We start from the raw sequence: 48,184 nt of genomic DNA, 5'->3' as shown, positions 1-48,184 counted from the left end.
TCGACCTGGCCTCGCTACGCGACAAGCGCTGCCTCATCGTCGGAGGCCGGCAGAGCGCGTTCGAGTGGGCTGCGCTGCTCAACGAGGAGGGGGCCGCATCGGTCGACGTCTGCTACCGCCACGACACGCCCGCGTTCACCCACTCGGACTGGTCCTGTTCAACCAGCAGGTCGACCAGATGGTCGACAGCCCCGGCTGGTTCCGAAACCTCAGCGACGACGACAAGGCGGCCGTCAACGCGCGGTTCTGGACCGAAGGACGGCTCAAGCTCGAACCGTGGCTGACCGACCGGATCAGCCACGACACGGTCCACCTGTGGCCCCACAGCCAGATCACCGCGTGCGACCAGGACCCCGACGGCGCACTGCAGATCACCCTCAACAACGACGAGACGATCACCGTCGACCATGTCATCTTCGCCACCGGCTACAAGGTCGACATGACCCGCATCCCCCTACTGGCCGCCGGGAACCTGCTGCCCCGCCTGGCGCTGGAAAGGGGGTACCCACGCCTCGACGATCACTTCCAGACCAACATCCCCGGCCTGTTCGTCACCAGCATGCCGGCTGTGCAGGACTTCGGTCTGTTCTTCGCGTTCACCATCTCGGTGCGCACGTCCGCCCGGCTCATCGGACCGACCGTGCAACAGCGGATTGCCGCCAAGGCCTCGGTCGACGATCGGCTCGCCGACGTCGACCACGCGCCCTCGACGGCGTACCACACCCACCCGTAGTCAGGGGATCTCGAATCGCATCGACCGGGGCCGCGGCGCGGTGTCGAGGCTGCGATGCTTAGGACATGCAGCAGCAGCGCGAACACAAAGCAACCGTCGAGCGGGCGGCTGCCGGGGTGGGATCTTGCTGGAGCGTGCGGTGACGGCGGCGCTGGTCGCCGGCAGGACGCCGCGCGCAGTCGTCCTCGTGGAGGGCATCAGCGACCAGCACGCGCTGGAAGCGCTGGCGGAGCGGCGCGGACGGGACCTTGGTGCCGAGGGGGTTTCCATCGTGCCGATGGGAGGTGCGTCCAACATTGCGCGCTTCCTGGACCGGTTTGGCCCGAATGGACTTGACGTCACAGTGGCGGGCCTGTGCGACGCCGCAGAGACGAGCGACTTCCAGCGCGGTCTCGGCCGGGCCGGCCTCGGCTCCAACCTCACCCACGCCGAGATGGAGGCACTGGGTTTCTATATTTGTGTTGAGGACTTGGAGGACGAGCTGATCCGCTCCCTTGGCGTCGTTTCCGTGGAACGCGTCATCGACGCTCAGCGCGAGCTTGGTTCGTTCCGCACGTTCCAGAGGCAACCTGCGCAACGGGGACGAAGCAGCGAACGGCAGCTTCGGCGCTTCATGGGCACCCGCTCCGGTCGGCCGGTCGGAAGATCCAGTACGCGCGTCTGCTCGTCGACGCACTGGATCTCACCAGCGTGCCTCGGCCGCTCGAGGGCGTCCTTGCGCACGTATGACATCCAAGCGCGCCCCCAGGCTGAGAGTGCGCGTGACTACCGCTGCGAACGCATGTGCCGACCTGGTTCCCAGGCCAGGCCTTGGAGGGTCTGTTGCGCCAGTGCCAGCGGCTCCGGTTCCAGGTCGGTCGCCATTGTCTCGTTCCAGCGGTTGAGGAATCCAAACGCTGCGATCACCGCGACGATCTCCACGATCTGCCCTTCGTCGAAGTGGCGTCGCAGGTCCTCGAAGTGCTCTGGGGTCGCGGCGTTGGGGCTCTGTCCCGCGGCCAGGGCGAGCCGCAGCGCGAGGCGCTCCGCGTCGCTGTACAGGTCGCTGCGTTCGAAGTCATGGATCGCGGCGGTCTTATTCAGCGACACACCTGCCTGATGAGAACGCGCAACCTCGTGTGCCTGGCAGTACCGGCAACCGGCGCCATGGCTGGTCATCAGAGCGATCAGCGGCTTGAGCTGAGGATCGACAGCGCCGGTGGTCCACACCGTCAGGATCAGCTGTCGGAAGGCGTCGAGGATCTCGGGCTGCCGGGCCATGGTGAAGAAGCTGTTGGGCACGAAACCCATCTGCTGCTCGTAGATCTTGAACAGATCCTCGTACTGGGGCAGGTCCTCCCTGCGGAGCGGCTGGACATTGGCCATCTGCGCCTCCTCGCGCCTCCACTGCCCGTTGGGCAATCCGTGTCTGTGTACGACAGCATCACCGAGGCGGATGGCGGAGGCTAGGGACAGACAGTAGGAGCCGGGCTGCATCTCCTAGGACCCATGGCGGAGACGAACCTACGTGTGGTGATCGAAGGTCCGGGTCGATGGGTCAGCGAGCGGACCCTCCGCTCGGGGCTTGGGTCGTGCCCGCCAGGCAGGCCTCCTGCTCGAGCCGGGACTGGTCGATCTGCTGGTCCGAGAGGTCGAACGCGAGCCGGGCGCTGCCACTGCTATCACACGCGCTGCGCCAGACCCGGCAGCGGAGGGAGGGCCGGACGCTCACCGTCGACGCGTATCGCGCCAGCGGTGGCATCCGCGGTGCGGTCGCGCAGACCGCCGAGCACGTCTATGAACAGGTACCGGACGCGCAACGGGTGGTGCTGCGCACCTGTTGCTGCGCCTGGTGTCGCCTACCGTCGACGGCGAGCCGGTGCGTGCCCGGGTGCCGCGGGCGGCTGCTGACCGCCGACGCCAGGCAGAGGAGCTGATCGAAGAACTCGTCGCATAGCGGCTGCTGACCAGCGACGACGGCACCGTCGAGCTGGCGCACGCGCCGCTTGTGCGCGCGTGCCGCGGCTGCGTGCCTGGCTGGACGACGACGTCGACGGCCAGCGGATCCTGCGCCACCTGACTATCGCCGCCGATGCGTGGCACGCGCTGGGCCGCCCCGACAGCGAGCGGTACCGGGGGCGTGCGGCTGACGCGCGCGATCGAGTGGCGGGACCGCGCGGAGCCCGACCTCAACCCGACGGAGTGGCGTTCTTCCACGCCAGTCAGGCGCTGGCAGACGCCGAGCGCCGCGCCGCCGAGGAGCGCGCTCGCCATCAGGTACGGGTCAACCGGCGGCTACGTCAGCTGCTGACCGGAGCCACCATCATGCTCGCAGCAGCTGTCGTTCGCTGGACTGGAGGCGTGGCAGCAGGCCGACCACGCGGCCACCGCTGCCCGCGCTGCCGATGCCCGCCGCGTTGGCTCGCAGGCGCTGGTCACCCACGACCGCTCGCAGCTGCTTGCCGTCGAGGGCGTCCGCCTCGACGACTCGCCCGACACACGTGCCACCTGCTCGGCGCGCTGTCACGCGACCCGCAACTCATCGGTGCCACACGCCACCGCAGACCGCCGCTGACGGCCGCCGCGAGTCCCGACGGCGACGTGATCGCCGTCGCCGATCCCTTCGACGGCGTGACGTTCCTCAACCGTGTCACGCTCGACGAGGTCGGGACGGTGCGCGACCCGGCGTGGACATTGGAATTCAGTCCCGACGGCGAGCAGCTGGCGGTGGTCGCCAACGACTGGACGCCACTTCCGATCTCCATCAAGATCGACCCGCTCCCCGTCCTCCTCGATCCGCGCACCAGCCGCAGCGAAGGCAGCTCGGCGGTCAGCCGAACGGTCCAGCGCGCTCGACGTCGCATACAAGGGGGGATGGGCGCTTCCTGGCCGCGTGTGCGACGTCGCCAGCGGACGGCGACGCCGCACGACGGAGACAACGTCACCGCGATGGTGCTCAGCCCGGACGGCACGCAGGTGGCGGTGCGGACGGGGACGAGATCGTCATCCTCGATGCGGCGACGCTGCAGCAGCGCCGCCTGCAAGGCCATACCGAGGACATCAACGAACTCCGGTTCTCCCACGACAGCACGCTGCTTGCATCGGCGTCGACCGATCAGACCGCGATCGTCTGGGATTATTGCCACCGGCGAGCCCGTGGATCAGCTTCGTGGGCACGCAGAGGGAGTGGGAAGCCTCGCATTCAGCGCAGACGACGCGACGCTGTACCGCGTCGACCGATCGCGCGGTGCTGGCCTGGGACCTCACAGGTACCCGGCGCTTCATCCCACGCCGCGCCGAGGTGCAACTCGACTACGAGGCCCTGGGTGAAGTGATGGCCCGACCGCCCCGGATGGCCAGACCACGGCATTCGGCGGGTATGGCGCGACGCTGCAGCTCGTAGATGTGGACCGCGGCCGGGCTGGGCAGGTGATCGACACCGGACACGGCGAGTTCGGCGCGGTGGCGTGGCGACCGACCGACTCCAGGCGCCTGGCCACCGCCGGTCGCGACGGCCATGTCGGCTGTGGGACACACGCACGAGCGAGCCGACGCTCATCGCGGACCGCGCGCTGGGCGACGGTCACATCGGCGCGCTCGACTACACCACCGACGGCACGCGGCTGCTGGTCGGGGAGCGAGCCGGCGCGCTGTACCTGATCGACGCCGAGCGTTTGGAACCGGTCACCGACCCCGTGCGGCTCGCCGAACGGATGCGCTGGGCGTTCGTCGCCTCCGATCAGCGCACGGCGTTCGCCCTGACCTGGGACGAGCGGTTCCACGTGGTCAACCTGGAGGACGCCAGGGTCCTCCGTTCGGGGGAGGTAGGCTTCCATCCCACCTTCGCCGCTTTCTCACCGGACGGCACGCGCGCCGCGGTCGCCGGCCTGACCGGTCAGGTCGGCGTGCTCGACGCAGCGACGGACGAGTGGGTCAGGCCGCCGGTGATCGGCCACAAGAACACGGTGTGGATGATCAACTAGGCTCCGAACGGCTCCATGTTCGCAAGCGCCGGCGGGGATGGCCGCGTCGGCCTGTGTGACGCCCGGACAGGCGAGCACATCGGCACCGTGGCGCCCGGCCGACCCGGCGTCACTGCGTTCCCGAGCTACCTCCCCGACGGCAACACGGTGCTGATCGCCGCCGCCGACGGCGCGTTCTACGCCTGGGACATCAGGCCGGAGCAGTGGGTCGACTTCGCGTGTTCCGTTGCGCGGCGCAACCTGACCCCGGTCGAGTCCGACGACGCCTTCCCCGTCGGCCCTACAACCGAACCTGCCGACAGCCGTCCGTGAGTGGGACGAGCGCACTTTGAGAGGGACGACCAACTTCATGGGTAGCCCCGAGGTGGGCATCGCGCAACCTCGGTGACGCGGACGTGCGACGACCATCGCACACCGGTCAGCTGACTCGCCTCTCAAGTGACGCCGGGCGAAAGCAGACGTACTGCTGGACCGTCATCGTCCCCCAAGGCGCGATCGTGACATCCCTCATCGACATAGGACAGCCGGGGATACGGCGCGGCTGGCATCATGCTCGTGGTGACGGGGCGAGGCGTTGGATCTTCACGACCGCGTCGGTCTGGGTGTGCGGGTTGTCGTTATCACCCGGGGTGTCGCGCGGGATGTCGGCGGCGCGTTCGACCTGCCATCGTGTGGGCTCGAGGTCGAGGTCGGCGAGCACCTCGTCGGGTGTCGGGAAGTCCGTGCCCGGTTCGGCGTCGACATGTGCGGGTTGCGGGCCGGCATGTCCGACGATGAGCAGGACACCGCCTGGCGCGACGACGGATGCGGCGGCGCGCAGGATGCGTTCACGTGGCAGATCGCTCGGCGAGTGCAGATAGTGGACCGACACCAGATCGAAGGCGCCGGTCGGTTGCCAGTGCGCGAGGTCGTGGCGTAGCCAAGAGATCCGGTCTCCGACGCCGGCGGCGGCCGCCCGCTCGCGGGCGCGCTGCAGGGCCGGCCGGGCGATGTCGACGGCGGTGACGATCCAGCCGTGCTGCGCGAGCCAGATCGCGTCGCCACCTTCGCCGCAACCGAGGTCGAGAGCGGTTCCCGGGGTCATGTCCGTTGTCTCGCGGACCAAGACCGCGTTCGCTTCGCCTGACCAGTGCTGGTGCGGCTCGGTGTAGAACCTGTCCCAGTAGCTGTCGGCTGTGTCACCAGCGCGCACGGTGGTCTGCAGCGCCCGCTCGGCGCGGTGCCGCTCGACCGCCCGGTCGGCGTCCTCGGCCACGAGATCGTGGTTGATCGCCGCGGCGGCGTGCACGCCGGTGGCCGCCGAACTGATCAGCATGGCGCGCAGGTCCGCGACGTTGCCCGCTACCCACACGCCGGCGACGTCGGTCGCGCCGCTGTCATCGGCTGCGATCAACGTGCCGACAACGTGATCACCGATGAGCTGCTCGGTGGCCGATAGACCCAGCCCAGCGAGCACGTCTATGCGCGCGGCGAACGTCGGCTGGACGGCGAGCGCGTCACGTTCGATGATGTGTCCATCGTCGAGCCGCACGCCTGTCAGGCGGTCGTCGTGCACGTCGAGGTCGGCGACGCGCCCGTCGACGACACGCACGCCGCGTGCTGTGAGCCGTTCCCGCTGGGCGTCGTCGGGGGGCGGTGCGGTGTGCGTGAACAGGGTCACATCCGCGCTCTGCTGCCGCCACAGCAACGCCCACTCGGCGGTCAGCGGCGTGGTGGCCAGCACGCCGATCGCGCGGTCGCGGACCTCCCAGCCGTGGCAGTAGGGGCAGTGCAGCACGTCGCGACCCCACCGCTGTGCCACGCCGTTGACAGCGGGCAGCTCGTCGACGAGTCCCGTGGCCACAAGCAGCCGACGTGCCAACACCGGTGATCCATCGCCGAGCTCGAGACGGAACGCTCCGTCCGTCCGCGCGGCCGACGTGACGGTGCCGGTCACGATCCGTCCGCCGTAGCCGGTGAGCTCGTCGCGGCCGGCCGACAGCAGCTGCGATGGCGCGGCGCCATCCCGCGACAGGTAGTTGTGCAGATGCGCGGCGGGTGCGTTGCGGGGCTGTCCCGCGTCGATCACGAGCACGCTGCGACGGGATCGTGCCAGGGCCACAGCGCCGCTCAGCCCGGCTGCGCCGCCTCCGATCACCGCCACGTCCCAGGTGCCCGTGTGTCCGCCGATCGGTTGCGCATCAGACGCATCGGTCATGTCCATCACCTCCAGCGGCAACTCTGCGCGGCTCGGGCGACAGCTGCAACGTTCTCTGCCGGTACGGCAAAGTGGAGGCATGGACGAGGACCTCGCCGCCGCGCTGCACGCCATCGGCCCCCGCCTGCGATCACTGCGTCAACGCCAGGTCCGCACACTCGAACAGGTCGCCGAGGCGACCGGCATCTCGATCAGCACACTGTCGCGCCTCGAGTCAGGTCAACGCCGACCAGCGCTGGAGCACCTGCTGCCGTTGGCGCGCACGTACCGGGCGCCGCTCGACGAGCTCGTCGACACACCCACCGCGCCCGACCCGCGCGTCCGCACGCGGCCGCTGACCCGCAACGGCACGACGTTCCACCCGCTGACGCGCCACCAGGGGACGCTGCAGGCCTACAAGGTGATCATCCCCCCACCACCGCCCGCGCGGCGCCGCCGAGCCCCAGCTGCAGGTCCACACCGGACACGAATGGCTGTACGTGCTATCGGGCCGGCTGCGGCTCCAGCCGGCGAGCACGACCTGCAGCTCGACGCCGGCGAGGTCGCCGAGTTCGACACCCGGGTCCCCCACGCCCTGAGCAACCCTGGACCCGGGCCGGTCGAGCTCCTCACCCTGTTCGGTCCCGACGGCGAACGCATGCACGTCCGCGCCCGCCCATCAGGCAGATGACCGACAAGCCGCACCGGCGGCGTCCCGAACACCCCCCGAGGCTGACGTATGTCGCGGCGTCCACGGCTATCGAGCGGTCTGCGGATGCGGGACCGGCCACGATTATCGGGCGGTCTGCGGATGCGGGACGGCCACGACGTCGAGGTCGTCTATGCCTGAGAAGTCGTTCGGGTTGACGGTGTAGATCGGCAGACCGTTGGCGATGGCCACCGCTGCGATCATCGCGTCATACGCCCGTGCGCTGGACTTGCGACCTGCGCGCCGCAGCGACGCCGTCACGCGTCCGAATGCTCGGGCCGCCGCCGTGTCGAACGGCAGCGCGTCGAAGTCGGCTTCGGCCTGCTGTACGTGCGCCTGTCTGGCGGCGCGCTGTTCCTCGCTGGTCGCGACCAACGGGCCAACGGAGAGCTCTGCGAGCGTGATGGTGCTGATGAGCGGCTCGGCGGGCAGCATCGATGGGTCGTCGAGCTGCGGCAGGAGAATCACCGTGTTGGTGTCCAACAGCCCATGGACGGCCGGTTCGCTCACAGGCCGGCGTCGATGACGCCGTCGAGGTCGCTGCGCAGTTGATCGGGGTCGACGTATGGCAGTCGGCGCCATCTCGCGAGCAACGCGGAGGCGGCCGTCGCCTTGCGCGGCAGCGGCCGGAGCTCTGCCACTGGGACCCCGGCGCGGGTAACGGTCAGTGTCTCTCCGCGGGTGACGCGGTCGAGCACCTCGCTGCCATGGTTGCGGAGTTCGCGCACATTGACTTCACTCATGACCAGTAGCGTATCACGCGTGATACATGATCACCCGCACGTGTTCGATGATCATCATGCTGTGCATCGTGCGTCGCAAGCCCGAAACCCTGCTGCGGCTCGAGGTCGAGATCCTCGCGACCGTAATCGCAGCGCAGCGGTTCGGGCAGCCGCGGTTCCACGGGTTCGAGCTCGCCAAGGCGCTCGCCGAGGGTGCAGGGGCGCGGTCGTTGACGTAGCACGACACGCTGTACAAGGCACTGGGCCGCCTGGAAGATCGCGGGCTGCTGGCCTCCCAGTGGGAGGATCCCACGATCGCCGCGGAGGAGGACCGGCCGCGGCATTGGCTGTACGAGGTGACCGGCGCCGGCGAGCGGGCGCTGGCCGGATGGCGCGCGCAGCAAGCCGCCGCGACGCCCGGCCGCCGGCCGGGGCGTGCGGGCACATGAGCGGGATCGACCGTGCCGACGCGTTCGCCCGCTGGCGGGTCGACCGTTACACCGCGGCGCTGCCGGCCCTGGTCGCCGGCCGGTGGAGAGCCGAGATCCGTTCGGATGTGTGGGAGCAGCGGGCGTGGGCGGCGACGATCGAGACCACCTCAGCTCTGGTCGCGGCGTCGATCGTCCGCCGGGTCGTGGTGGGCATGGTCAGCGACCTGTGGTGGCGACGCGCCCAGCTGGCGGCCACGCGCGGCCGGCCAGCGACGTCAGGGGCGCACACATGTGGTCATGGCTGCGGCGGACGTGGTGGCAGGCCCTGGCCTGTGTGATTGGCGGGATCGAAGGCGGCACCGGCGTGTCGACGCCACTCGAGGACCCCACCGTCGGAGGCCTGATCGCGCGCATCATCGCCGCCGCCGGGGCCTGGTGGTCATCGCCGGCCTGGCGGTCCGCCGGCATCAGGGGATGCGCGGCGACCTGATGATCACCGCGGGGGTGCTGCCGGCCGTGCCGTGGTAGTGGACGTACGTCTTCCCGCTCGCCGGGTCATCGTGTTCGCCACCGCGCTGCGCGGCCGACACGCTGCCATCGGCCAGAGGCTTGACGCCACGGGCCAATGACCGCATCCGTGTGGGGCTCGTGGTCCCGTTGACCGCAGCAACCGTGGCGTGGCGTCTTCATCGGCAGCCCCGGCGCAGCGGCCGTGCTCGTCAACCCGCTGCTCGCCGCACTGGTCGCCCACGCCGTCGTCCACAGACGAACCGACCCTGGTGCCCACCGTCGTGCAGGTCGCGGTGTGCTGCCAGGGCCTCCTGCTCGCCCACCGCAGGCATCGCGGGGTCTGCGGGCAGCCGTCTGGTGGTCGTCGGTCGCGCTCGCGGGCCCCGCCGGTCTTCCTCCCGGTCGCGTCGGGACGCTGCTCGGAATCGACGAGAACGGTGTGTCGGGTTGGGTCGCTCGGCCCAATGGCAGCGATGGCCTTTGGCGTGCTGACGATGCCGATCGCGCTGACACTGCAGGCGGTCACGTCCATCGTGCCGGCCGTCCTGCCCCGGCGTGCGGCAGTTGCGATGCTGTGGCTGGTCCGCTCCCGCCCCTGCTGTTCGTACTTGGGGGCGTGGCAGAGGGATCGGTGGAATCTGTCGGCACGATCGTACTGGTCGCCTCTTCGTGATGTACTGGGTCGTGGTCGGCCGCACGCTGCCGTCCGACGGCTGACTGAACCACCTCGCGCCATGCACTTGAAGGCATCGGCACCCGACCGTGAGGCAGCCGAGGTCCTCCCAGGCGCGAGCGCCGCTGATCGTCGACGTCGCACGACTCGCGCCGGGCCGTGGCCGGTGGGGAGGTGATCATGGGGATCGTCACGCCATGGCCCGGCGGGCTTCTGTCCGGTCGACGACCCGCCGACATGATCGTGGACGGAAACCGCCCGCAGCGCATGGTTTCTGTCCGAGGCAGCCTAGCGCCCACACCCAGGGTCACGCGCAGGTACCGTCACACCGTCCGGGTATCGGCCACCCCCGGGTCTTCATGGTGCATGAGGCCCCGGCCTCGTTCTCCTGGCGGCGCCAGCGCCTGAGTCAGGCATGACGCAAAGGCTTCGTTGCGCGGACGACCGCGCTGTGCATGTCGTCGACGACGCTGCGCGTCGGTTCGATCTCGATGGAGTCGAAGCCCGCGGCGGCCAGCCCATCGCGGTACTCGGCGAACGACAGGGCGCCAGCGATACAGCCGACGTAGCTGCCTCGCTCGGCTCGCTCGTCGGCGCTGAGGTGGTCCTCGGCGACGACGTCGCTGATACCTATGCGGCCCCCCGCTCGAAGCACTCGGTGCATCTCGGCGAACACCGCCGGCTTATCAACCGACAGGTTGACGACGCAGTTGGAGATGATCAGGTCGACGGACATGTCGGGAAGCGGCAACGCCTCGATGTCACCCTTGCGGAACTCGACGTTGTCCACACCGGCGTCGGCAGCGTTGCGCCCGGCGAGGTCTAGCATCTCGTCGGTCATGTCCACGCCGTAGACGAACCCGGTTGGTCCCACCCTGGCGGCGGACAGCAGGACATCGATCCCACCGCCCGATCCGAGGTCAAGCACCGTCTCCCCCTCGGCGATGGCGGCGACCGCAGTTGGGTTGCCACAACCGAGACTGGCCAGCGCCGCCGCCTCGGGCAGCACCGACCGCTCCTCGACGGAGTAAAGCGCGACGCCGAAGTCCTCGGCCGCCGTGGTCCCGCAGCCACCTCCACAGCAGTCGCCACCGACCGGGGTCGTCGTGGTGGCCGCCGCCGCATACCGCCGCCGGACCTGCTCGCGTAGGTCGTCGCCACGCACGTCGCTCATCGTTGCCACTCCTGCGCCTAGGGGCGCATCGACGTTCATCTATATCGAAGGTAGCGCACGCATCGACGTTCATCAATAACCTGGGGCGCCGTGCTGCAGGGTGGCGAGCCGACCGATCGGCCTACGCCAGGGCGGAGCGCATCATCTCCAGCTGGTCGCGGCGGACGCGGTAGTAGACCCACTGACCACGCCGTTCCCGGTCCAGCAGCCCGCTGTCGTGCAGTACCTTCAGGTGGTGCGACACCGTCGGTTGCGACAGGCCAACCGGCTCGACGAGATCACAGTTGCACGCCTCCCCCGCAGGCCGCGCCGCGATGAGCGACAACAGCCGCAGCCGGGCCGGGTCCGCCAGGGCCTTGAACAGCTGTGCCATCTGCTGCGCATCGGTCTCGGTGATCGGAGCGTCGAGCAGCGGCACGCAGCAGTCGGCGGTAACGCGTTCGTCCGTCGTCGTCATGTCCCCAGTATGCCCGATACATTGACGAGCGTCGATGTACTGGCAGGATAGCACATCGACATCTATCAATATATCTCCGTCCGGCCCACCACGTGGCATCAGCGACGCCTCCACTCCACCGTCGATCGACTCCTCACCGAACCTCGACACGGCCGACGCACGCTGCCCAAGGGTGTCGTGGTGGTCCTTACGAGGCCATGACCCCACCCGCAGCCGTCTCGCTCCGCAGCGCGCCGTCGATGCGGTCGACGGCAAGGTCGTCGACGTCGGCGATCACCTGCCATATCCCGTCGGTCGATGTCGGCGGTGGCCACTACGCCCTCGTTCAGCGGCTCGGCCGTCCTCGGACAGAATCACCGGTTCCGCGACCCGGTCCATCGCGACGCCCCCCGAACTCCTCCGCGACCACCAACCTACGGCAGCAGTCGCCTTGCTCCGCGCGCAGGGCGCGGCGTCCGACCACGACGCGTGGGCGGCGATGGTTGATGACTGGCTGACGCTTCGCAGGCGACCAGGTGCTCATGCTCGCCACCGAACGTGTCACCGTCGCCGACACTCAACCGGCTGGCCCGCGCCCAACTCGTCGCCCGCGGCGACGTCGCCAGACGCTCACGCGTCTTCCTGCAGCCCCACGACCACCGCGCCATCACACTCGCCGTCAGGGACGAGATCGTCCTGTGCCGCAACCCCGACACACCGGCCCGATGGCACAACGATCGCGGTCCGCAACGGCATGACCGGCCACGTCAGGGCTGCCAACCGCCGCCGAATCACGATCGGACTCGACGCCGCGACCGCACCCCAGACTGACCCTCGCGCGTGACTCTCCCGCCGAGTACGCCGGCAAGCACGTCGATTACGGGTACGCCCGCACGGTCGACACCGCCCAAGGCGCCACCATCGACGACAGCCTTCTTCACACCCTCCGCGTCGGCGAGCGCCGAACGCGCCTACGTCGCCCTGTCCCGCGGACGACTGTCCACCCGCATCTACGCCACCCACGACCGCGCCTGGATCGACGCCATCGGACAGCGTCGTGGCCACGCGTTCGCCGTCGACCAGTCACCGGGCACGAATGGCACCCTGCACAAGGACCGCGACTCCGCAGCCTGGCCCGCCACAATGCCCGTCGCCCGCCAGTCGAGATCGGCTTGTAGTCCTCACGCCACAGATGCGGCGCCGAGACCATCTCCACGAGCATCGAGGTAGCCGAAGTCTCATTCCGCAAGGGCCACGCGTGAGCCCGGTGGGGACCAGAACCCAGAACACCACCCGAGCGTCACCAGTTGATGACGACACGGGGGAGCGACTCCGGATCAGGGGTCAGTCAGAGGAAGCGGCGGCCGGCCAATGTTGCGACGTCCATGCGAAGGTAGTAGGAGTCTTCGTCATCTGCCCACGGTCGAAGTCGCGACCGACGTACTTGGGCAAGCTCGTCCTCGTCCGTGAGCGTGCGCAAACGACCGAAGGCCAACACGCTCCAACTCTGCTCCCGCGCCGGTGGTGTTCCCGGCTCGGCTACGTTCTCGACATGGTCGATCTCGAAGGTCACCTGCCGCATCTCCAATGCAGCGAGCAGGGTGCTGCCGGGTGCGGTGTGGAAGTAGATGAGGTTGCCGTCGGCGATGTAACTCATGGGGAAGACGACGGGCCCGCCGGCGTCGACGAACGCCAGCCGTCCGACGCGCGGCCGGCGGGTCGTGAGCAGATCGAGGCACTCGTCGGACGAGAGCTCGTTCATCGACGTCCGTGTGCGCAACATGGCTGCTCCGAGGTGTCGTCGATCCCCTGGCGTCGCGGGCGAACGAATACCGGGACCCGTGTCGTGTCGGCCCTCAGCAGTTCCAGCGCGCTCCCAGCGGGCGGAGAGCCCTCCAGTGTAACGCGCTTACCCCTTCAGACGGTGGCCCCCTGTGAATTGATCGATCCGAGCGGCCGCGTCCTGACGCCTGACACCCGTTGCCCGGTCGGCGACGACCGGGAATCCGCTTCACCCGGCGTTTCAGAGGGAGCGGATCAGGCGTCGCGGCTGATCAGGCCCGAGCGCGGATCAGTGCGACGGAGCACCGTGCCGGAGGCCTACTGCTCCACGTCACGTTGCGGCACAAGGGCAAGCTGTGGACCGTTGGGGGTGTGTTCGATGTCTAGCGCGTGGTCGGCGAGCGTGTCAACGAGTTCCGGTGCGACGTAGATCTCGGTGCCGCTCTGCTGCGTGACTCCGTCGCCCGCCTTCGGCTCCTCCGCGAAGGCGAGCGCGACCGTTGGCGGTCCGTCGTCGCCCACCTCCGCGAACACGGCATGTGACGGTGTTCATCGACGCGATCGTGGTCAAGATCCGCGACGGGCAGGTCACCAACCGGCCCGTGTACACCTCATCGGGTCACGGTCGACGGGCCACGCGACATCCTCGGGTTGTGGGTCGGCGCCGGTGGGGAGGGCGCCAAGTTCTGGGGCTGCAGGTCCTGAAGGAGATCAAGAACCGCGGGCACCACCGACGTGTGCATCGTGGTGTGCGACGGGCTGACCGGGCCCGCCGGATGCGATCACCGCGACCTGGCCGCTGGCGGTGGTCCAGACGTGCGTGCGGCACCTGATCCGCACACCTTAAGCGGGCGTCCCGCAAGGACTGGGACGCCATGGCGCGCGCCGTGCGGCCGCTGTACACGGCGGTCGACGAGCAGGCGGCCAAAGAGCGGCTCGGCGAGTTTCTTCTCTTGTCGTCAGAAGCCTCGATCCGACCGGGAAGGACGCCAACGCTGGATGAACCGCTGGCGGCCCGCCTGAACACCTTCGCGCTAACCTTCGAAGGGCGCATTCCCCGCAACCGCATGACACCGCCGACGCTCATTACACCGTTCGTCCGACGGTCCCCTGGCGCCTGCTTCAGGGCCGCCGGTCGCACACGAGACAGCCTCGACCTGCTTACTGATGGCGCGTTCCGCGGTCACGCGACAGGGCGTCGATGAACCGCTCGAACCAGGCGTCCGGGCTCTCGTTGCGTAGGTCGTAGTGGAACCGCCGGGTGAGCCGCTCGGCCTCGACGCCCGGCCGGAACGCGTCGTCGTGGTCCGCGTCGAGCGCGGCGAGTACGAACAGCCGTTCGTCGTCGTCGTCGAGGTTGTGGACGTGGCTGGCCAGGGACCGGAGGCCATCGGCACTTCGGCGGTTGCGATCGTCGTCGGGGTGCTCTTCTGCGTTAAGGTCCCGCCAGCGCGCCTGTTCGTAGAGGTAGTCGGCCAGACGCTGCCGACTCGCGGCTGTCGTGTTGTCCATTGGCGCTCCGGTCTGGAGTGCACCCGAGTGGCGTCATGGTGTGTCCGTTGGTCAGCGTAGCGTCGGGATCTCGCGGCCATGAGAGACTTGTCGCAGGGAATGATGCAGGGAGTCGGAGAGATGGACGATCGATGGGAGCACCGTGTCGAGGTGTTCGGCATGGAGTGGCGGCGCCAAGCGCGCCTACCGGATGCCGAGGGACTGCAGCGCAAGCTCAACGAGTGGGGTGCCGAAGGCTGGCAGTTGCTCGCATTCGACACGGTTCGCGACGAGCACCCGGCCTCCGGATCGGACGCGCCCACCGATCCTTCGCCGAGGACCGCGTACATCGCGATCCTCAAGCGTCGCATGACCTCGTGAGCCGCCGCGCTGCCTGCGGGTGCGGGTGACCACAGGCCCCGCGCAGAAGGCGGTGAAATCGGTAGGCCGCGCAATGCAGACGGCCCGTTGATCGCGTCGTCCAGACATGCGCGCCGCATGGCCCCGTCACCGGCGGGCCGAACCCGAAAGGCGCCCAACCTCAATCGTCGCTGACTGTCTCGACTGGGGGCGTGCTGGTCCGACGGACACGGGTCGCCATGCACCGGCATCGCGGCGGTCCGTCCCGACCGGCACGACCGACCGGGTCGCTGGCGAGACACGACATCGCCGCGTCAGGCGGCAGAACATGAGACCAGTCATGACAACCTCTGCCCAGTCGGCGTGCCCCGCGATCTCTACGAGGCGCTCGGCCGCGACGGCATCACCGCTGCATTTCCCGTCTGATTAGGCAGCTGCGCTGTTCGACACCATCACGGGCCGCGGTCTCTGCGGGCGTGCACGACCGGTGCGGGCAACACCCTCGCCTTCTCGATTTCCGCTGGCTGCTGCGCGCCACCAGCAGCACTCCCGGGTGCTCCAGCGCGCTGGTGCTGGTGCCGACGCGCAAGCTCGCTGCGCGGATCGCCGCGGTGCTCCAGCCGCTGCCGGATGTGCGCGGCCGTTCAGTCGCCACCTTCTACGGCGGCACGAACATCGCGCGCGACCGGCGGCGGCTCAGGGTCGGTGCGACATCGCCGTCGCGTGCCCTGGCCGGCTCGCTGATCTGGTGCGACGCAACACATCAATTTTGGTCATGTGCGGACAGTTGTGCTCGATGAGGCCGATCGGATGGCCGAGATGGCTGCCAGAGGTGCGGCGGCTGCTCAACCGGACCGCGCACGACGGTCAGACACTGCTGTTCTCGGCGACGCTCGACGGCGGAGGCGACAGGAGCTTCGCCTCCGCCGTCGCCGTCCCGGCGCATCCAGGCGTTGCGGGCAGCCGCGTCCGGTATTAATCTTTCATCGTCGATGAACGATTAAGAGTGAGGATTGGCGTGCTTGACCGGCCATCTGCCGAGGTGTACGCGAGCTGGTTCCGGTGCCTTGCCGACGCCACAAGGATCCAGATCCTGCACCTGCTGGCCCGCACTGGACGGCCACTGACGGTTGGGGAGGTCGTCGCCGCGGTCGGCGTCGGCCAGTCGACCGTCTCGGCGCACCTACGTCGCCTGGCGGACCTGGAGTTCGTCTTCGTCGATCACGTTGGCACGGCCAGCCACTACCGGATCAATGACGACTGCCTGACCTCGTTCCCCGCGGCCGCGGATGTCGTCATGGGCAGGTTGCCCCGCGCTGTCGGTGACCCGCTCGCGGCCGCGCCATGGCACGGCTGACGCGGTCATGTCCTCATCGAGTGCCACCGCGGCAGTCGGCGTCGCGTGGCTGGTCGTCGAGCTCGTCGCCTTGTTCCTCGTCATCGCCGGGGGCGTCGAGCTCACGGCCAGGCGGCTCGGCCTCGACCGGCTGCGGCGCCTGCTCGGCGGTACCCGGCTGGCAGGTGCCACGAAGGGTGTCGCGCTGGGCTTCTTGACCCCGTTCTGCACCTACTCGGCGATTCCGGTGCTCATCGCCATGCTCGACGCCGGCGTCCGCACGTCGGCGTGGACCGGGTTCCTGCTCGCGGCACCCGTCCTCGACCCGCTGATCGCCGTCGCGCTCGCAGTCGTGTTCGGACCGGCGGTCGCGATCGCCTACACCGCCATCACCGGCGCTGGCATCCTCGCCGCCGCCCTGCTGGCGGACGCCGCCGGGATCGGGGCCCGAACCGGCTCGCGCATCCGCCGGGGGTCGGTGGCGCCGGTCGGATCGTCCGTCGACACGAGTGCAGGCGATGTCGTCGGCGAGCCGGACCGCGTGACCGATCGGACGCCGTGGCGAGGGTGGCCGGCAGAAGCCGGCCATGCCGCCGTCCACGCCCGGCATCTACTGCGCGAGATGGCCGTGCCGCTCGTCATCGCCGCCGTCGTGGCGGTGATCATCACCGGCGTGGTCCCGCAGGATGCAGTCGTCGCGGTCGCTGGACCCGACAGCCTCGTCGCCGTGCCCGCTGCCGCGTTGCTCGGTGCACCACTCTACGTCTCCGGCGAGGCGTTCCTGCCCATCGCCGCCGCGCTACGTCACCAGGGCATGGGCGATGGCGCACTCGTCGCGCTCATCATCGCCGGCTCCGGAGTCAACCTCCCGGAGCTCACCATCCTCGGCCGTCTGCTCGACCGGCGGGTGCTCGCTGCACTCGTGGGTGCGATCGTCACCATCGCCACGATCGCCGGCTACCTGGTTCCTGCGGTCACATGACGCGGGACGGGGTGGCAGCGACGTCTCGAACTGGCGCAGCGGAGCGGAGGTTCGCAGCCCCGCTCCCCGTGCTCAGTGGGTTGGCCTGAGTTCCGTTGCTGTGGTTGAAGACGTCGGAGGCCTCGTCACGGTCGTGGGAGAGGGTCGGCGAGCTGGTGACGCGCGACGTGGTCGGCGCGGTGGCGCAGGTGCTCGCGGCTGGCACCGGTGGGCGCCAGCGCGGCCGCGCGCAGCAGGATTTCGCGGGCCTGCTCGACATCGCCGCAGCGAGCGAGCAGCTCGCCGCGGGCCGCTTGGAAGGCGTGGTACCGGTCGAGGCGATCGAGGGCATCGACGAGCGCCAGGCCCACCCGGGGTCCGTCGACCTCGGCCACGGCGGCACGGTTGAGTGCCACGACCGGGCTGGGGTCGAGCGCGTACAGGTGGTCGTACAGCGCCACGATCTGCGGCCAGTCGGTGTCGGCGAACGTGACCGCGTCAGCGTGGACGGCGTTGACCGTCGCCTGGAGCTGGAGAGGCCCGGCAGGTCACGGCGCAGGCAGGCCCGCACGAGCTGCTGGCCCTCGACGAACGAACAGGATCGAACAGATTGACAGCTGCCGACCAGAAAACCTCTCACGGCGTTACGGTTGCCGGCGATGTCGGCAGGTTCGGACGGCCCGCCGAGTCCGGCGCGCGGCTGCGCGGGTTGCCCGGCAGTCGCTGAGAAGCTGTGGCCGAACTCGGCCATGTCGACGTCGGCCGCGACCGCTCAGACGCGCTCGAAGACCGCGGCCAGGCCCTGACCGCCGCCGATGCACATGGTCTCCAAGCCGTAGCGCGCGCTCCGCCGGACCATCTCACGCGACAGCGTCGCCAGGATTCGCGCCCCGGTGGCCCCGACGGGGTGACCGAGGGAGATCCCGGAGCCGTGCACGTTGACCCGTTCGAGGTCGTCGTCGCTCAGGCCCCACGTGCGCAGCACCCCCAGCGCCTGCGCCGCGAACGCCTCGTTGAGCTCGATCAGGTCCATGTCCGCCAGGGTCAGCCCGGCACGCTCCAGTGCCGTCGTCGTTGCCGGGACCGGGCCCAGGCCCATCGTGCGGGGATCGCAACCGGCGACACCCGAGGACACCAGGCGCACCAGCGGTGTCAGGCCGTACCGCTCGGCCGCCTCCGGCGTGGTCACGACGCACAGGGCGGCCGCGTCGTTCTGACCCGAGGCGTTCCCGGCGGTCACGGTGGCCTTCGGGTCCTGACCGTGCATGATCGGCGTGAGCTCGGCCAGACGTTCCAGCGACGTGTCGGCGCGGGGGTGCTCGTCGGTGTCGACGACGGTCTCGGACCTGCCGGTGCGCACGGCCACCGGCACGATCTCCTCCGCGAAGACCCCGTCGTGCTGCGCTGCCGTGGCGCGCTGATGGGACATGAGCGCCAACGCGTCCTGGTCCTCCCGGCTGATCCCCATCTGGCGGCGCACGTTCTCAGCGGTCTCGATCATGCCGCCCGCGATCGGGAAGGACGCCCCGCCGGCGGTGACACGGGCACGGCCGAGCTGGTCGTGCATCTGGCTGGGCCGGCCCCGCGCACCCCACCGCACGTCGGTGGAGTAGTAGTACGCGTTGCTCATGGACTCGACGCCGCCGGCCACGAGCAGCTCGCTCGCTCCGGCCTGGACCTGCATCGCCGCGTACAGCACCGCCTGCAGCCCCGAACCGCACCGCCGATCCACGTGCAGCCCGGGGACCGCGACAGGCAGGCCAGCGTCCAGCCCGATCACCCGACCGATCGCCGGCGCCTCGGGCGACGGCCCGGCGCATCCGACGACGATGTCCTCGACGACCTCGCCGTCCAGGCCGGTGCCCTGCAGGATCTCCCGCAGCACCGTCGCACCGAGCTCGGTCGCGCTGACGTCCTTCAGCGATCCGCCGTACCGACCGATCGGGGTGCGCAACGGCTCACAGATCACAGCATCACGCATGGCGCAGGCTCCTCGGGTCGGGGGCGACGGCCCCGTGGATAGTATGAGCCGCGCTGCGCCCACAGCGAGGACGCCGCAGCCCGGACCGGGCACGCCGCAGCGAACTGCGTCGCGCCTCGCGGGGCGCGACAATGTTCGGCCCTCGACCGAGGAGCAGCCGGTGCGTCAGTCGATCACCGAGGACCCGGCGGCGGCGGTCGCCGACATCAAGGACGGGATGACCCTGCTGATCGGCGGGTTCGGCACCGCCGGGCAGCCGGTCGAGCTGATCGACGCGCTGATCGACCACGGTGCCGGCGACCTGACGGTCGTGAACAACAACGCCGGCAACGGCGACGAGGGCCTGGCGAGGCTGATCGAGCTGGGCCGTGTGCGGAAGATGATCTGCTCGTTCCCCCGGCAGAGCGACTCCTGGCACTTCGACGCCGCATACCGCGCCGGAGAGATCGAGTTGGAGGTCGTGCCGCAGGGCAACCTCGCCGAGCGGATCCGTGCCGCCGGAGCCGGCATCGGCGCGTTCTACACGCCCACCGGGTACGGCACGCTGCTCGCCGAGGGCAAGGAGACCCGTCGCATCGACGGAACCGACCACGTACTGGAGTATCCGATCCGCGGAGACGTCGCGCTGGTCAAGGCGCACCGCGCTGACCGCGCCGGCAACCTGGTCTACCGCAAGACCGCCCGCAACTTCGGGCCCATCATGGCAACCGCCGCGCGCAGCACCGTGGCCCAGGTGCACGCGGTCGTCGACGTCGGAGGCATCGACCCTGAGGCCGTCGTCACACCAGGGATCTTTGTCGACCGGGTGCTGGTGACACATGATCCGCACCAGCGGACAGCGGACATGCGGCAGGAGGACGCATGACCCAGCCACTGACACGTCAGCAGTTGGCGCAACTGGTCGCGGCCGACATCCCGATGGGGGCCTACGTCAACCTCGGCATCGGCATGCCGACCACGGTCGGGGACCATCTCACCCCCGAGCAGGACGTCACGCTGCACACCGAGAACGGGATGCTCGGCATGGGCCCCGAAGCGCGCGACGACGAGGTCGATCCCGACCTGATCAACGCCGGCAAGATCCCGGTGACCGAGCTTCCCGGCGCGTCCTACTTCCACCACGCGGACTCGTTCGCCATGATGCGCGGAGGCCACCTGGACCTGTGCGTGCTGGGTGCCTTCCAGGTCGCGGTGAACGGCGATCTCGCCAACTGGCACACCGGCGAGCCGGATGCGATCCCAGCGGTCGGTGGCGCAATGGACCTGGCGATCGGTGCCAAGCAGACCTTCGTCATGATGCGCATGTTCACCAGGGACGGGACCGCGAAGCTCGTCACCGAGCTGACCTACCCGGTCACAGGACTCGACTGCGTCAGCCGTATCTACACCGACGTCGCCGTCATCGACCTCGCCGACGGGCGCGCGACCGTGACCCGGACCTTCGGCGGCCGCAGCGTGGCCTCGCTGTGCGACGCCACCGGCCTGGACCTCATCGATGGCACGACGACCTCCTGACGGCGCGGTCGTCTCACATCACGGTCGTGCCCGAGCGGGAACGCACCGCTGGCATCAGTCGTCGCTGAGGACGGCCGCGGCGATCCTCCGGACGCGTTCAGGATCGGCGATCGCATCCATCTCGACGATCCTGCCGTCGGTCACGGTGAAGCCCATGACGGCGAAGGGCCGTCCGGCGACAGTGATGACAACTCCCGCAGCCCCGTTCACCAGTGCCGGGCGCAGGTGGGCAGCGGGGAGCGCGCCCATGACCGCCTGCCTCGCCACAGCAGCCGCACCACGGACCACCGCCGGGACCGCCGGTCGCCGGTCGCCGAAGTCGGACCGCAGCACGACGTCGGGGTCGAGCAGTGCGACGAGGGTGTCGAAGTCACCCCCACGCGCGGCCTGGAAGAAGGCGTCCACCACGTCCCGTTGCCGAACGACATCGGGGTCACGTCTCGGCAGCTCGGCGCCGTTGACACGCCGCCGTGCCCTGCTCGCAAGCTGCCGGGCTGCCGCAGGAGACGGACCGAGCAGGCGGGCGATCTCGTGGAAGGGCAGCTCGAACATGTCGTGGAGCACGAACGCGAGCCGCTCCGCCGGTGTCAGGGCATCGAGCACGACGAGCAGTGAGAGACTGACGGAGTCCGCCAGCACCGCTTCCTCGTCGGGCTCGAGCGCTCCCTCGGGGGTGATGACCGGATCGGGGATGTGGCCGAGGGACTGCTCACGTCTGGTGTTGCGTGACCGCAGCATCGTCAGACACGCGCGCGACGATCGTGGTCAACCGCTCTTGTCACAACCGTCGTGTCAGTGGTGTCACTTCAATGACGTGGCCACGCGAGGATGTGACCGATGGACGAGCACGAATGGCTGGCGGACCGCTTCGAGGAGCACCGGGTCCATCTGCGGGCAGTGGCTTACCGGATGCTCGGCTCGCTGGCCGAGGCTGACGACGCGGTCCAGGACACGTGGCTGCGCGTCGCCCGGGCGGGAGCGAGTGATGTCGAGAACCTCGGCGGGTGCGTCATGGCAATACCCATCCTGGTCACCGGCGGCACGGGCACCCTAGGGACGGCTGGTCGTCGCTCGGCTGGCGATGCCGGATGCGACGTCCTGCGCTCAGCCGGCGCTGCCACACCGGCGGCGATGGCGTCGAGTTCGTGACCGGTGACCTGGCCACTGGCGATCAACGCCGCCGTCGATGGCGCCGCGATCATCGTCCACCTGCGCCGGCAGCACCACGGGCGACGACAAGGCGCGGCACCTGGTCCGGGCTGCGTCGCACAGCGGCGCCACGGCACCTGGTCACATCTCGGTCGTCGGGGCCCGACAGGACCCCCGTCACCAGCGGCATCCACCGCGCGATGTTCGGCTACTTCGCATCCAAGCTCGCCGCGGGGCGGGTCGTGGCCGACTCCGGCCTGGCATGGACGACGCTGCGCGCCACCCACTTCCACGACCTGATCCTGCTGACAGTGCACAGCTGGCCAGCGTGCCCGTGCTGCCGGTCCCGGCCGGGTTCCGGTTCCAGCCGGTCGGCGCCGGCGAGGTGGCCGATCGGCTCGTGGAGCTCGCGCTCGGCACGCAGGCCGGCCTGGTCCCCGACGTCGCCGGGCCGCGGGTCCACGAGATTGCCGCCCTGGTCCGCGGGTCCGTGCGGGCCCGGGCCGGCACCGGCCCCCTGCCGGTCCGCGTCCCTGGCAGAGCGGCCCATGCGTTTCGGGCGGGCGCGAACCTGGCTGGTGTCGCCGTCGACGAAGGTCACGTTGGACATGCATGGCGAGCGCGGGTGACCAGGCATGGGCGATCACGACGTTGGTGGAGGCGGCGGACCTGCTCGCCAGCGAGGCGGAACGCCGGCTCAGGGAGCAGGTCGGGCTATCGCTGGCCGAAAGGAGGTCCTGTTCCGGATCTCGCTGGCAGGCGGATCGATGCGGATGGCCGAGCTCGCCCAGGCCCTGCTGTTCACCGCGGGCGGTGCAACACGCATCGTCGACCGCATGGTGCGCGCGGGACTGGTCGACCGCGCGGGGTCGAGGGCGATCGGCGCGCGACCCTCGTCGTGATCACCCCCTCGGGTCGCCGCCAGCTCAACAGGACCGGAGCCGTGTTGGAGGGGATCGTGCGCGACCTGTTCGAGCCGCACGTGACCGACGACGACGTCGCGGCGCTGACCCGCATCCTGTCGAAGATCGTCGTCGGCAGCAGGCGCCGGGCCGGACCGCGCGGCCGGCATGGAGTTCGAACGCTCGATTCGCCGGGCCGGCCAGCCGAGCGTCCGCACCCGCGCGTGACGGACCGACGATGCCGCGGCGTGACCTGGACGCATCACCCACGAGAAGGGCCCGGCCGGTCACGGGCGGTCGCCGGCGATGGTGCGTCGCGTCCGCACTTCACGTACGCTCAACCAACGTGTCGCTGATCGAAGTCGATTCCGATGACCGCCTCCCCCCTACCGGATCCGCAGGCCGATGTGGCGCACGAGGCAGCCTCGCTGCGTCGCATCGCGATGACGCTGGCCGTCGCGCGCGTCGCGGCCTACATCGCCTACGCCTGGGTGATGGTGTCGCTGATCATCCTTGCGTTCGGCTTCTTCCTCCTGCTGTTCGCCGCCAACCCGGACGCCCCGTTCACCCACTGGGTGTACCGCCACCTCGCCGACACCATGGAGCCGTTCCGCGGCATCTTCCCCCAGCAGTCGATCGAAGGCGGGTCGACGCTGGACGTGTCGATCCTGTTCGCGATGTTCGTCTACACGCTGATCGCGCTCGCGGTGCGCGGCGTCATCGACTGGCTGACGTACCGTCGCGACCGGCTCGAGCGCCGGTTGCATCAGGACACCGAGTTCCTGCGACGTGCGCAGGCACGGACGACCGCCCCCGGATCGGAGCAGCTGGGCTCACCCGACCAACGGACCCCGCCACAATGGTGACCGACGGCCGCGAACGGTCGCCGCGATGAGCGAGCCAACGACGGACCGGCCGACTGGCGACTCGAGCCGACCGTGGGCGCCGGACCCGGCCAGCGCACTGGTGCCGACATGGTTCCGGCGGCGGGTCTGGTACGTGCTCGCGGCGATCGGCGGCGCGCTCGCGCTGTGGTGGATCGTCCGCGAGATCGCTGGCCTGCTCGTCCTGCTGCTCGTGTCCCTGCTGCTGTCATTCGCCCTGGAGCCCGCGGTCAACTGGCTCGCGCGGCGGGGACTGCGGCGGGGCATCGCAACCGGCCTGGTCATGGTCGGTGTCGCGCTCGCCGGCATCGTCATGGTCGGCGCGATGGTCCCGCTCGTCATGACAGAGGCGGTGGAGCTGGCGGCGGAGTTCCCGGCCTGGATCGTGTCTGTCAGTGCGTGGACCGAGGCCCGACTGGGCATCGAGCTGGCAGCACCTGAGTCGCTGACCGGCGTCGATGGGCTCGTGAACCGGTTGGTGTCCCTGTTCGGCGGCATCGCCGACGGCGTGCTGGGCGTGGCGGGCGGCATCACGTCGACGCTGTTCGCGGCGCTCACGGTGGCGCTCTTCAGCTTCTACCTCGTCGCCGAAGGCCCCGAGGTCCGGCGCAACGTGTGCGCACTGCTGCCACCACACCGCCAACGTCAGGTCCTGCGGGCGTGGACCATCTCGATCGACATGATGGGCGCCTACCTGTACTCGCGGGCCCTGCTCGCCCTTGTCGGTGCAGTGATCAGCTACGGCGTGTTCACCGTGCTGGGCGTCCCGTTCGCACTCGCCCTGGCGCTGTGGATGGGCGTCGTGAGCCAGTTCATCCCGACCGTCGGGACCTATCTGGGCGCGGCCGTGCCCACCCTGGTCGCCCTGACGGTCTCCCCCGCCTCGGCCCTGGGTGTCGTCGTCTACGCGGTGATCTACCAGCAGCTCGAGAACTACCTGATCGCACCGCGCCTGACGGCGCGGACGATGTCGCTGCACCCTGCGGTCGCCTTCGGCGCCGCCCTGGCCGGCGGAGCGATCAACGGCGTGGTCGGCGCGTTCTTCGCACTGCCGGTGGTCGCGACCGTGCAGGCATTCGTGTCGACCTACATCCAGTACTACGACGTGGTCGACGTGGTCGACGACGACCTGATGACGGGTCCGACCGGGGAGGCACAGCACGACATCACCGGCGACGAGCCCGGCACCCGCCTGCGCGCCGCGCTGCGCCGGCGCTCACGGCGGGACAGACCGGTGAAGGTCGCCCACGACGAGCCACTGGCGTAGTCGTCCGCGCCGCGTGGTCCGGCCCAACGAGGCCGTCTGCAGCATCGTCCGCAGGTGGTCCGCGACGGTCTGGTCCGACCACCCGGCCGTGCACGCCGGGCAGATCCGATCGGCGGCCGGCCGCGGACGGCGGAGGCGATCCCGCACGCCTACCAGCCCTGGCCCGGGTCGAACGCCGGGCCTGGGTCCGGTGCGCCATCGCGGCGGACCGCACCTTCGATCAGACCGTAGGGGCGGTCGTCGGCGTGGAACACCAGGCCGGGGTTGTCGATGCCCAGCTTCTCGAGGTCGTACAGGAAGTGGTGGGCGTTCGGACAGGTCATGCGCAGCTCGTTGATCTCGGGGTCGGCGGTCAGCGCCGCCTCGCCCATCAGCCAGACCGTCTGCTGCAGCGCCCTGCTGTGATGGCCGGCGAACGTGTCGAGCAGGGCGTCGAGGACGGTGTCGAACGACCGCTGCCAGCCCCGGTTGGCGGCACCGTGCCACCACTGGGCGGTGACCGACGTCGCCAGGATCCGGTCGGCCGCGGGCTGCAACGTCGTGTAGCGGTCCGTGGAGAAGTCCTCGAACGCCGAATCGGTCGTCTTCAGCACGGTCAGGTCCATCACCCCCGACACCACCCACGTGGTGGCGCCGTCGTAGGTGACGCTGGCGGTGCGCACGTGCGCTCCCGACCGGGCGAACGCGTGCGGATGGGGCGCGCCGTCATGGGTCAACCGCACCCACGGGTACAGCTCGAGCGCGACGCGACCCTGCGACACCGCCGGCACGTCGTCGACGAAGTGGCGCGCCAGCGCCAGCCCGAACGATTCCGGCTGCATGACGACGTCGTCACGCATTGCGTACGCGAACACCGTGTTCTTGCAGGTGTCGGTGGGCAGGACCCTGCTGTTGTCGCCGTCGAGGTGAGCGGCGTCGAAGTCGCCGACCAGCCGCACGCTGACGTTGTAGTCGACCAGCATGTGGGGGTCGGTGTCGCGCAGCACGCGGACCACGCGGATCTCGTCCTTGCCGTACTGGTTGTGTCCGAGCGTCACTGCCATGGCTCGTACCTCGCTGGTCGGATGCCGCTGCCCCGGCCCTGTGGTGACCTCAGCATGCCTGAGGGGGGCGATGTACGCGTCGGGGGCGGGCGCGTCAGTCGATCCCCCATTCGCGGCGCAGCCCGCTCCGGCGCACCTCCCACCGCTTGTTCATGTCGACCAGTTCGTCGTGGACGAACTCGAAGAACGCGAGCGTCTCGGCCAACCGCAACCCCGCGGGCGTGTCAGGACCGACCGCCTGACGTCCGTCACGCACGGTGTCGGTCCACTGCAGCAGCAGTCTGTCGCGCTGGGCGTACAACTCGTGCCACACGTCCTGATCCACCCGGTAATGGTCCCGCCGTGACCCCGGCTCCCGCTCGCGGACGACGAGTGCCAGCTGCTCGAGGTAGCGCACCGCACCCGACACCGACGCCGGGCTGACCTGCAGCAGGTCGGCGAGCTCGCCCGCTGTCAGGCTGCCGGAATCGGTCGACAGCAGGCCCGCGAACACCCGCGCTGGCATGCGTGGCATCCCCGATGCCGCGAGGTCGAGCGCGAACCGCTCGATGAAGCGCCGCACGGCCGCATCGTCCCGTTGCATCATCGACACCTCCCGCGTGCCGCCGGATCGACGTGGTTGAGTCTATTCGACATCTTCACAAATATCTGACTAGCGTGTAAGTTGCTGTGCATGGACACCGTGATCTCGATCAGCGACCTGCACAAGGCGTTTGGCGCAACGCAAGCACTCGACGGCCTCGACCTGGAGGTCGCGTCCGGCGAGGTGCACGGCTTCCTCGGTCCCAACGGCGCCGGCAAGTCGACGACGCTGCGGATCCTGCTCGGACTGCTGCGGGCCGACAGCGGCACCGTGCGACTGCTCGGGGGCGACCCGTGGCGCGACACGGCCGAGCTGCACCGCCGCGTGGCCTACGTACCTGGCGACGTCGCCCTGTGGCCGAACTTGTCCGGGGGCGAGATCATCGACCTGCTCGGACGGCTCCGTGGCGGCCTCGACACGGCGCGGCGCGCACGTCTGCTCGAGCGCTTCGAGCTCGATCCCACCAAGAAGGCGCGCACCTACTCGAAGGGCAACCGCCAGAAGGTGGCACTCATCGCCGCGCTGTCGTCCGGTGTCGAGCTGCTGCTGCTCGACGAGCCGACGGCCGGCCTCGACCCGCTGATGGAAGCGGTGTTCCGCGAGTGCATCGCAGAGGACCGTGACGACGGCCGCACGGTGCTGCTGTCGAGCCACATCCTGGCCGAGGTCGAGGCGCTGTGCGACCGGGTCAGCATCATCCGCCATGGGCGCAACGTCGAGACCGGCACGCTCGCGGAGCTGCGCCACCTGACCCGCACCGTGGTGAGCGCGGAGCTCGCCACGCCGCCGACGGGCCTCGACGCGCTCCCCGGCGTTCACGACCTGGAGGTCCGCGGCACCCACGTGCGGTGCCAGGTCGACACCGAGCACCTCGACGGCCTGCTGGCCGCGCTGGGACGCTCCGGCGTGCGCAGCCTCATCAGCCAGCCCCCGACGCTTGAGCAGCTGTTCCTGCGCCACTACGCGTCCGAACCACAGGCGGCGGCACTGTGACCACGCTGACCGGAACCGCCAGCCTCGTGCACCTCGCACTGCGGCTCGATCGCATCAAGCTGCCGATCTGGATCGTGGGGCTGGCCGTCCTGACTGTCACCACAACGTCGGCGTTCGAGGAGCTCTACAGCACGGTCGCCCAGCGGGAGGCGTTCGCCGCGACGGTCAGCGCGAACCCCGCGCTCAGCGCGTTGCTGGGCCCCATCTTCGACGCGACGACGTCCGGCGGCCTCACGGCGTGGCGCATCGGTGCGATCTTCGGCGTCCTGGGCGGCCTGATGGGCCACCAGACCGTGATGCGCCACACGAGGCTCGAGGAGGAGACCGGACGGCTCGAGCTGCTCGGCGCCGGCGCAGTGGGGCGTCACGCGCCGCTCGCTGCCGGACAGGCGACCGCATTCGGGGCCGGCGCGCTCGCGGGGCTTGCGTGCACCGGCGCGCTGATCGGCCTCGCCCAACCCGTCGACGGCGCGGTCGCATTCGGCGCCGGCCTGACCGGCATCGTGTGGATGTTCGCCGCCGTGGGGTCGGTCGCGGCCCAGCTGACGACGTCCGCCCGCGCCGCAAACGGCATCGCCGGCGGGCTGGTCGGCACCGCGTTCCTCCTGCGCGCGGCGGGCGACGCGCTCGGCGACGGCGCGTCGGCATGGCCGTCATGGGTCTCGCCGATCGGCTGGTTCCAGCAGCTGCGCGCCTTCGGCGACGAGCGCTGGTGGGTGCTCGGCCTGATGCTCGCGTTCGTCGCCTTCATGGTCATCATGGCGCATGCGATGGCCGCGCGCCGCGACGTCGACGCCGGAGTGCTGCCCGCCCGGCCGGGACCCGCGGTCGCCGACGAAGGACTGCGCAACCCGCTCGCCCTGGCATGGCGGCTGCAGCGCGGCATGCTGCTCAGCTGGACCGTGGCCGTCGCCACCTGGAGCGCGGTCATCGGCAGCCTCGCCGACGGCGTCGCCGACCTGGTCGGGGACAACGAGCAGATGGCACAGATCATGGAGGCGCTCGGCGGCGCGGAGGACATCGTCGACACCTACCTCGCGGCGGTCTTCGCGATCCTCGGACTGGTCACGGCGGTGTACGCGACGCAGGCGGCGCTGCAGCTGCGCAGCGAGGAGACGGCACTGCGCGCCGAACCGGTGCTCGCGACCCGCGTTCGGCGGACCGCGTGGGTGGCCAGCCACCTGACGTTCGCTCTGCTCGGCCCCGCGTTGCTGCTCGCCGTCAGCGGCGTGGTGATGGGACTGGTCCACGGCATCCGCACCGGGGAGCCGGGGACCCAGGTCGCACGACTGGTTGCCGCGGCGCTCGTGCAGCTGCCGGCGACGTGGGTCCTGGCGGGGATCGCGCTTGCCCTGTTCGGGCTGCTGCCCCGCCTGACGACGGCCGTCTGGGGCGTGCTGGTCGCCTGCCTGCTGATCGGCCAGCTGGGCGCGGTGCTGCGGTTCGACCAGTGGGTGATCAACCTGTCGCCCTTCACACACGTCCCGCAACTGCCCGCTGTCGAACTGACCTGGGCACCGCTGCTGTGGTTGACGGCGGTCGCCGCCGCGCTGGTCGCCGCGGGCTTGGTGGGCGCCCAACACCGCGACATCGCCTGACGCAGCCGCTGACCCGGCCACGCCGAGGTTCGACGCGCCAGGCGTCGGGCATCGTCGCCGGCATGAGCGACGACACCCCCGGCTACGTGGTCTCCGGCGACTACGACCGCGACACCCGGTACATCGAGACGCGCATCACCGCCGACGGGCGCGACGGCTACCCGGTGGAGCCGGGGCGCTACCGGCTGATGGCGGCGCGTGCCTGCCCATGGGCCAACCGCGCGATCATCGTCCGGCGCCTGCTCGGGCTCGAGGACGTGCTGACGATGAGCATCGCCGGACCGACCCACGACCAGCGCAGCTGGAACTACGAAGAGACCTATCCCGACGGCAGGGACCCGGTGCTGGGCATCGAGCGGCTGCAGGAGGCCTACCTCGCGCGCGATCCCGACTACGACAAGGGCATCACGGTTCCGGCCATCGTCGATATCCCGTCGGGCGCGGTGGTGACCAACGACTTCCCGCAGATCACGATCGACTTCTCGCTCGAGTGGCGCGAGCACCACCGGGCAGGCGCATCGGTGCTGTACCCGCCAGAGCGGCGCGACGAGATCGACGCCATCGCCGAGGACGTCTACGCCGACGTCAACAACGGCGTCTACCGCTGCGGCTTCGCCGGGACGCAGGCCTCCTACGAACGCGCGTACCACCGGTTGTTCTCACGCCTCGACGGGCTCGAGGAGCGGCTGTCCAACCAGCGCTACCTGGTGGGAGACACGATCACCGAGGCCGACATCCGGCTGTTCACGACCCTGGCCCGCTTCGATCCCGTCTACCACGGTCACTTCAAGTGCAACCGGCAGAAGCTGTCCGAGTTCCCCGCGCTGTGGGGGTACGCACGCGACCTGTTCCAGACCCCCGGCTTCGGCGACACGATCGACTTCGATGATATCAAGCGCCACTACCACGTCGTGCACCGCGGCATCAACCCCACGCAGATCGTTCCCGCGGGCCCCGACCTGCGCCCGTGGCTGACGCCACACCGTCGCGACGAGCTCGGCGGGTCACCGTTCGGTGACGGCACCCCTCCCGGTCCGCCGCCGCCCGAGGAGACGGTCCCGCCCGCCCACAACCCGCTGGTCGCCGCGACCGCCCGCCCGGCTCCGACCTGAGCATTACGACCACCGCGCGCGCGACCGATCGGTCGGGGGGCGTTCGACGGCCCTCCGCCGTCCTTCGGTCGCATCACGGCCCGGCCATTTGGGAAGGCTCACCTGATCGGACGGAACACGCAAATGACCACGACCGCGCACACGCAAAGGGACAAGGGAGCTGTCATGACAGACAACCGCATCGTCAGGTACGACGGCCCGGGAAAGGTCAGCGTCATCGACACTGACTACCCGAAGCTCGAGATCCCGCAGGAGGTCGCGGACCACTTCGGCGTACCGAAGGCCGCACCCCACGCCGCGATCCTGCGCATCGTCACGACGAACATCTGCGGCAGCGACCAGCACATGGTCCGCGGCCGCACCACGGCCCCCGAAGGGCAGACACTCGGTCACGAGATCACCGGTGAGGTGGTCGACAAGGGCGAGGACGTCCTGTTCGTCGACGAGGGCGACATCTGCTCGGTGCCGTTCAACATCGCCTGCGGCCGGTGCCGGATGTGCGAGGAGCGCAAGACCGGCATCTGCCTCAACGTCAACCCCGCCCGACCCGGCGCGGCCTACGGCTACGTCGACATGGGTGGCTGGGCCGGCGGCCAAGCCGAGTATGTCTTGGTGCCCTTCGCAGACTTCAACCTGCTGAAGTTCCCCGACCGTGACCAGGCGCTCGAGAAGATCCTGGACCTGACCATGCTCTCGGACATCTTCCCGACCGGCTACCACGGTGCCTACAGCGCGGGCGTCACCACCGGTTCGACCGTGTACGTTGCCGGCGCCGGCCCGGTCGGTCTCGCCGCCGCGTACTCTGCGCAGCTGCTGGGCGCGTCGGCGGTGATCGTCGGTGACCTGATCTCGGAGCGCCTCGAGCAGGCGCGCAGCTTCGGCTGCGAGACCGTCGACCTCACCCAGGACGCCACGGTTGCGGAGATGATCGACGACATCCTCGGCGAGCCGGAGGTCGACGCCGCGGTCGACGCGGTCGGCTTCGAGGCACGCGGGCACGGGGCCGACGCCGGGGAGCAGCCGGCGACGGTGTTGAACACGATCATGACCGTCGCACGCGCCGGCGCCCAACTGGGCATCCCCGGTCTGTACGTGACCGGAGACCCGGGCGGCGTCGACGAGGCCGCCAAGGAGGGCACGCTGGGCGTGCGCATCGGACTCGGGTGGGCCAGGTCGCACCGCATGACGACCGGGCAGTGCCCCGTCAAGCGATACAACCGCGGTCTGATGCACGCGATCCTGGCCGACAAGGCCCAGATCGCCAAGGCCGTGAACGCGACGAAGATCGCGCTGGATGAGGCGCCGCAGGGCTACGCCGACTTCGACTCGGGCGTCGCGAGGAAGTACGTCATCGACCCGCACGAGATGGTCGCCGCCTGACCCAGATCCCACGGCGCCGCTGGACGACACCCCGCCGGTGACGGCGGGGTGTCGGGTTCCAGCAGGAGCCCCGTCAAGGTACGGTACGGCGGCCACACGTGACCGGGAGCCGACCGGTGACCGCGTTGTCCACACAGTTCGTCCTGGCGCTCGGCGCCGTCGCCGTCGTCGGCCTGCTCGCCCTCGCCCTGACCGTGTGGCTGGCCCGCGTCGCGCTGCAGGGACGCTCGGCCGACGGGCGTGCCGCAGCGGCCACCCTCGCGATGCTGTCGGCCGCGGTCGCGGTGGTCGTCGCCGGCCTGGTCAGCGCCATCACGAGCGACACGCCGCCCCCTCGGGTGCTTGCCGCGGTGTCCCGCCTGCACCCGCAGTTTCGTCCGGAGATCGACCCCTCGAGCCCGCCGGCGCGGTTCCCGCCGGTCGAGCACACGGCGAGCACCGGGATGCAACCCGGCACGGTCCTGTTCTCGACGTTCACCACGCCCCGCCGGACGGACGACATGGCATTCCACCCGTCGTTCATCACCGAGCTCGACAAGGCGTCTGGTCAGATCATGAAGACCCAGCGGATGTACTCAGGCGCCACGATGTTCCAGCCGGAGCCCGGTGGGCGGTACTCCTACAACGTGATCGACCGCGACGGAGTCGAGGGGGCGGGCTTCGAGGTCACCCACTACGTCACCGACGACCAGCTGGAGGTCCTCGCCAGCTACGACCTGGACGACCTCGAGGGCGGCGACGCCGACCTGCACGACTTCGAGCTGCTCGACAACGGCAACGCCCTGCTGCTCGCCTACCGCAAGCGCACGGTCGACCTACGCGAGTTCGGCGGCCCGGCAGACGGGCTGGTGTGGGACACCGTCATCGCAGAGCGCACCCCGGACGGGGAGACCGTGTGGGTGTGGGACGGTGCGGAGCACATCGACCTCCCGGACGTGCCCGCACCCATCGCCAAGGCGCAGCTCACGAGTTCGCCACCGGCGGTCGCCGAATCTGCCCACCCCAACTCGCTGGAGCTGTTCAGCGACGGGGATGTGCTCGTGTCGATCCGCCACTACGACTGCCTGTACCGCATCGACCGCCCGAGCGGCGACATCGTGTGGACCTTCGGCGGGCTGAACTGCGTCGACAACGACTTCCAGATCAGCGGCGACCCCCTCGACGGGTTCAGCCACCAGCACGACGCCTCGCTGCTCGAGGACGGCAACATCCTGCTGTTCGACAACGGCAACCTGCGGCCGGAGCCGGTGAGCCGTGTGGTCGAGTATCGCATCGACGACCAGGACATGACCGCCGAGCTGGTCTGGTCGCACGACGACGGCCGCTTCTCGCCGATCATGGGTTCCGCCGAGCGCCTCGACAACGGCAACACCCTGATCGGGTGGGGTCAGTTGCCCGATCCCGCCATCACGGAGGTGCGTCCGGACGGCGAACCGGTGTTCACCCTATCGGTGCCCGCGGGGCAACTCGTGTACCGGGCCTACCAGGGCGAACCCCGACGCTGAGCCACGAGCGACCGACTGCGACCCGTCGATGCGCGCCCCGGTGCGGTACTGTGACCCGCGTCCTCGTCCCGGAGCCCCAACGTGACACCCCTCACCACGCAGGCCCTGGTGCCCCTGCTGACCTTCGTCACCCTCGTCGCGGTCATATTCGCGCTGACGGTGGCGCTGCTCAGGCGCGCGGCCCGGGGCACCGGCCTCCGCCGCTGGTTCGCCACCGCCGGCGGCACCGCCTGTGTGGCAGTGCTCGGCGGCGCCGTGTGGGTGGTGGTGCAGCTGACCGCCGAGTGGCCGTCCAACGCGGCGCTTGCACGGGTATCGGCGGTCCACCCACCGTTCCGTCCGGTGCTCGACCCGCAGGACCCCCCGGCCGGCTTCCCGCGCGTGCGGACGACGTCGAGGGCCGGGATGCAACCAGGGACGGTGCTGATCGCCACGTCGACGACGCCGCGCTCGACCGACACCACCGTGTTCCACCCGCCGTTCCTCGCTGAGATCGACAAGGCGACCGGCGACGTCGTCAAGGCGCAGCGCATGTTCGCGATGACGTCGATGTTCCAGCCCGAGCCCGGAGAGCGCTACTCGTACAACGTGGTCGATCGCAACGGCCGCGACGGCGCAGGCTTCCACGTCACCCACTATGTGACCGACGACCGCCTGCAGGTCCTGGAGCAGTTCGACCTCGATGACCTCGAGGGCGGCGACGCCGACCTGCACGACTTCGAGTTGCTCGACAACGGCAACGCCCTGCTGCTCGCCTACCGCCGGCGCCAGGCCGACCTGTCGGCTTACGGCGGCGGCGCCGACGCGATGGTCTACGACCCGATCATCGCCGAGCGCACCCCGGAGGGCCGGACCGTGTGGTTGTGGGACGGCAGCGAGCACCTCGACCTCGACGACGTGCCACCGGCCAACGTGAAGCTCAAGCTGCAGGCGCAGCCTCCTGCGGTGGCCGACTACGCCCACCCCAACTCGCTCGAGCTGTATGACGACGGCGACATCCTGCTGTCCGTGCGCAACTACGACTGCATCCACCGCATCGACCGGCAGACCGGCGACATCGTCTGGACATTCGGAGGTGTCAACTGCGCCGACAACGAGTTCGACATCACCGGCGACCCCTACGACGGGTTCAGCCACCAGCACGATGCGACGCTGCTCGAGGACGGCAACATCCTGCTGTTCGACAACGGCAACCTGCACGACCCGCCCCGCAGCCGCGTGGTCGAGTACGCGATCGACGAGCAGGCCAGGACCGCCGAGCTGGTGTGGTCCCACGACGACGGGCGCTTCACCGGGTACTTCGGCTCCGCTGGGCGCCTCGACAACGGCAACACGCTGATCAGCTGGGGCGCGCTGCACGACCCGCTGGTCACCGAGGTCACGCCGGCTGGCGAGCGGGTGTTCACCCTGTCGCTGCCTCCCGGGCAACGCACGTACCGGGCCTACCAGGGCGCGACCGACTGATCTCTCTCACAGCGCGGGCAGCCACAGTGCCTGGCAGCGCGCAGGCGTCGAGCGGTCGACCGAGCGCAACGGCAGCAGGCGGCGCATGACCTCGGCCATCGGCTGCCCGAGGTCACCGCCGCTTCCCGACACGGTCGTGCCGTCGGCCCGCACGAACGTGACCGTGGCATCGGGGCGAGTGGCAAGGTGGTGGCGCAGGTTGCGCTCCGGCACCGCCCAGGCGCTGCCCACGTACGCGCGCAACTGCTCGTCCGTGGTGGCGGTCACCTCCACGTACGCGGGTGTCACGATTTCGGCCTGCGGACCCACGATCAGGTGGTTCGCGCGTCCCTCGACGGTCACGAGGTTGGCGTACATGTTCCAGCCGGACGCCGTCTTGACGCCGAGGTACGGCAGGAGCCCGTTGACCGCGACCAGGGCGACCAGGAGCCCCGTGGCGATCCCGACCGGTTGCATCGCCACCTCGGCGGGCCGTCCGGAACCGCGCACGGTGAGCCACACGATCGCGCCGCCGAGCGGGATCCACAGCATCAGGATCCCCGCTCTGGCGACGACCAGCATCGTCGTGCCCAGCGGGAGCACGACCAGCGCCAGCAGGATCGCACACACCACCGTCAGGACCACCGCCGTCGCACGTCGTCGATGGAACCAGGAACCGATCGGCCCGGTCACGTCGTCGTGAGCGAAGGTGGCCAGGCCCACGAGGATCACGGCGGTGAAGTCATAGAAGTGCTGCTCGACGTCGAGGGAGATCACATAGTGGAACGCCGCCGCGAGCGCGACGCCCAGCGCTCGCGTCCGTGGCACGACCAGCAGCACCGGCACCGACAGCTCGACGACGACGGTCGCCAGGATCGTCAGCATGGCGACGGCGCCGCCGTCGGAGACGGTGGGCAGCCCCCACGACGCCAGCCACTGGTTCGCGTAGAACACCGCACACGACGCAGCCGGATCCAGAAACGCCGTGTTGAGCTTGGCGAAGGCGGCGAACGCGTAGAACGTCACGAACAGCAGCCGCAAGTTCGTCGCCAGCCACGACCACGGCCTGCCACGCACGACCGCAACCAGGATCGCCGCGGCGAACACCGCCGCCAGCAGCCAGTGGTTGCCGAGCATCGGGGCCTCGAGCCACGCCGTCGCCAGGACCATGGATGCGACGACCGCCCAGACCGCCCGCGACGCAGGCAGCCAGGCCACGGTGAGCCCAGCTGCGCCCAGCGCCGCGGCGGCGATGCGCTGCGCGGCCGACCCCGTCGGCGGGTTGCCGACGACGTGCGCGACGACTGCCAGCGCGACCAGCAGCGCGAACCAGGCCGGCGCGGGCCCGTCGTCGTGAGCGCCCACCGACCCGGCGTCGCGGCGTGCGGCGCCGGGATCATGTCCGTCCCCGATGGTCATGCCGCTCCTGCCGATGTCACTGCTGCAGCGCCGACCGCGAAGCCCGATGGCATGGAGATGAGCACCGACGCCCGCCGGGCCGCACGACCGGCCGCCCCATCGTGACGAGAAGGAGGTCGATCGTCCAGGCGGGGCGACGGTCCGCCGGCCCGGCACGGCGGTACCGTACGTGGGATGCGCCGACGGCGACCATCCGTCCACCCGGGTTCGGCGCCACCGCCGAACGATCTGACACGAGGGCCGTCGTCCATGATCCGGGCCACGGGCGCACATGTGCGCCCGTCCACCGACCGCGCGCGCAGGCATGCCTGAGCTCGGAGCCGACGCGATCGCGCTGCTCGTCGCCGGCGCGGCCCTCGCCGGTGCGGTGAACGCGGTCGCGGGCGGCGGCTCGCTCATCTCGTTCCCAGCGCTGCTCGCCGTCGGGTACCCGGCGCTGACCGCGAACATCACGAACACGGTCGCGCTGTGCCCCGGCTACGTCGGTGGCACGATCGGCTACCGCCGCGAGCTGAGCGGCCAGCGCGGTCGCGTAATCGCGTTGTCGGTGACCAGCATCGCCGGGGCGCTGACAGGCTCCTTCCTGCTTCTGGTCAGCTCACGGGCGCTGTTCGATCGCATCGTGCCGTGGCTGATCCTGCTGGCGTGCGGGCTGCTGGCCGTGCAGGACGTGCTGGGCCGGTTCGTCCGCCGCAGGGTCGGCGCCGTCGAGCATGACGCCGCCTGGACGCGCTGGGCGCCGTTGCTGGCGATCCAGTTCGTGGCTGCGAGCTACGGCGCGTACTTCGGGGCCGGCCTCGGGATCATGATGCTGGCCACCCTGGGGATCTTCATCTCCGACACGCTGCAGCGGCTGAACGCGCTCAAGGGTGTGATGTCACTTGTCATCAACGTCGTCGCCGCGGTGTACTTCGCGCTGCTCGCAGAGGTCGTGTGGCTCGCCGTGGCCGTGATGGCGGTCGCCAGCCTGGTGGGTGGTCGCATCGGCGTGGCGATGGCCAGGAGACTCAACGACCGCGCGCTGCGGTGGCTGGTCGTGGTCTTCGGGGTCGGCGTCGCCGTCCGGCTGATGGTGCCGGCATGACGCCCGCATACCGGTCAGTTCGTCCCATGCCGCCGCCCGCTGACGTCTGCGACACTCTGCACCGATGACCGACTACGACCGGCCCGTGGCCCTGCCGACGCTGGAGTGGGGCGTCAGCGGGAGGCAGCGAGCGCTCCTGCTCCACGGCCTGTCGTCGTCGGCCGCCACGTGGTGGCGGATCGCGGACGGCCTGGCCGGTGCCGGGTATCACGTGACCGCACCGGACCTGCGTGGGCACGGCAACGCACCGCACACCGTCGGCTACCGCCTGAGCGGCTACGCCGCCGACCTGTGGGAGCTCGGCGGCGGCTGGGACGTCATCGTGGGGCACTCCCTCGGCGGGACGCTCGCGGCCCTCGTCGCGGCGCACCCTGGCTACGCCAGGCGGCTCGCGCTGCTCGATCCCGTGTTCATGATCCCCGAGGACCACATCGACGACCTCCTCACCGACCAGCTCGCCGAGCTCGACCACGCGGGCGACCCCACGGCCGTCGCCGCACTCCATCCGAGGTGGCACCCCGAGGACGCGGCGCTCAAGGCGCGTGCCGCGTCCCGCACCAGCTCCTACGTCGTCGAGCGGACGCTGCAGGACAACCGGCCGTGGTGGTACCTCGACCTCCTGGGAGACATCCGGATCACGACCGACATCCTCGGCGCCGACCCGGCGGTCGGCGCCCTGTTCGACCCCACGATCGGCGAGGAGGTCGCACGGCGCAACGTGCGGATCACGACCAGCGTGGTGCGCGGCGTCGGCCACAGCATCCACCGCGAGGCACCCGATGCCGTCCTCGAGATGCTGCTGGCCGGGCACACGTCATTCCGGCGTTGAGCGGGCGGCGCCGCAACCGGATCCGGCCACCGGTCCGGGAGCAGGGAGGTCAGTCGCCGAGCACGTCGTCCAGGAAGGCCGCGACCTTCGGGTAGGCGTCCAGGCGATTGGCGAGCTTGGCCAGGCCGTGGCCCTCGTCGTCGTAGACAAGCAGGTCGCTGCGCAGGCCCTTGGACCGCGCGACCTCGTGGATCTGCTCGGCCTCGCCGAGCGGGACCCGCGGGTCGTTGCGTCCGTGGATGATCAGCAGCGGCGCCTGGAGGCGATCGACGTGGGTGAGCGGCGACAGGTGCTCGCGCAGCTCGCGGTCGGTGGCCAGGGACCCGTATTCGCGTTCACGCCAGGACCGCCGCCACGGCGACGTGTGCTCGAGGAACGACACGAGGTTGGCGATGCCGACGACGTCGACGGCTGCGGCCCACCGGTCCGGCTGGTGCACCAGGCCCGACAGCACCATGTAGCCGCCATAGGACCCGCCGTACAGCGCGCAGCGCCCGGGATCGAGGTCGTCGGTCGCGGCGATCCAGTCGTGGACGGCCGCGAGGTCGGTGACGCTGTCGAGGCGCTTCTCGACGTCATCGAGGTGCTGGTAGCGGCGGCCGTAGCCGGTGGATCCCCGCACGTTGGGAGCGACAACCGCGTAGCCGCGGGCCACCAGGTACTGGATCAGCGGGCCGAACGACGGGCGCCACTGGCTCTCGGGGCCACCGTGCACGATCACCACGACTGGATGCCGCCCGCGGTCGCGGCCGGCGGCCGGCCGGAACACGAACGCGGGCACCTCCAGCCCGTCGAACGACCGGCAGCGCTCCAGTGCGCCCGGCACGAACGTGGCCGGATCAACCTCGCATGGACTGACCGTCAGCCGCTGCGTCACGCCCGTGACGGTGTCGTACCGCCAGACGTCGCCGGGTACGAGCGGCGACGAGAACCCGTACGCCAACTGCCGGCCGTCCCGCGAGAAGCTGTAGGGCCGCGCGACCCCCACGTCGGGCAGGTCGAGCTGCGCGGTCACCTCCAGCGTGACCGGGTCGCGCAGCTCGGCCCGGCTGATGCCGTCCTCGTTGTGGGTCACCAGCAGGTGGTCGCCCTGCCAGTCGACGGCGCACCCGGCGTCCCAGGGCAGGTCCGCGACCAGCGTGAGGTCGGCCACCGCGCCGTCCGGCTCCACGGTGAGGCGGTGGACGCCGACGAACTCGCGGCCGACCGACGTGGCCACGAAGCACGTCCGCCCGTCAGGCAGCCAGGACGGACCGCCGACGGTGGCCGGCGGTCCGTCGTCGTGCGCGAACAGCTCCACCCCGCGGTCGCCGTCGCGGGCGAGCAGGTGGAGGCGGTTGTCGCCGGCACGGTCGGTGAGCTCCGAAACCGCCAGCCACGTGCCGTCCGGTGACCAACCGACAGGGAACGCCGCGCCCCCGCGGTCCCACAGCACCCGCTCGGCGCCGGCGCGCAGGTCACGCACGACCGTGTCGAAGGCCACGCCGTCGCGGCGGTTGGTGGCGTAGGCCAGCCAGCCGCCGTCGCGTGTCACCCCGCCGGGACGGTGGATGTGGTCGCGGTCCACGACCAGGGGCGTCAGGTCGTCCCAGTCAAGCGGCGTCGGCGGATCATCCGGACCGGTGAGCAGCTGATGGCGCTCGTCGCCACCGGCGTCCGTGACCAGCAGCAGCCTGTCGGCATCGGGCAGGTAGCCACCACCGACCGGCTCCGTGTGCCCGGTGATCTGCGTCAGGTCGCGCGCCACGACCGGCAGATCCGGGGCGGCGCCGATGTCGAGCCGGTGCAGCTGCACGGTGCCGGGCAGGTCGGACGACACCAGCAGGCGCTCCCCCGTGCGGTTGAAGCCCGACGGCGACGACGTCCGGATCTGCAGGTACGGGCGGATGTCGGTCGTCATGCCCTGTCCAGCGCCGCGACCTCAGCGGTCGGCGCCGAGCACGGTGCCGTCCGGGATGTGGCCGGGTGACCCGTCGGCGTCGACCACGACATCGCCGACGACCCGCACGTCGCGGCCGAACGTCCAGTCGCCCCGCACCGTCAGCCGGTCGCACGCCACCAGCGACGGCGCACCGTGCGGGAAGCGGCGGTCGAAGTCGCGGATCAGCTTGTAGTGGTGGTCGAGGTCGACGAGCGGAGCGCCCGTGCGGGACGGCACCAGCTGGACCTCACCGCTGTCGGCCAGCTCGTAGGCGTCGGACCGCAGCACCAGCAGGTCGTCGGTCGTCTTGACCGGTAGGAAGCGCGAGCGGCCGACCTCGATCGCGGTCGCGCCCTCGAAGACGCCGATCGCGGCCCCCATTGCCGTCTCGATCTGCACGACGGCCGGCGAGGACGGATCGGTCGGGTCCACGGTCTTGGCATTGCGGATCATCGGCAGGCCCAGGACGCCGTCGGTGCGGTCGAGCCGATCCGCGACCGCCTCCAGGTGCAGCCACAGGCTGTTGGTGTTGAAGAAGCGGTGCCGGTCGATGTCGCCGAACGCGTCGGCGTCCGCCGGACGCGTCTGCGCCGACTCGCGCAGCACCATCTGGCCGTCGGCGGGCCGGAGGGCCAGGTGCCCGCCCTTGCGGTCCATGCCGGTGCGGCGGCAGCACTCTGCGGCGAACGGGCGGTCGACGGAGGCGAACCAGCCCGCCAGCCGCGGATCCGGGCGCGCGCCCAGGTTGTCGACGTTCGAGACGAACAGGTACCGGTAGCCACGGTCCAGCAGGCGTTCGAGCACGCCGGAGGTCACCAGCGCCGTATACAGGTCGCCGTGCCCAGGTGGGCACCACTCGAGCTCGGGCTCGGCAGGCCACTCCACCGGCGTCAGGTCGTCGGCGCGCAGCTTGGGCTCGAAGCTCTGCAGGAAGTCGAGCGGCAGCCCGTCGACGGCGAGATCCGGATAGGCCTCCAGCGCGGCGAGCGTGTCGTCACGCGTGCGGAAGCTGTCCATGAACAGCAGCGGCAGGGGGATGTAATGGGCGGCGCGCTGCGACCGCACCTGAGCGACGATGAGGTCGAGGAAGCGGTGCCCGGGACGCACCTCGACCAGTGACTTCGCCCGCCGCATGCCCATCGAGGTTCCGAGGCCACCGTTGAGCTTGACAACGGCGGTCCGGGCGAGCGCCGCATGGGCCGTCGCGGCGTCATCGGGGACGTCGGCGAGCCGGGGCAGCTCCTCGACGGGCTCGATGTCGTCCTCGGCGATCATCCCGGTCTCACCGGACGCCAGCACGCGGTGGTAGTGCGCGAAGACGGCGATCGCGGCGGGGTGCACCCCCGCCGCGATCATCTTGTCCCGGGCCCTGCGCAGTCCCTCATGCTCCATGGCCCAGATGCTACGGGAGCGTCAGCCCAGGAGCATTGCGGCGCGGCCCAGCGCGGCCGCGCCGATGACCCCTGGGTCGTCCCCGAGCTCGGCGACCACGAAGGTGCGGTCGTCGCGTGGCACGAACGTCCACCGAGCTGTCGCGTTCGCGATGTCGTCGGCGAGGCCCTGGCCCAGCTTCTCGGCCAGCCCCCCGCCGATGACGACGCGGTCGAGGTCGAGGAGGTTGATGACCGATCCCACACCGACCGCGACAGCCTCGATCGCCTCGTTGACCAGCTCGGTCGCCAGGTCGTCACCCTTGTCGAGCGCCTTCGCCCACACCGCCGACGTCAGGCGGTCCTTGCCCTTGTCGTCACGGATCTCGTAGATCGCGCTGTCGCGGCCAGCGGCGATCGCGACCTCGACGAAGCGCTCCATCGACGCGCGCCCCGCGTACGCCTCGATGCAGCCCCGACGACCGCACCCGCACTGTGCCCCGCCCTGGTGGACGATCATGTGTCCGAACTCCCCCGCGCCGCCGAACGCTCCCGTGTAGGGGCGACCGTCGAGCACGAGGCCCCCGCCGACGCCCGTGCCCATCCACACACCGAGCATGAACTGGGAGCCGCGTCCCGCACCGGCGACCCACTCGCCCAGGGCACCGACGTTGGCGTCGTTGCCGACCTCGACCGGCATGTTGAGTGACTCATGCAGCAGCGCGCCGAACGCGACCTCGACGGGCCAGTTCCGCAGGTTCGGTGGACGTGTCACCACCCCGTGGTTGACCGGCGCGGGGATGCCGACGCCCGCTGCCGACGGCCGGTCGTCGAACTGGCCGACCAGCTCGGCGATGCGTGCCGCAACGGCGTCGGGCCCGTCCGTGGGCGTGCTGTCCTTCGCGCGGTCCACGACGGTGTGGTCGTCGTCGACGAGCGCGATTTCGATGTTGGTGCCTCCGACGTCGATCCCGGCTACCAGCACCATGCGCCATCTCCCTCGCCTGTCGTGCCCACGATCCCGTCCTACCCATTCGCACGATCGGCACCCGCATCCGGTGGCTCCCGCTCAGCCGCCGGCCGCGCCAATGGTGGGGCCCGTGATGGCCTCGGTGCCCAGGTAGGGCTGGAGGACTTCGGGCACGGCGACGCTGCCGTCGGCTCGCTGGTGGTTCTCGAGCAGTGCGATCAGGGTGCGGCCCACCGCGACCATGGTGCCGTTGAGCGTGTGCACGATGGCGGTGTCACCCTCCGAGGTGCGGTACCGGCACCGCAGGCGGCGGGCCTGGTAGTCGGTGCAGTTCGACGTCGACGTCAGCTCGCGGTAGGCCCGCTGGCCGGGCAGCCAGACCTCGCAGTCGTACTTGCGCGCCGCCGAGTCGCCGAGGTCGCCGACCGGGATGTCGACCACCCTGCCGTGCAGCTCCAGCAGGCGGAACGACTCGACCTCGATGTCTCGCAGCCGCGCGTGCTCGTCCTCCGAGTCCTCGGGCAGCACGAAGCTGAACATCTCGAGCTTGTCGAACTGGTGCACCCGGAATATGCCGCGCGTGTCCTTGCCGTACGTGCCCGCCTCGCGCCGGAAGCAGGTCGAGAACCCGGCGTAGCGCAGCGGCAGCGCCTCGGCCTCGAGGATCTCGTCCATGTGCAGCCCGGCCAGGGGCACCTCAGACGTGCCGACCAGGTACAGATCGTCGCGCTCCATGTGGTACAGCTGGTCGCTGCCGTTCGGCAGGAACGCCGTGCCGTACAGCGCCTCCTCCCGGGTCAGCACGGGTGGCACCACCGGCAGGAAGCCGTGCTCGGCGAGACGGTCCAGCCCCCAGCGGACCAGGGCGAACTCGAGCAGCACCGCCGTGCCCATCAGGTAGGCGAAGCGGCTGCCCGAGACCTTCACGGCGCGGGGGATGTCGATGATGCCAAGTGCCTCACCGAGCTCGACGTGGTCGCGGGTGTCGAAGTCGAACGACGGCTGCTCGCCGAACGTGAACAGCTCGACCGCGTCGCTGTCGTCCTCGCCGGCGGGCGCCTCGGGGTGCGGCATGTTCGGGATGACGACCAGCGCCTGCTCCAGCGCGCGGTCGGCCTCGGCCTGCAGCGGCTCGAGCTCGTCGAGGCGAGCCGAGACCTCCTTGACCGCGGCGATGAGCTCGGCACGCTCCTCGGGCGGGGCCGCGCCGATCCGGCGCGAGCCCTCTCGCTGCTGGGCTCGGAGCTTGTCGCCCTCGGTGATCAGCGCACGACGTCGTTCGTCGAGCTCGCGGACCGCCACCAGCTCACGTTCGGTCACACCGCGCCGCTGCAGCGCCTGCGCCACCGCTTCGAAGTCGTCGCGGACGCGTCGGATGTCGATCATCTGCGCCTCTCGTCCCCCGTCGTCGCGCGTTGGTCGTCCCGCAGGCCGTACGAGCTGCGCAGCCGCCGTTCCCACTCCAGCTCGCCCTCGTCGCCGCTGAACGGCGACGGCGCGTCGAGCTCGTCACGCGTGCGGTGACGCCGCGGCGGGTCCTCGTCGGCCGGGTCGAGCAGGACCCGGTCGTCGCGGTCACGCGCGAGCCACGCCGCGAGCGCCGTGGTCACCGGCACGCTGGCCATCAGCCCGATCGAGCCGACGAGCGTCCGCACGATCTCGACTGCGACCACCTCGCTCGACGCGATCACCGGCAGCGGGTCGGGCGAGGAGCTGAACAGGATCAGCAGCGGCAGCGACGCGCCGGCGTAGGCCAGGAACAGCGTGTTGATGGTCGCGGCGACGTGGTCACGGCCCACCGCCATCGCGCCACCGAACAGCCGGCCGAAGCCAGCCTTCGGGTCGGCGCGGCGCAGCTCGAACACGGTCGACGACTGCGCCATCGTCACGTCGTCGAGCACGCCGAGCGCACCGATGATGATCCCGGCGAGCAGCAGCCCACGCAGCGACAGGCCCCCGACCGACACGCTGGCCAGCCGAGCCTCCTCGTCCGACAGCCCGGTCAGCGACGCCAGCTCGATGAAGGCCCACGACAGGCCGACGGTCAGCGCCAACGCAGTCAACGTGCCCATGACGGCGGCGGTCGTCTTCGCGCGCACCCCGTGCGTCAGGTACAGGGTGACCGCCATGATCACCACGGCAGCCGACAACGCCACGGCGACCGGATTGCGCCCCGCGAGCAGGGCGGGGACCACGAACGTCACGACCACGCCGAGGGTGAGCGCCAGGCCGACCAGCGCGCGCAGGCCCTGCCAGCGCCCGAACACCAGCACGGCGACCAGGAACACCGCCGTCAGCAGCAGCAATGACCGGTCGCGTTCGATGTCGTTGACGTACCAGGTGACCCCACCGTCGGGTCCCTCGGCCTCCGCCACGCGCACACGCTGGCCGACGGCGTACAGGTCGCCGGTCTCGTCGACCATCTCGAACGACACGTCGCGCCCGTCGGCCAGACGCGCCGTCAGTGCCAGCACCTCTGCGCCCGGTGCCAGCCCTGGGTCGTCGGCGTCCTCCACCTCCGCGACCGCCGTCAGCGTGGCCTTGTGCAGCATGACGCCGGCCGGCACCGTCGAGGTGTCGACGCGGGCGGGCTCCGGCGGCGGCCATAGCCGGACGACGCCCACGACGGCCGCGGCGCACGCGAGGGCGACGACGACCAGCAGCGCGCCATGCGCCCTACGCATTGGGAGGCCCCCGCCGTGCGGTGTGGAACGTGCCGTCGGGCACCAGGGTCCGGATGGGCCACGGGATGGTCATGCCCGCATCCTGGATGCCGCGCTTGGCCGCAGCGAGCACGCGGTCCTGCGTCCGGCGCACGCTGCGGATGTCCGGACGCGTCCAGTACCGGACCTCGAAGTTGACGCTTGACTCGCCCAGCTCGGTCAGCAGCACCTCGGGCTCCGGGTGGTCGAGGACCCCGTCGACGGCGCACACCGACGCGAAGATCACGTCGCGGGCGTCGTCGTGGTCGTCACGATAGTCGACACCGACCACCACGACCGTCCTGCGCTTGCCCCGACGGGTCAGGTTGACAAGGGGGTTGTTGTAGACGTCACGGTTCGGGATGAGGATCATCTCACCGTCGTAGGCGATCAGGTGCGTCACCCTGAGGTCGATCGACTCGATCGTGCCCTCGAACTCGCCGGACCGGACCTGGTCACCGGCTGAGAATGGCTTGCGGACCAGCAGGATCACGCCGGCGATGAAGTTCTCGAGGATCCCCTGCACGGCGAGGCCGACGGCCACACCGATGACCGCCAGTCCGGCCAGCACCGATCCGACCTCGACGCCGGCGACCGACAGAGCCAGCAGCAGTGCCCCAATGACGCCCAGTAGCCGCACGATGCGCGACAGCAGGACCACCGCGACGTGATCGGCCCGGGTGCGTCCCAGCGTCCGCTCGACCACGCGGGCCAGCACGAGCACCAGTGCGAGCGCGACCAGCCCGACCGCGATCGACGTGGCGATGACCGGCAGGCGGTCGACGACCGCTGCGCCGAACGTGCGCGCGTCCTCGGCGACCTCGCCGACGGCGTCGGCTGCCTCGCTCGCGTTCGGGCGGGCCTGGATCGTGGCCAGGATCATCCGCCGTCGGCGTGGTGGAGGATCCCGGCATACCAGTCGTCGGACTCGGCGTAGGCCACCGTGCTGTCGGTGGAGCTGGGCGGGTCGCTGTGGCCCACCGCGCGCGGGTACGAGCCGAGGACGCGCAGCTCGGCGACGTGGCGGTGCACGCCGCGCAGCGCCTCGCCGACGCGCGGCTCCGAGACGTGGCCGATGCAGTCGATGAAGATGCAGTACTCGCCGAGCTGCTTCTTGGTTGGCCGGGATTCAATCTTGGTCAGGTTGATGCCGCGCATCGCGAACTCGTTGAGCACCTGCAGCAGCTGGCCGGGCCGGTCGTGGCCGAAGAACACGACCATCGACGTCTTGTCCGAGCCGGTCGCCGCGGCGTACCGCGTCGCGAGGACCACGAAGCGGGTCGCGGTGTCGATGTGGTCGCCGATGTCGGCCGCGACGATCGTCAGGCCGAAGCGGCCGGCCGCGGACGTCGTGCCGATGGCGGCGGCCGTGCGGTCCGACCCGATCTGGCGCGCGGCCTCCGCGGTCGAGGTCGTGGCCTCCTGCCGGGCGTACGGCAGGTTGGCCGCGAGCCACCCGCGCGACTGTGCGAGCGCGTGGGAGTGGCTGCGCACCACGGTGATGTCGTCGAGCTCGGCGTCGGCGCTGCCGAGCAGGTTCATGGTCACCGGCATGGTGATCTCGGACCTGATGTACACGCCCGCGTCACCGAAGGCCAGCTCGTCCAGGGTGATGTTGACCGAGCCCTCGACCGAGTTCTCCATCGGCACCACGCCCCAGTCACAGGCGCCGGTGCGCACGGCCTCGACCACGTCGACGACCGTCGGCATGGGCTGCAGCGACGCGGGCTTGTGGCTGGCGCGACGGGCCGCCTCCGAGGCGAAGCTGCCGTCGGGGCCGAGGTAGGCGATCCTGCGTACGGTCATGCCGGGCGACCTACCGCTCCGCTGCGTGTGGTCAGCACGCGACCTGCCGCTCCGCTGCGTGAGGTCAACACGCGCCCTGCGGCTCCGCTGCTCGACGTCATCGGGCCTCACCCGCCGCCGCTTCATCGGAGCGGCTGCGGTCGAGCATGCGAGCACGCCGCAGTACGTCGGCCTCCTCGGCCGACAGTCGCTGGCGGCTGTCACCGCCGACCACGCGCTTGCCCCAGGCCCTCGTCTCGCTGCGCCCGTTGATCACTGACAGCACGATGCCATCTCCCTGCTCATCGAGCATCGCAACCGAGAACGATAGCTTGCCGCCCATGTCCGGGAAGGCGTCGTAGTGGACCATGGCTACTCTGTTGGTACACAGCTCGAGTTCCCGCTCCACGCTCGTGACACGTGCCCGGAGGTCGACGACCGCCGCGTCAAGCTCGTCGAGGTCGTCGTCGTGGTTGCGCAGCGCGACGAGCAGCTCGTTGCCGGACGCGCCGGTCGACACGCGCAGGGTGCGGCGGATCCGCCGTTGCACGCGCACGGCGGCGACGGCGACCGCCAGCGCCAGGGCGGCGATGACCGCCACGACGGCCAGCAGTGCGATGTCCAGCACCCCGCTCACCATGATGGTCAATCCTCGCACACGACGGCCCGTACGCAGATCGCTCGCTGATGTCAACCCGGGTTGACCATCTGACGCGTCAACCTACATTGACGGCGGGCCGTGGGAGGCGAGGTGAGCAGGATGGAACTGGCCGAGACCGCACGTACGGCCGCGGACGTCGATCCGGCCATCGGGCTGCGGACCGTCGCGGCCCTGCGCCGGCTGGCCGACGACCTCGAGCGGCGGCAGGTGCACCGCGCGCGGGCCGCTGGATGGCCCTGGCAGCAGATCGGTGACGCGCTTGGGCATCTCGCGGCAGGCGCACAAGAAGCACGGAGGTAGATAGATGGTCGAACGCTTCACCCATGATGCGCGGGCGATCGTCACCCCCGCGGTCGCCGAGGCCGAGCGCCGCCACGACCGTTGCGTCGGCACCGAGCACGTGCTGCTGGGCGCCATCGCCTCGCCGAACGCGGTGACGAGTGCTGTCATGGACGCCCTGGGACGTGACCTGCCTGCGGCCCGTCAGGCCGTCGACGACGCGGACACCGCGGCACTGAGGGCAGTCGGCCTCGGCGCCGAGGTCGTCTTGCCACCGGCCTCACCGGTCGTGGATCGGTCGACGTCCGGACGGCGCAGCCGGTGGTCACGACGGCACCGGCCGTTCACCGCGG

The 48,184-nt window shown here is 70.3% G+C and carries 53 protein-coding genes; 27 read left to right on the top strand and 26 right to left on the bottom strand.

Annotation, left to right across the window (positions count from 1 at the left end; translation table 11 throughout):
- The first annotated feature begins 178 nt into the window (after window positions 1-178).
- Window positions 179-733 carry an FAD-dependent oxidoreductase gene (locus VK923_07020; GenBank protein ID HSJ44414.1) on the top strand — a complete coding sequence of 185 codons (555 nt, stop codon included), beginning with the start codon at window positions 179-181 and terminating at the stop codon, window positions 731-733.
- Window positions 734-1,498: 765 nt separating this feature from the next.
- Here VK923_07020 and VK923_07015 read toward each other — a convergent pair.
- Both VK923_07015 and VK923_07010 read right to left on the bottom strand, forming a co-directional pair.
- Window positions 1,499-2,098 carry a carboxymuconolactone decarboxylase family protein gene (locus tag VK923_07015; protein HSJ44413.1) on the bottom strand — a complete coding sequence of 200 codons (600 nt, stop codon included), beginning with the start codon at window positions 2,096-2,098 and terminating at the stop codon, window positions 1,499-1,501.
- A gap of 937 nt (window positions 2,099-3,035) precedes the next feature.
- Window positions 3,036-3,239: a hypothetical protein gene (locus tag VK923_07010; GenBank protein ID HSJ44412.1), complete on the bottom strand. Its 204-nt coding sequence runs from the start codon at window positions 3,237-3,239 to the stop codon at window positions 3,036-3,038.
- Between the two features lie 940 nt (window positions 3,240-4,179).
- On the opposite strand from VK923_07010, the gene VK923_07005 reads away from it, so the two are divergent.
- Window positions 4,180-4,695 carry a WD40 repeat domain-containing protein gene (locus tag VK923_07005; protein HSJ44411.1) on the top strand — a complete coding sequence of 172 codons (516 nt, stop codon included), beginning with the start codon at window positions 4,180-4,182 and terminating at the stop codon, window positions 4,693-4,695.
- A 15-nt stretch (window positions 4,696-4,710) separates the two neighbouring features.
- Window positions 4,711-5,007: a hypothetical protein gene (locus VK923_07000; protein ID HSJ44410.1), complete on the top strand. Its 297-nt coding sequence runs from the start codon at window positions 4,711-4,713 to the stop codon at window positions 5,005-5,007.
- Between the two features lie 235 nt (window positions 5,008-5,242).
- Here VK923_07000 and VK923_06995 read toward each other — a convergent pair whose 3' ends face one another.
- Entirely contained in the window at window positions 5,243-6,892 is a 1,650-nt protein-coding gene (locus VK923_06995; protein HSJ44409.1) for a methyltransferase domain-containing protein, read from the bottom strand.
- A 79-nt stretch (window positions 6,893-6,971) separates the two neighbouring features.
- Between VK923_06995 and VK923_06990 the strand changes: the two genes are divergently transcribed.
- On the top strand, window positions 6,972-7,562 hold the full coding sequence (locus VK923_06990) for a helix-turn-helix domain-containing protein (protein ID HSJ44408.1): 591 nt from the start codon (window positions 6,972-6,974) through the stop codon (window positions 7,560-7,562).
- A 102-nt stretch (window positions 7,563-7,664) separates the two neighbouring features.
- On the opposite strand, the gene VK923_06985 is transcribed toward VK923_06990, so the two are convergent.
- Window positions 7,665-8,090, bottom strand: a complete 426-nt coding sequence (locus tag VK923_06985; GenBank protein HSJ44407.1) for a type II toxin-antitoxin system VapC family toxin — start codon at window positions 8,088-8,090, stop codon at window positions 7,665-7,667.
- Window positions 8,087-8,323 (bottom strand): type II toxin-antitoxin system prevent-host-death family antitoxin, encoded by a 237-nt coding sequence (locus VK923_06980; GenBank protein HSJ44406.1) that lies wholly within the window; start codon window positions 8,321-8,323, stop codon window positions 8,087-8,089. Before VK923_06980 ends, VK923_06985 begins: the two co-directional genes overlap by 4 nt.
- A 26-nt stretch (window positions 8,324-8,349) precedes the next feature.
- Here VK923_06980 and VK923_06975 point away from each other — a divergent pair, with 26 nt between their 5' ends.
- The gene (locus VK923_06975; protein HSJ44405.1) at window positions 8,350-8,541 is read left to right on the top strand and encodes a hypothetical protein; all 192 of its coding nucleotides are present in this window, start codon (window positions 8,350-8,352) and stop codon (window positions 8,539-8,541) included.
- Window positions 8,542-8,747: 206 nt separating this feature from the next.
- Window positions 8,748-9,071 (top strand): hypothetical protein, encoded by a 324-nt coding sequence (locus VK923_06970; GenBank protein HSJ44404.1) that lies wholly within the window; start codon window positions 8,748-8,750, stop codon window positions 9,069-9,071.
- Window positions 9,072-9,200: 129 nt separating this feature from the next.
- Here VK923_06970 and VK923_06965 read toward each other — a convergent pair whose 3' ends face one another.
- The 5 genes from VK923_06965 to VK923_06945 all read right to left on the bottom strand — a co-directional run bounded on the left by VK923_06965 (window position 9,201) and on the right by VK923_06945 (window position 13,842).
- Window positions 9,201-9,368, bottom strand: a complete 168-nt coding sequence (locus tag VK923_06965; GenBank protein HSJ44403.1) for a hypothetical protein — start codon at window positions 9,366-9,368, stop codon at window positions 9,201-9,203.
- Between the two features lie 957 nt (window positions 9,369-10,325).
- A complete protein-coding gene (arsM, locus tag VK923_06960; GenBank protein ID HSJ44402.1) occupies window positions 10,326-11,090 on the bottom strand; it encodes an arsenite methyltransferase in 765 nt (254 codons plus the stop codon).
- A 121-nt stretch (window positions 11,091-11,211) separates the two neighbouring features.
- Entirely contained in the window at window positions 11,212-11,547 is a 336-nt protein-coding gene (locus VK923_06955) for a metalloregulator ArsR/SmtB family transcription factor (GenBank protein ID HSJ44401.1), read from the bottom strand.
- Window positions 11,548-12,874: 1,327 nt separating this feature from the next.
- Complete coding sequence (locus VK923_06950) at window positions 12,875-13,309, bottom strand: pyridoxamine 5'-phosphate oxidase family protein (GenBank protein ID HSJ44400.1); 435 nt, start codon at window positions 13,307-13,309, stop codon at window positions 12,875-12,877.
- Between the two features lie 317 nt (window positions 13,310-13,626).
- Complete coding sequence (locus VK923_06945; GenBank protein HSJ44399.1) at window positions 13,627-13,842, bottom strand: hypothetical protein; 216 nt, start codon at window positions 13,840-13,842, stop codon at window positions 13,627-13,629.
- Window positions 13,843-14,183: 341 nt separating this feature from the next.
- Between VK923_06945 and VK923_06940 the strand changes: the two genes are divergently transcribed.
- Window positions 14,184-14,513: a hypothetical protein gene (locus VK923_06940; protein HSJ44398.1), complete on the top strand. Its 330-nt coding sequence runs from the start codon at window positions 14,184-14,186 to the stop codon at window positions 14,511-14,513.
- Here VK923_06940 and VK923_06935 read toward each other — a convergent pair.
- Window positions 14,470-14,820 (bottom strand): hypothetical protein, encoded by a 351-nt coding sequence (locus VK923_06935; protein HSJ44397.1) that lies wholly within the window; start codon window positions 14,818-14,820, stop codon window positions 14,470-14,472. The genes VK923_06940 and VK923_06935 overlap by 44 nt on opposite strands.
- Before the next feature lie 120 nt (window positions 14,821-14,940).
- Here VK923_06935 and VK923_06930 point away from each other — a divergent pair, with 120 nt between their 5' ends.
- From VK923_06930 to VK923_06915, 4 genes are all read left to right on the top strand, one after another.
- Window positions 14,941-15,180 carry a hypothetical protein gene (locus VK923_06930; protein HSJ44396.1) on the top strand — a complete coding sequence of 80 codons (240 nt, stop codon included), beginning with the start codon at window positions 14,941-14,943 and terminating at the stop codon, window positions 15,178-15,180.
- Window positions 15,181-15,635: 455 nt separating this feature from the next.
- Window positions 15,636-15,959 carry a hypothetical protein gene (locus VK923_06925; GenBank protein HSJ44395.1) on the top strand — a complete coding sequence of 108 codons (324 nt, stop codon included), beginning with the start codon at window positions 15,636-15,638 and terminating at the stop codon, window positions 15,957-15,959.
- Between the two features lie 218 nt (window positions 15,960-16,177).
- Complete coding sequence (locus tag VK923_06920) at window positions 16,178-16,516, top strand: metalloregulator ArsR/SmtB family transcription factor (GenBank protein ID HSJ44394.1); 339 nt, start codon at window positions 16,178-16,180, stop codon at window positions 16,514-16,516.
- 7 nt (window positions 16,517-16,523) lie between these two features.
- Window positions 16,524-17,477, top strand: coding sequence for a permease (locus tag VK923_06915; protein ID HSJ44393.1), 954 nt, complete (start codon window positions 16,524-16,526; stop codon window positions 17,475-17,477).
- Window positions 17,478-17,602: 125 nt separating this feature from the next.
- Here the strand turns inward: VK923_06915 and VK923_06910 are convergent, their stop codons facing one another.
- Window positions 17,603-17,917, bottom strand: coding sequence for a hypothetical protein (locus VK923_06910; protein HSJ44392.1), 315 nt, complete (start codon window positions 17,915-17,917; stop codon window positions 17,603-17,605).
- A gap of 311 nt (window positions 17,918-18,228) precedes the next feature.
- A complete protein-coding gene (locus tag VK923_06905; GenBank protein HSJ44391.1) occupies window positions 18,229-19,437 on the bottom strand; it encodes an acetyl-CoA C-acetyltransferase in 1,209 nt (402 codons plus the stop codon).
- 160 nt (window positions 19,438-19,597) lie between these two features.
- On the opposite strand from VK923_06905, the gene VK923_06900 reads away from it, so the two are divergent.
- Both VK923_06900 and VK923_06895 read left to right on the top strand, forming a co-directional pair.
- On the top strand, window positions 19,598-20,302 hold the full coding sequence (locus VK923_06900) for a 3-oxoacid CoA-transferase subunit A (protein HSJ44390.1): 705 nt from the start codon (window positions 19,598-19,600) through the stop codon (window positions 20,300-20,302).
- On the top strand, window positions 20,299-20,952 hold the full coding sequence (locus VK923_06895) for a 3-oxoacid CoA-transferase subunit B (GenBank protein HSJ44389.1): 654 nt from the start codon (window positions 20,299-20,301) through the stop codon (window positions 20,950-20,952). The genes VK923_06900 and VK923_06895 overlap by 4 nt, the downstream gene beginning before the upstream one ends.
- Before the next feature lie 54 nt (window positions 20,953-21,006).
- Here the strand turns inward: VK923_06895 and VK923_06890 are convergent, their stop codons facing one another.
- Window positions 21,007-21,690, bottom strand: a complete 684-nt coding sequence (locus VK923_06890) for a sigma factor-like helix-turn-helix DNA-binding protein (GenBank protein ID HSJ44388.1) — start codon at window positions 21,688-21,690, stop codon at window positions 21,007-21,009.
- Between the two features lie 99 nt (window positions 21,691-21,789).
- On the opposite strand from VK923_06890, the gene VK923_06885 reads away from it, so the two are divergent.
- A complete protein-coding gene (locus VK923_06885; protein HSJ44387.1) occupies window positions 21,790-22,101 on the top strand; it encodes a sigma factor in 312 nt (103 codons plus the stop codon).
- Between the two features lie 208 nt (window positions 22,102-22,309).
- Here VK923_06885 and VK923_06880 read toward each other — a convergent pair whose 3' ends face one another.
- Window positions 22,310-22,711, bottom strand: a complete 402-nt coding sequence (locus VK923_06880) for a hypothetical protein (GenBank protein ID HSJ44386.1) — start codon at window positions 22,709-22,711, stop codon at window positions 22,310-22,312.
- Between the two features lie 25 nt (window positions 22,712-22,736).
- On the opposite strand from VK923_06880, the gene VK923_06875 reads away from it, so the two are divergent.
- From VK923_06875 to VK923_06865, 3 genes are all read left to right on the top strand, one after another.
- Complete coding sequence (locus VK923_06875; protein ID HSJ44385.1) at window positions 22,737-23,003, top strand: MarR family transcriptional regulator; 267 nt, start codon at window positions 22,737-22,739, stop codon at window positions 23,001-23,003.
- A gap of 371 nt (window positions 23,004-23,374) precedes the next feature.
- Window positions 23,375-23,869, top strand: a complete 495-nt coding sequence (locus VK923_06870) for a hypothetical protein (GenBank protein ID HSJ44384.1) — start codon at window positions 23,375-23,377, stop codon at window positions 23,867-23,869.
- Between the two features lie 25 nt (window positions 23,870-23,894).
- Entirely contained in the window at window positions 23,895-25,154 is a 1,260-nt protein-coding gene (locus VK923_06865; GenBank protein ID HSJ44383.1) for an AI-2E family transporter, read from the top strand.
- Between the two features lie 149 nt (window positions 25,155-25,303).
- Here the strand turns inward: VK923_06865 and pucL are convergent, their stop codons facing one another.
- Both pucL and VK923_06855 read right to left on the bottom strand, forming a co-directional pair.
- Window positions 25,304-26,197, bottom strand: coding sequence for a urate oxidase (pucL, locus tag VK923_06860; GenBank protein HSJ44382.1), 894 nt, complete (start codon window positions 26,195-26,197; stop codon window positions 25,304-25,306).
- 94 nt (window positions 26,198-26,291) lie between these two features.
- Window positions 26,292-26,783, bottom strand: coding sequence for a MarR family transcriptional regulator (locus tag VK923_06855; GenBank protein ID HSJ44381.1), 492 nt, complete (start codon window positions 26,781-26,783; stop codon window positions 26,292-26,294).
- A gap of 87 nt (window positions 26,784-26,870) precedes the next feature.
- Between VK923_06855 and VK923_06850 the strand changes: the two genes are divergently transcribed.
- The 6 genes from VK923_06850 to VK923_06825 all read left to right on the top strand — a co-directional run bounded on the left by VK923_06850 (window position 26,871) and on the right by VK923_06825 (window position 34,832).
- Window positions 26,871-27,773 carry an ABC transporter ATP-binding protein gene (locus VK923_06850; protein HSJ44380.1) on the top strand — a complete coding sequence of 301 codons (903 nt, stop codon included), beginning with the start codon at window positions 26,871-26,873 and terminating at the stop codon, window positions 27,771-27,773.
- Window positions 27,770-29,371 (top strand): hypothetical protein, encoded by a 1,602-nt coding sequence (locus VK923_06845; GenBank protein ID HSJ44379.1) that lies wholly within the window; start codon window positions 27,770-27,772, stop codon window positions 29,369-29,371. The genes VK923_06850 and VK923_06845 overlap by 4 nt, the downstream gene beginning before the upstream one ends.
- 62 nt (window positions 29,372-29,433) lie before the next feature.
- Window positions 29,434-30,483, top strand: coding sequence for a glutathione S-transferase C-terminal domain-containing protein (locus VK923_06840; GenBank protein ID HSJ44378.1), 1,050 nt, complete (start codon window positions 29,434-29,436; stop codon window positions 30,481-30,483).
- Between the two features lie 165 nt (window positions 30,484-30,648).
- Window positions 30,649-31,863 (top strand): formaldehyde dehydrogenase, glutathione-independent, encoded by a 1,215-nt coding sequence (fdhA, locus tag VK923_06835; GenBank protein HSJ44377.1) that lies wholly within the window; start codon window positions 30,649-30,651, stop codon window positions 31,861-31,863.
- Between the two features lie 116 nt (window positions 31,864-31,979).
- Entirely contained in the window at window positions 31,980-33,368 is a 1,389-nt protein-coding gene (locus tag VK923_06830) for an aryl-sulfate sulfotransferase (GenBank protein HSJ44376.1), read from the top strand.
- An 81-nt stretch (window positions 33,369-33,449) separates the two neighbouring features.
- On the top strand, window positions 33,450-34,832 hold the full coding sequence (locus VK923_06825; GenBank protein ID HSJ44375.1) for an aryl-sulfate sulfotransferase: 1,383 nt from the start codon (window positions 33,450-33,452) through the stop codon (window positions 34,830-34,832).
- A 6-nt stretch (window positions 34,833-34,838) separates the two neighbouring features.
- On the opposite strand, the gene VK923_06820 is transcribed toward VK923_06825, so the two are convergent.
- Window positions 34,839-36,230: a hypothetical protein gene (locus VK923_06820; protein ID HSJ44374.1), complete on the bottom strand. Its 1,392-nt coding sequence runs from the start codon at window positions 36,228-36,230 to the stop codon at window positions 34,839-34,841.
- A gap of 304 nt (window positions 36,231-36,534) precedes the next feature.
- On the opposite strand from VK923_06820, the gene VK923_06815 reads away from it, so the two are divergent.
- Window positions 36,535-37,314 (top strand): sulfite exporter TauE/SafE family protein, encoded by a 780-nt coding sequence (locus tag VK923_06815; protein HSJ44373.1) that lies wholly within the window; start codon window positions 36,535-36,537, stop codon window positions 37,312-37,314.
- Between the two features lie 64 nt (window positions 37,315-37,378).
- Window positions 37,379-38,143 (top strand): alpha/beta fold hydrolase, encoded by a 765-nt coding sequence (locus tag VK923_06810; GenBank protein ID HSJ44372.1) that lies wholly within the window; start codon window positions 37,379-37,381, stop codon window positions 38,141-38,143.
- Between the two features lie 49 nt (window positions 38,144-38,192).
- On the opposite strand, the gene VK923_06805 is transcribed toward VK923_06810, so the two are convergent.
- From VK923_06805 to VK923_06770, 8 genes are all read right to left on the bottom strand, one after another.
- Window positions 38,193-40,043, bottom strand: a complete 1,851-nt coding sequence (locus VK923_06805; GenBank protein HSJ44371.1) for a S9 family peptidase — start codon at window positions 40,041-40,043, stop codon at window positions 38,193-38,195.
- Window positions 40,044-40,064: 21 nt separating this feature from the next.
- Window positions 40,065-41,456, bottom strand: coding sequence for a UTP--glucose-1-phosphate uridylyltransferase (locus VK923_06800; GenBank protein ID HSJ44370.1), 1,392 nt, complete (start codon window positions 41,454-41,456; stop codon window positions 40,065-40,067).
- 21 nt (window positions 41,457-41,477) lie between these two features.
- On the bottom strand, window positions 41,478-42,422 hold the full coding sequence (locus tag VK923_06795) for an ROK family protein (protein HSJ44369.1): 945 nt from the start codon (window positions 42,420-42,422) through the stop codon (window positions 41,478-41,480).
- A gap of 81 nt (window positions 42,423-42,503) precedes the next feature.
- Window positions 42,504-43,790 (bottom strand): serine--tRNA ligase, encoded by a 1,287-nt coding sequence (gene serS / locus VK923_06790; GenBank protein ID HSJ44368.1) that lies wholly within the window; start codon window positions 43,788-43,790, stop codon window positions 42,504-42,506.
- A complete protein-coding gene (locus tag VK923_06785) occupies window positions 43,787-45,088 on the bottom strand; it encodes a YibE/F family protein (protein ID HSJ44367.1) in 1,302 nt (433 codons plus the stop codon). The genes serS and VK923_06785 overlap by 4 nt, the downstream gene beginning before the upstream one ends.
- Entirely contained in the window at window positions 45,081-45,989 is a 909-nt protein-coding gene (locus tag VK923_06780; protein ID HSJ44366.1) for a mechanosensitive ion channel family protein, read from the bottom strand. Before VK923_06780 ends, VK923_06785 begins: the two co-directional genes overlap by 8 nt.
- Window positions 45,986-46,912 (bottom strand): prephenate dehydratase, encoded by a 927-nt coding sequence (gene pheA / locus VK923_06775; protein HSJ44365.1) that lies wholly within the window; start codon window positions 46,910-46,912, stop codon window positions 45,986-45,988. Before pheA ends, VK923_06780 begins: the two co-directional genes overlap by 4 nt.
- A 97-nt stretch (window positions 46,913-47,009) precedes the next feature.
- Entirely contained in the window at window positions 47,010-47,531 is a 522-nt protein-coding gene (locus tag VK923_06770) for a DUF4446 family protein (protein ID HSJ44364.1), read from the bottom strand.
- 120 nt (window positions 47,532-47,651) lie between these two features.
- On the opposite strand from VK923_06770, the gene VK923_06765 reads away from it, so the two are divergent.
- The gene (locus tag VK923_06765; protein ID HSJ44363.1) at window positions 47,652-47,852 is read left to right on the top strand and encodes a hypothetical protein; all 201 of its coding nucleotides are present in this window, start codon (window positions 47,652-47,654) and stop codon (window positions 47,850-47,852) included.
- Between the two features lie 4 nt (window positions 47,853-47,856).
- Window positions 47,857-48,184 (top strand): Clp protease N-terminal domain-containing protein (locus VK923_06760; GenBank protein ID HSJ44362.1); only part of this gene is annotated, 328 nt, incomplete at its 3' end.

Source organism: Euzebyales bacterium (assembly GCA_035461305.1).
Lineage (GTDB): Bacteria > Actinomycetota > Nitriliruptoria > Euzebyales > JAHELV01 > JAHELV01.
This window is presented reverse-complemented; position numbering and strand designations above follow the sequence as displayed.

What these genes read in the sequence shown, in the direction of transcription:
- VK923_06780 (HSJ44366.1), bottom strand. Translation starts at nt 45,989, where the DNA reads ATGATCCTGGCCACGATCCAGGCCCGCCCGAACGCGAGCGAGGCAGCC.
- VK923_06770 (HSJ44364.1), bottom strand. Translation starts at nt 47,531, where the DNA reads ATGGTGAGCGGGGTGCTGGACATCGCACTGCTGGCCGTCGTGGCGGTC.
- VK923_06965 (HSJ44403.1), bottom strand. Translation starts at nt 9,368, where the DNA reads ATGCGGTCATTGGCCCGTGGCGTCAAGCCTCTGGCCGATGGCAGCGTG.
- VK923_07000 (HSJ44410.1), top strand. Translation starts at nt 4,711, where the DNA reads ATGTTCGCAAGCGCCGGCGGGGATGGCCGCGTCGGCCTGTGTGACGCC.
- VK923_06820 (HSJ44374.1), bottom strand. Translation starts at nt 36,230, where the DNA reads ATGACCATCGGGGACGGACATGATCCCGGCGCCGCACGCCGCGACGCC.
- VK923_06990 (HSJ44408.1), top strand. Translation starts at nt 6,972, where the DNA reads ATGGACGAGGACCTCGCCGCCGCGCTGCACGCCATCGGCCCCCGCCTG.
- VK923_06950 (HSJ44400.1), bottom strand. Translation starts at nt 13,309, where the DNA reads ATGTTGCGCACACGGACGTCGATGAACGAGCTCTCGTCCGACGAGTGC.
- VK923_06850 (HSJ44380.1), top strand. Translation starts at nt 26,871, where the DNA reads ATGGACACCGTGATCTCGATCAGCGACCTGCACAAGGCGTTTGGCGCA.
- VK923_06935 (HSJ44397.1), bottom strand. Translation starts at nt 14,820, where the DNA reads ATGGACAACACGACAGCCGCGAGTCGGCAGCGTCTGGCCGACTACCTC.
- VK923_06885 (HSJ44387.1), top strand. Translation starts at nt 21,790, where the DNA reads ATGGACGAGCACGAATGGCTGGCGGACCGCTTCGAGGAGCACCGGGTC.
- pucL (HSJ44382.1), bottom strand. Translation starts at nt 26,197, where the DNA reads ATGGCAGTGACGCTCGGACACAACCAGTACGGCAAGGACGAGATCCGC.
- VK923_06980 (HSJ44406.1), bottom strand. Translation starts at nt 8,323, where the DNA reads ATGAGTGAAGTCAATGTGCGCGAACTCCGCAACCATGGCAGCGAGGTG.
- VK923_06865 (HSJ44383.1), top strand. Translation starts at nt 23,895, where the DNA reads ATGAGCGAGCCAACGACGGACCGGCCGACTGGCGACTCGAGCCGACCG.
- fdhA (HSJ44377.1), top strand. Translation starts at nt 30,649, where the DNA reads ATGACAGACAACCGCATCGTCAGGTACGACGGCCCGGGAAAGGTCAGC.
- VK923_06880 (HSJ44386.1), bottom strand. Translation starts at nt 22,711, where the DNA reads ATGTCCAACGTGACCTTCGTCGACGGCGACACCAGCCAGGTTCGCGCC.
- VK923_06785 (HSJ44367.1), bottom strand. Translation starts at nt 45,088, where the DNA reads ATGCGTAGGGCGCATGGCGCGCTGCTGGTCGTCGTCGCCCTCGCGTGC.
- arsM (HSJ44402.1), bottom strand. Translation starts at nt 11,090, where the DNA reads ATGAGCGACGTGCGTGGCGACGACCTACGCGAGCAGGTCCGGCGGCGG.
- VK923_06765 (HSJ44363.1), top strand. Translation starts at nt 47,652, where the DNA reads ATGGAACTGGCCGAGACCGCACGTACGGCCGCGGACGTCGATCCGGCC.
- VK923_07015 (HSJ44413.1), bottom strand. Translation starts at nt 2,098, where the DNA reads ATGGCCAATGTCCAGCCGCTCCGCAGGGAGGACCTGCCCCAGTACGAG.
- VK923_06840 (HSJ44378.1), top strand. Translation starts at nt 29,434, where the DNA reads ATGAGCGACGACACCCCCGGCTACGTGGTCTCCGGCGACTACGACCGC.
- VK923_06890 (HSJ44388.1), bottom strand. Translation starts at nt 21,690, where the DNA reads ATGCTGCGGTCACGCAACACCAGACGTGAGCAGTCCCTCGGCCACATC.
- VK923_06955 (HSJ44401.1), bottom strand. Translation starts at nt 11,547, where the DNA reads ATGACGACGACGGACGAACGCGTTACCGCCGACTGCTGCGTGCCGCTG.
- VK923_06815 (HSJ44373.1), top strand. Translation starts at nt 36,535, where the DNA reads ATGCCTGAGCTCGGAGCCGACGCGATCGCGCTGCTCGTCGCCGGCGCG.
- VK923_06915 (HSJ44393.1), top strand. Translation starts at nt 16,524, where the DNA reads ATGTCCTCATCGAGTGCCACCGCGGCAGTCGGCGTCGCGTGGCTGGTC.
- VK923_06975 (HSJ44405.1), top strand. Translation starts at nt 8,350, where the DNA reads ATGATCACCCGCACGTGTTCGATGATCATCATGCTGTGCATCGTGCGT.
- pheA (HSJ44365.1), bottom strand. Translation starts at nt 46,912, where the DNA reads ATGACCGTACGCAGGATCGCCTACCTCGGCCCCGACGGCAGCTTCGCC.
- VK923_06875 (HSJ44385.1), top strand. Translation starts at nt 22,737, where the DNA reads ATGGGCGATCACGACGTTGGTGGAGGCGGCGGACCTGCTCGCCAGCGA.
- VK923_06810 (HSJ44372.1), top strand. Translation starts at nt 37,379, where the DNA reads ATGACCGACTACGACCGGCCCGTGGCCCTGCCGACGCTGGAGTGGGGC.
- VK923_06995 (HSJ44409.1), bottom strand. Translation starts at nt 6,892, where the DNA reads ATGACCGATGCGTCTGATGCGCAACCGATCGGCGGACACACGGGCACC.
- VK923_06940 (HSJ44398.1), top strand. Translation starts at nt 14,184, where the DNA reads ATGGCGCGCGCCGTGCGGCCGCTGTACACGGCGGTCGACGAGCAGGCG.
- serS (HSJ44368.1), bottom strand. Translation starts at nt 43,790, where the DNA reads ATGATCGACATCCGACGCGTCCGCGACGACTTCGAAGCGGTGGCGCAG.
- VK923_06855 (HSJ44381.1), bottom strand. Translation starts at nt 26,783, where the DNA reads ATGATGCAACGGGACGATGCGGCCGTGCGGCGCTTCATCGAGCGGTTC.
- VK923_06930 (HSJ44396.1), top strand. Translation starts at nt 14,941, where the DNA reads ATGGACGATCGATGGGAGCACCGTGTCGAGGTGTTCGGCATGGAGTGG.
- VK923_06800 (HSJ44370.1), bottom strand. Translation starts at nt 41,456, where the DNA reads ATGGAGCATGAGGGACTGCGCAGGGCCCGGGACAAGATGATCGCGGCG.
- VK923_06970 (HSJ44404.1), top strand. Translation starts at nt 8,748, where the DNA reads ATGAGCGGGATCGACCGTGCCGACGCGTTCGCCCGCTGGCGGGTCGAC.
- VK923_06870 (HSJ44384.1), top strand. Translation starts at nt 23,375, where the DNA reads ATGACCGCCTCCCCCCTACCGGATCCGCAGGCCGATGTGGCGCACGAG.
- VK923_07020 (HSJ44414.1), top strand. Translation starts at nt 179, where the DNA reads ATGGTCGACAGCCCCGGCTGGTTCCGAAACCTCAGCGACGACGACAAG.
- VK923_06895 (HSJ44389.1), top strand. Translation starts at nt 20,299, where the DNA reads ATGACCCAGCCACTGACACGTCAGCAGTTGGCGCAACTGGTCGCGGCC.
- VK923_06805 (HSJ44371.1), bottom strand. Translation starts at nt 40,043, where the DNA reads ATGACGACCGACATCCGCCCGTACCTGCAGATCCGGACGTCGTCGCCG.
- VK923_06905 (HSJ44391.1), bottom strand. Translation starts at nt 19,437, where the DNA reads ATGCGTGATGCTGTGATCTGTGAGCCGTTGCGCACCCCGATCGGTCGG.
- VK923_06795 (HSJ44369.1), bottom strand. Translation starts at nt 42,422, where the DNA reads ATGGTGCTGGTAGCCGGGATCGACGTCGGAGGCACCAACATCGAAATC.